Here is a 55,711-nt window from a genome sequence, read left to right on the forward strand (position 1 = left end):
CTGCGCAACGGCGGCACGACCGTGCACGCGCTGCTGCTCCTGCTGGTCGTCCTGCTCGTCGCCCTGGCGGCCTGGAAGCTGTACCGCAAGGCCGCGTGGCACGGCGCGCTCAGCCTGGTCGTGGCGGCGGCCGTCCTGGTCTGGTACCTGTTCACCGACGAGGTGCCGAGCGACTTCGTGGGCGCCACGCCGTACGTCGTCACGCTGCTGGTGCTGTCGCTGTCCGCGCAGCGCCTGCGGATGCCGAAGGCGGACGGCATGCGGTACCGGAAGGGTCAGGGCAAGTGACCGAGAACGCGGCCGGGTTCGACTGGGAGGCGCTGCGCGCCGAGGCCCGGGAGGCGATGGCCCACGCCTACGCCCCCTACTCCGGCTATCCGGTCGGTGTGGCCGCCCTTGTCGACGACGGCCGCACCGTCACCGGCTGCAACGTCGAGAACGCCTCGTACGGCCTCGGCCTGTGCGCCGAGTGCGGCCTGGTCTCGCAGCTCCAGCGCACCGGCGGCGGTCGCCTGACGCACTTCACCTGCGTGGACGGCGAGGGCTCGCTGCTCGTGCCGTGCGGGCGCTGCCGTCAGCTGCTGTACGAGTTCGGCGGCCCGGACCTGCTCCTGGACACCCCCGCGGGCGTCCTGCCGCTCTCCGAGATGCTGCCCCAGGCCTTCGGCCCGGACCATCTCACCAAGTAACTCCCGTACGGCCCTCCTGACGCGGATCAGCGCAGGGGGGCCGTACTCCTTGCACCTCCCGGAAGGACTCCACCAGCCATGGCCATGGACGCCATCTCCGTCATCCGCACCAAGCGGGACCGCGGCGAGCTGACCGACGAGCAGATCGACTGGGTCATCGACGCGTACACCCGCGGCGAGGTCGCCGACGAGCAGATGTCCGCGCTCGCCATGGCGATCCTGCTCAACGGCATGAACCGGCGCGAGATCGCCCGCTGGACGGCGGCCATGATCGCTTCCGGCGAGCGCATGGACTTCTCCGCGCTGGCCCGCCCGACCGCCGACAAGCACTCGACCGGCGGCGTCGGCGACAAGATCACCCTGCCGCTGGCCCCGCTGGTGGCGGCGTGCGGCGCGGCCGTGCCGCAGCTGTCCGGGCGGGGCCTCGGCCACACCGGCGGCACCCTGGACAAGCTGGAGTCGATCCCCGGCTGGCGCGCGCTGCTCTCCAACGAGGAGATGCTGAGCGTGCTCGACGGCGTCGGCGCGGTGATCTGCGCGGCGGGCGACGGCCTCGCCCCCGCGGACAAGAAGCTCTACGCGCTGCGCGACGTGACGGGCACGGTCGAGGCGATCCCGCTGATCGCGTCGTCCATCATGTCCAAGAAGATCGCCGAGGGCACGGGCTCGCTGGTGCTGGACGTGAAGGTCGGCACGGGCGCCTTCATGAAGACCCTGGCGGACGCCCGGGAACTGGCCTCGACGATGGTGGGCCTGGGCACCGACCACGGCGTCCGTACGGTCGCGCTCCTCACCGACATGTCCACCCCGCTCGGCCTCACGGCGGGCAACGCGCTGGAGGTCCGCGAGTCGGTGGAGGTCCTCGCGGGCGGCGGCCCCGCGGACGTGGTCGAGCTGACGCTCGCCCTGGCGCGGGAGATGCTGGACGCGGCGGGCCTGAAGGACGCCGATCCCGCGAAGGCGCTGGCCGACGGCTCGGCGATGGACGTCTGGCGCCGGATGATCGCGGCCCAGGGCGGCGACCCGGACGCCCCGCTGCCCACCTCCCGCGAACAGCACGTGATCACCGCACCCTCCTCCGGCGTCCTGACCCGCCTCGACGCCTACGACATCGGCATCGGCGCCTGGCGCCTCGGCGCCGGCCGGGCCCGCAAGGAGGACCCGGTGCAGGCCGCCGCCGGCATCGAGCTCCACGCCAAGCCGGGCGAGACGGTCACCGCCGGCCAGCCCCTGCTGACCCTCCACACGGACACCCCCGAGCGCTTCGACTACGCCCTGGAGGCGGTGTCGGGCTCCTACGACATCGCCGAGCCGGGCACGGACTTCGCGGCGACGCCGGTGGTGCTGGAACGTATCGCCTGACCTGCGGTTTCCTCGTACGGGTGAACGGGATCGGTGGACCTGCACCGATCCCGTTCGGCATGCTGGGACCGGTGACGCACCGATGAGGAGACCCGCCATGAGCGCACTTACCGTGAGCCAGGACCCCGACCAGAGCTGGGACGACCTCGTCCGGTTCTGGGAGGAGACGAAATGGCCGGAGGGCAGCAAGGTGGAGATCATCGAGGGGATCATCACCGTGTCACCTTCTCCCGCGTTCCGCCACAACGTGATCACGGAACGTGTCCAGCGTCGCCTCTACTCGGTGATTCCCGACGACTGGGGGGTATTCCAGACTCTCGCCGTCGCCGTACCGTCACGACTGGGCATGTTCATCCCCGACCTCCTGGTAGCCCCGGTAGGGGACTGCGCGGAGACGGACACACACATCCCCGCTGCTCTGGCCGAACTCGTCGTCGAGGTGACCTCCAGGTCCAACGCCCGCCACGACCGCGTCAGCAAGCCCGCCGCCTATGCGACCGCTGGGATCCCGCTGTACCTCCTCATCGACCGCTGGGCTCCCGGAGGCCCCACCGCGACCCTCTACGGGGAGCCGAGGGGTGAGGTCTACCGGGTCCTGAGCGCTGTCAAGTTCGGCGACCCCCTCAAGCTCCCGGCACCGTTCGACGTCACGATCGACACCGGCGAGTTCCCTGTCGACTGACTCTCACCCCAGCACCGCCGCCACCGCCACCAGCACCGGTACCGAGACCACCGTCGACAGGAGGATCGACTCGCGGGCCAGGGACTGGCCCACGTGGTAGCGGCCGGCGTAGGTGAAGAGGTTCTGGGCGGCGGGGAGGGCGGAGGTGACGACGACGTCGAGCAGGGGGGCGCCGTGGAGGTGGAAGAGGGAGGCGGCGAGGGCCCAGGCGGCGAGGGGCTGGCCCAGGGACTTCAGGGCGACGGACAGCAGGACGAGTCGGCGGTCCCGGCCGCGCCAGGGGGCCGTGCTGCCGTGCAGGGACATGCCGAAGGTCAGCAGGGCCGCCGGGACGGACATGTCGCCGAGGAGGGTGAGCGGGTCGAGCACGGGGCCGGGGAGTCTCCAGCCCGCCGCGGAGACCACCACACCGGACAGGGAGCCCACCGCGATCGGGTTGCGCAGCGGGGTCAGCAGCCGCCGGCCGAGCGTGCTCTTCTCGCCCATGCCGGACAGGTCGAGCACCGTGAGCGCGATCGGCGTGACGAGGACGACCTGGAAGAGCAGCACCGGCGCCACGAGGGACGCGTCGCCCAGGACGTACGCCGCGATGGGAATGCCCAGGTTGCCCGAGTTGACGTAACCGGAGCACAGCGCGCCGATCGTCGTCCGGCCCACACCCCACCCCCGCACCGCCCCGGCCACCACGAAGACGGCCGAGACCGCCGCCGTGCTCAGCGCCGTCACCAGCAGGCGGGCGGAGAAGAGCACCGAGAGGTCGGCCTTGGCCAGGGTGGTGAACAGCAGCGCGGGACCGGCCACCATGAACGCCAGCCGCGTCAGCACGTCCACGCCCTGTGCCCCGAGCGTCCCGCGCCGTTCGAGCGCATAGCCCGCCCCGATGACGATCGCGATCACCGCGAACCCGCTGAGTACCCCCGTCACGGCCACCACACTCCAGCGCGGGACGGGAGTCGGTCAATGTGATTCCTGTGGTGCCGGGTCGCGCCGGGTGGCCTAGGCCGCGCGATGAGTTACGCGCGGCCCGGCCGTCTACCCCTGCGTGGACGCCGAGGAACCTCCCGTGCTGGTGCTGCCCGGACCCGTCGGCCGGGGCGAGGTGCCGTTGCTCTGCGACGCCGTACGGTCGGCGCTGGAGCGCACCGGCTCCCGGGTCGTCGTCTGCGACGCGGGCGCGCTCGGGCCGCCGGGCCTCGCCGAGGTGGACCTGCTGGCCCGGCTGGAGCTGACCGCCCGCCGGGCCGGCGGGCGGGTCCGGCTGCGCGCCCCCGGCCCCGCGCTACTCGCCCTTCTCGCCCTCGCCGGACTCCGCTTCCAGGTGGAGGGGCAGCGCGAAGAGGGGGAACCAGCGCCGGGTGTCGAGGAAGCAGTGGAAACCGGTGATCCGGCCCTCTGACAGCTCCAGCACCTGCACGGCCCACGGGGCGAACCCGCCGCCCTCCGGGTCCGGCTTGTAGTGCGCGAACCCGGGCAGCCCGTTCGCCCGCACCGGCAGCAGCCGGGAGCCGGCGCAGGAGGCACCCAGCGTGCTCATGAAACCCGTGATGTCGGCCGGACCGCGCAGCCACAGGTCGAACGGCGGCATCGTCATGACCGCGTCCTCGTGCAGCAGCGCCGTCAGCGCCGTCATGTCGTACCCCTCGAACGCCTTCACATAGCGCTCCAGCAGCTTCTGCTGCTCCTCGTCCAGCGGATCGGACACCTCCCCCTCGGCGCTCGTGTCCGCCCGGTCGGCGAGCGTGGCCCGCGCCCGCTGCAACGCGCTGTTGACCGAGGCGACCGAGGTCTCCAGCAGTTCGGCGACCTCGCTCGCCCGCCACGCCAGCACCTCGCGCAGGATCAGCACCGCCCGCTGCCTGGGCGGCAGCCGCTGCAACGCCGCCATGAACGCCAGCCGCACCGACTCCTTGGCTATCGCCGCCTCCGCCGGATCGTCCACCGAGGGCAGCACCCGCGCGTCCGGCACCGGTTCCAGCCAGGTGTGATCCGGGCGCGGCGACAGCGCCGCCTGCGCGAGCGGGGTCGCGGCGGTCAGATCCATCGGCCGCGCCCGCTTGTTGCCCGCCGCCAGCATGTCCAGGCACACGTTCGTCGCGATGCGGTACAGCCAGGAGCGCAACGAGGACCGGCCCTCGAACCCCTCGTGACTCCGCCAGGCCCGCACCAGGGTGTCCTGCACCGCGTCCTCCGCCTCGAAGGACGAGCCGAGCATCCGGTAGCAGTACCCGGTCAGCTCGGTCCGGTGCTTCTCCAGCGCGACATCGATCTCCGCCGTCGCCATCCCGTCACCCATCGTCCACCCGCCCCTGTGGCCGTCCGGCGCCTTCGCGCCCCGGACTTCGGAAGCTACCGCAGCCCACTGACAACGCCCGCCGGAGGCCACAAAGGACCAGGTCAGACCAGTTGTTTCAGGGACATGAGCAGATGCTGGTGAGCGGCGGCCGCCCCGGTGCCGACGAGCAGCGCCCGCTGCCCCGCCCCGAGCAGTTCGATGCGCAGCCCGGGGCACTCGAAGGAGTTCAGCGCGTCCAGCAGATACGCCGGGTCGAAGGCCACCGACGCCTCCCCGGCGCCCCGCAGCACGGCCGGCAGCCGCTGCGCCGCCACGTCGTCCCCGTACCCGGCCCGCACCAGCAGCGAACCGTCGGCCGCGGCGAAGTCCAGCCGCACCGGGCTGTTCGCCTCGGCGACCACCGCGACCCGCCGTACCGCCTCCGTCAGCGCCGCGGCCTCCACCTCGGCGACCGAGGCACCCGGCAGCTCGAACAGCGCGCCGTACCCCGGAAGCCGGCCCTCCAGCCGCCGCAGCAGCGTCCGCGCGCCCCCGCCCTCGAACCCGACCGTCCCGGCCCCCGCCGCCGGTCCCGCCCCCGGGTCCAGCAGGACGCGTGCGGACCCGCAACGCGCGAGCCCCCGCGCCGTCTCCAGCAGCCGCCGGGCGGGCACCAGCACCTCCACCGGCTCCCCGGCCGACCCTGCCCGCGGCTTCCACTCCAGCCGCCGTACGGCATAGCGGTACCGGTCGGACGCCGACAGGGTCATCTCCTCTCCGTCCAGCCGGAGCCGGACCCCCGTGAGCGCCGGCAACGTGTCGTCGCGCCCCGCCGCGACCGCCACCTGCCCGACGGCCGTCGCGAACGCCTCCGCGTCCACCGCGCCGTACTCCGGGGGCGCCTCGGGCAGCGCCGGATACTCCTCGTACGGCAGTGTCGACAGCCCGAACCGGGTGCCGTCCGCCTCCACCGTGAACCGCGCCCCCTCCAGCGCACAGCTCACCGGGCCCTCCGGCACCACCCGGCAGATGTCGAGGAGCCGGCGCCCGAGGACCAGCACCCGGCCCGCCACGCCCACCTCCGCCTCGGCCCGCACCCGGGCCGTGGTCTCGAAGTCGGAGCCGGACACCGTCAGCCGCCCCTCCTGCGCGGTCAGCAGCAGGCCGCCCAGCACGGGCACCGGCGTCCGCGCCGGCAGCGCCCTCGCCGCCCTGCCCACGGCCTCCGCCAGATCCCCGCGCGCGATCCGGAACTCCATACGGCAAACCCCCCGCTCGACGGCCCTGTTGTCCCGGCGACGCTATCCGCGCCCACTGACAACCGGCCCCGAACAGGGGGTACCGCGCGATCACCCACGAGGCGTCACACCGTGACGGGCTCCCGCCGCTCCGCCACCCGCGCAGCCCGCGAGCCGAGCACCGTGAGGGTGACGACGCCCAGGATCGCGAGGAGGCCGACGCTCACCGTCCCCAGCCAGCCGTCCGCGTGGAAGGCCACGGCGCCCACCGTGCTGCCGGCGCTGGAGCCGATGTAGTAGGCGGACTGGTAGAGCGCGGAAGCCTGGGCGCGGCCGTGGGTGGCGGTCTTGCTGACGGCCGAGGAGGCGACCGCGTGGCCGGCGAAGAAGCCCGCCGTGATCAGCACCAGGCCGAGAAGGACGAGGGGCAGGGACGCGCCCAGCGAGAGGAACAGGCCCGCCGCGGTCGTGCCACCCGCCAGGTACAGCGCGCCCCGGCGGCCGAGCCGGCCCACCAGGCGGCCCGCCGTGGACGCGGAGACCGTGCCCACCAGGTAGACCAGGAAGATCGACCCCACGATGCCCTGCGGCAGGCCGAACGGCGCGCCCGTCAGCCGGTAGCCGATCACCGTGTACACGCCACCGAAGACCGTCATGAACAGCGCGCCGATCGCGTACAGCCGGCGCAGCAGCGGGTCGGAGAGGTGGGCGCGGACCGTGCCGAGCAGCACGCGCGGACGCAGCGAGCCCGCCTTGAAGTGCCGCGGGGCCGGCAGCAGCAGCCGGAACGCCACCGCGCATCCGACCGCGATCACCCCGATCACACCGACCGCCACCCGCCAGCCCCACAACTGCGCCACCCAGCCGGTGATCACCCGGCCGCTCATGCCGCCGACGCTGTTGCCCGCCACGAACAGGCCGATCGCCGTCACCAGCGCGCGCGGCCGCACCTCCTCGGCCAGGTACGCCTGGGCGGAGGCGGGCAGTCCCGCGAGCGCCGCGCCCTGCACCGCGCGCAGCGCCACCAGCGCGCCGATCGAGGGCGCGAAGGGCACCAGCAGGCCGACGGCCACCGCGACCGCCAGCGAAGCCGTCATCACCGTACGACGCCCGAAGCGCTCCGACAGGGCGCTCATCGGCAGCACGAACAGCGCGAGCCCGCCGGTCGCGGCCGCCACGGTCCAGCTGGCCTCGCTCGCCGCGACCCCGAGGTCCTCGGAGATCAGCGGCAGCAGGGCCTGGGTCGAGTACAGCAGGGCGAAGGTCGCGACCCCGGCGAGGAAGAGGGCGAGGCTCATCCGGCGGTAACCGGGGCCGCCCGGGGTCATGCGGGAGTCGGGGACACCGGTGTCCGAGGAGGTGGTGGCGACGGGAGACGCGGCGTCCAGGGTGGCGGACGCCCCGGTACTGGCGGGAGACATGCTTCGACCGTAGGGACGCTCCTCTGATCCGTCCAATGCATGGAATCGCCATAATCGTTCCCATGGAGCATCAGCAAAGGTCGGAGCATCGCCTGTCATCATCCGGTGACACAGAAGACATGGCGCTGTTGCTCGCGCCCCGCCTCGCCTACTTCGCCGGCGTCGCCCGCCACGAGCACGTCACCCGCGCCGCACAGGAGATGAACGTCCCCCAGTCCACCCTCTCCCGCGCGATGGCCCGCCTGGAACAGGACCTGGGTGTCGAACTCTTCGCCCGCCGCGGCCGCACCCTCGTCCTCACCACCGCCGGCCGCACCTTCCTGGCCTCCGTCGAACGCGCCCTCGGCGAGGTGGAACGGGCCGCCGAGGAGGTCCGCGCGGACGCCGACCCGGCCACCGGCAAGGTCGCCTTCGGCTTCCTGCACACCATGGGCGCCGAGACCGTACCCGGACTGCTGCACGCCTTCCGTGCCGAGCATCCCCGCATCCGCTTCAGCCTGGTGCAGAACTACGGCGAGGCCATGCTGGAGGGCATGCGCGCCGGCCGCCTCGACCTGTGCCTGACCTCGCCCGTCCCGGACGCCCCCGACCTCGTCGCCCGCCGCCTCGACGAGCAGAAACTGCGCCTGGTCGTGCCCGCCGACCATCCGCTGGCGGGCCGCCGCCGGATCCGGCTGGCCGAGGCGGCCGAGGAGAACTTCGTCACCCTGGAGCCCGGCTACGGCCTGCGGCGCATCACCGACGCCCTGTGCCGCGAGGCCGGTTTCACGCCCCGGATCGCCTTCGAGGGGGAGGAGGCCGAGACCCTGCGGGGCCTGGTCGCGGCCGGCCTCGGGGTCGCGCTGCTGCCGCCGCCGACGGTACCGCGGCCGGGGGTGGTGGAACTGACCGTCACCGCGCCCCGGGCCGTCCGCGAGATCGGCGTCGCCTGGCCGGCCGACCGCCCGGACACCCCGCCGGTCGCCGCCTTCAAGAAGTTCCTGCTGTCGAGAAGGGGGAACCTGCTCGCCTGAAGGGTCCCGGCCGCAGGGGGGATCACCGCCGCAGCGAACTGCCGAACCCGGCCGCCAGCGGCATCCGCAGCCCGATCGGCGGCGGCGCCGCCAGCGCGTCCTCGACCGGCCGGGACACCGGGTGCCCGAACAGCGCGCCCCGCACGAAGTCGTCCGCGAGGCACACCACTTCGTCCCGGTAGCCGTGCAACCGGTGCCCGTCGGAGTGCACCTCGAACCGGCACACCTCCCGGTTCACCTTCTTCGCCCGCGCCGCGAGCCGGAACGACAGCTCCGGGTCGGACCGCTCGTCGTTCGTGCCGTGCACGATCAGCACCCGCCGCCCCACCAGCTGCTTCACCGGCTCGGCGGGCGCGGCCACGTCCTCCTCGGGCAGCCAGGGAGCCAGCGCCACCACCGAGTTGACGGCCTCGTGACCGCCCGCCCGCAGCGCCGCCCGGCCGCCCATGCCGACACCGACCAGGCACACGGGAACGTCTCCGTACCGCCGCACGACCTCGTCGGCGGCCCACTCCGCGTCGGCGGCGAGACGGGCCTCGCTGCCGTTCCATCCCCGGTAGCGGTAGCGGACGGTGTGCACGGCCAGCCCATCCGCCCGTCCTGTGCGGGCGAACCGGCGCCCCAGGGAGCGGACGAACGCCGTCGCCCCCACCAGGGGCGGCCTGCGGGCCGAGACCTCCTCCCCACCGGGCAGCAGCAGCACCGCCCCGCACACCGAATCCGGCACCGGCCCGACCGCCCTGCCCAGCCCGGCCGTTCGGACCGGTGACGACGATTGCTGTCCCATGGCAGAACAGTGTCAGAAGCCGCGGTATACGAAACCCGTACCGGCGGTCACCGTTGGGTATCGACGTAAAGGAGACGGAAAACGTCCGGCCGTGTCCGGGTGCGAGCCGGAGATTTCTACGCGCGTAGGCGTTAGAGTGCGGAAATGACGAGCCAGACTGCACCGAAGGGGACCGTCCCGGCGAACGTCCCGGGGCGCGTGCCGACGCCGGACCAGATCCGCCGGGCGCCCAAGGTTCTGCTGCACGATCATCTCGACGGCGGGCTCCGGCCCGGCACCGTCGTCGAACTCGCCCGGGAGGGCGGGTACGCGGAGCTTCCCGAGACCGACCCGGACAAGCTGGGCCTCTGGTTCCGCGAGGCCGCCGACTCCGGCTCGCTGGAGCGTTATCTGGAGACCTTCCGGCACACCGTCGGCGTGATGCAGACCCGGGAGGCCCTGGTGCGGGTGGCCCGGGAGTGCGCGGAGGACCTCGCCGAGGACGGCGTGGTCTACGCCGAGGTGCGGTACGCGCCCGAGCAGCACCTGGAGCGGGGCCTGGCCCTGGAAGAGGTCGTCGAGGCCGTCAACGAGGGGTTCCGGCAGGGCGAACGGCTCGCCCGGGAGAACGGGCACCGGATCCGCGTCGGCGCCCTGCTCACCGCCATGCGGCACGCGGCCCGTTCGCTGGAGATCGCCGAACTCGCCAACCGCTACCGGGACTCCGGTGTCGTCGGCTTCGACATCGCCGGTGCCGAGGCCGGGTATCCGCCCACCCGGCACCTCGACGCCTTCGAGTACCTCAAGCGCGAGAACAACCACTTCACGATCCACGCCGGAGAGGCCTTCGGGCTGCCGTCGATCTGGCAGGCGCTCCAGTGGTGCGGCGCCGACCGGCTCGGGCACGGGGTGCGGATCATCGACGACATCGAGGTACGGCCCGACGGATCGGTCCGGCTCGGCCGGCTCGCGTCGTACGTCCGGGACAAGCGGATCCCGCTGGAACTGTGCCCCAGCTCCAACCTCCAGACAGGGGCCGCGCCCTCGTACGCCGAGCATCCGATCGGGCTGCTGCGCAAGCTCCTGTTCCGGGCCACGGTGAACACCGACAACCGTCTCATGTCCCACACCAGCATGAGCCAGGAGTTCGAGCATCTTGTCGACGCGTTCGGTTACACGCTCGACGACCTCCAGTGGTTCTCTGTCAATGGGATGAAATCAGCGTTCATTCCTTTCGATGAACGCCTTGCGATGATCAATGACGTCATCAAGCCCGGATACGCCGAACTGAAATCCGAATGGCTTTTTCAGCAGGCGTCTCCGACCAGCGGTTCTTCGGGAGCGGAGGGGTAGGGCGCCGCGCCTCCGCGTGCGGAATGCGGTCGCGTTCTCGCGAGCCGTCCGCATTTCGGTGATTGCGGGTCCGGGTGCGGCGCGTTTACGGTCATGGACCTCTCCTGTAGTTTTCCGTCGCATTCAAGGACGCATTCACCATGAAGCAGTCTGCCGCCAAGACCCTCGGTGTCGCCGCCCTCGGTGCCGCCTTCGCCGCCGTCGGCGCGGGCGCCGCCCACGCGGCCCCCGCCGCCCCCGATGTCACGCAGGTCGCCAAGTCGCTGCCGGGGACCGTCGAGGGACTCACCCAGGAGCAGGGCGCCGTGGCCTCCGGAGTGGCCGCCGCGCAGCCCGCCGTGCAGCGGGTGCTCGCTCAGGGGCCGGGCGGACTGCTCGGCGGACTGCCGCTGGGCGGCACGGGCCTGCCCACGCATGGCATGGGCGTGAACGGACTGCCGCTCGGCTGACGCCACCACCCGTCCGGCGCCGCCGGGGTGTTCCGGATCCGACCGGAGCGTCCCGGCGGCGTGGTCTCACCAGCTGGTGGCGCGGGCCTCGTCCTCGGACGGCAGCAGGATCCACAGGGCTATGTAGAGCAGGAACTGGGGGCCCGGCAGCAGGCAGGACAGCAGGAAGATCACCCGCATCGTGGTCGCGGAGGTGCCGAAGCGGCGGGCCAGGCCCGCGCACACTCCGCCGATCACGCGTCCGTGGGTGGGTCGGGCAAGGGCGGTCATGACGCATCCTCCGTGGTCGTCGGTGAGGTCGATCAGCTGTCTACGACGATACGGACACGAAGGGGACGAAGCGTCACTCTAAGGAGCGATTCCGACCCTGGGAATCGTCGGGGTACGCCCCTGAGAAAGCCCCTCCTGGAAGGTGGCCGACTCCGCCTCCAGGCTCCTGTGCACCCGCTCCCACCTGCGCAGACGCGCGCGGGCGGCGGGTACGACGAGCAGGTGGGCCAGGATCACCCCGGCCGTGTTCAGCAGCAGCGAGTCGACGTCCACGACGCGGCCCGGGACGCCGGTCTGGAGCAGCGCGATGCCGAGGGAGATCAGACAGGCCGCGGCGGCGGTGCGCAGCAGCGAGGCGAGCGGGGACACGTCGAGGCGGCCGTGCGCCATCGGCAGCAGCACGCCGAGTGGCGCGAGCAGCGCGAGCCCCTCGCCGAGCGGCTTCACCGCGGCGGGCCACCCCAGCGCCAGATCGGCGCGGATGCCGGCCAGCGGGTGCAGATTGGGCGGCGTCACCCAGGGGACGTCCAGTGGCCGCAGCATCAGCCAGGCGACGAAGACGATGTGGGCGAGGAGGAGGATGCCCCCTGCCGCCCGGACGCGGATGACGGCGCCGCCGCCGAAGTCCCCTTGACGCTGCACGCCCCCCAAGACGCGTGGCTCCGTACGATCGGTTCCGCATCGGGGGACGGCCTGCGCGGCGCCCGTGCCCGAAACCGAACCCGGCAGCGGTCCGGAAACGGCAGTGGCCTGGCAGCGGTAACCCGGGACCGGCCCTAACCCCGGTCCGGCCCTAACCCCGGTCCGCCCCTAACCCGGCAGCGGCCTTAACCCCGGTCCGCCCCTAACCGGCAGCGGCCCGAACCCGGAGCCGCTCGGACCGGAACCCGCCCGAACCGGCGGCGCAGACGAACTCCGCCCCTGCCCCGATCACCGGCACGGGGTCGCCGTACCCGCCCCGCTGCCGCGGCGGGTACGGCGCCGGGGACTCCACCGGCGGCCTGCGGCGCGGTCGAGTGGGGAACGAGGGATCGGCACCTCGGTGGTCACCCCGTACTCTCCGGCACCTCGCTCGTCGGCGGCGTCGCCGTACCCGGGCGGTTGCGGACGTCGTCCGTGCACGCGTAGCGGCGCAGGGGGGAGGGGGCGGGGCCGCCCAGGACGACCGAGCCGTCGCCCTCCGTCGCCGCGGAGTCGGAGAGGGTGCAGACCAGTTGGGCCAGGGCGGGGGCGGAGAGGCGGGAGGGGGCGGTGCCGAGCCGGAGGGTTTCCTCGGGGTCGCGGGGGGCGGGTCCGGAGACGGTCAGGCCGCCCGGGACACGGGTCGAGTAGCCCGCGGAGCGTTCCGCCGCGGAGGGGGCCGCGGCCAGCTGGTCCAGCAGGCCCTGGGCCACCATCACCCGGCGGCGGGCGTCGGGAGTGCCCTCGGGGACCCGTACCTTGCGGTCCACCGTCACCAGGGACTGGCCGCACAGCAGGAAGACCTGCACCGGCACGCCCTGCTGCGCCGCCGTGTCCGGGCCCGCCAGCGAGCACGGGACCCGCGACGGCGCCGGGCCGAAGTCGGTCGGTACCTGGGTGGCGCGGATGCCGCAACCGGTGAGCAGGGCCGCCAGGAGGGGGAGCGCCAGCCAGCGGTGCCCTCGCCGAGGTCGTCGTGCCGTCGTCATCACCCCTCCTTCCCCTGCGTCGCGTTCCCGTCCTTCTTCTTCTCGTCCCTCTCGGCCGCCTTGCCGGTCTCCCCGTTCCCGTCCGGTTCCTCCGTCAGCTCCGACGCGTCCCGCGGCAATCGCAGGGTGAACACTGCCCCGCCCTCGGGTGAGTTGGCCGCGGTGATCTCGCCGCCGTGGATGTGCGCGTTCTCCATCGCGATGGAGAGGCCGAGGCCGCTGCCCTCCGAGCGGGGGCGCGAGGCGCTGGCCTTGTAGAAGCGGTCGAAGACGTGCGGGAGGACGTCCTCGGGGATGCCGGGGCCGTGGTCGCGGACCTGGATGACCACCGAGTCGGCCGCCTCGCGCACCGAGACCCGTACCGGCGAGCCGCCGTGCTTGAGGGCGTTGCCGATCAGGTTGGCGAGGATCACGTCGAGGCGGCGCGGGTCGAGGCGGGCGTGGATGCCGCGCTCGGCGTCCAGCTCCACCGCGTCCAGCCAGGCGCGGGCGTCGATGCACGCGGTGATCTGGTCGGCCACGTCGACGTCGTCCAGGACCAGCCGGGCGGTGCCCGCGTCGAAGCGGGTGACCTCCATCAGGTTCTCGACCAGGGTGTTCAGGCGGCGCGTCTCGCTGACGACCAGGCGGACCGCGGGTTCGATCATCGGGTCCATGCTGCCCGCGTCCGAGTCCAGTTCCTCCTCCAGCACCTCGGTGACGGCGGTGATGGCGGTGAGCGGCGTCCGCAGCTCATGGCTCATGTCGGCGACGAAGCGCCGCGAGGCGTCGTCCCGCGCGGCCATGTCCGCGACCCGCTTCTCCAGCGCCTCGGCCGCGTTGTTGAACGTCCGGGACAGATCGGCGAGTTCGTCCGTTCCCGACACGCGCAGCCGGGTGTCCAGCTTGCCCTCGCCGAGCCGCCGGGCGGCGACGCCGAGGCGGTGCACCGGCTTCAGCACGGTCGTGGCGGCCGCCTGCGCGAGCAGCGCGGCGCCGATCAGCGCGAGACCGGTGGCGATGCCCAACGACCAGGCGAGCGAGTCGAGGTCCTTCGCCTCCGGCTCCAGGGACTTCGCCATGTAACCGGTCGGACCGCCGCCGATCACCCGCGTACCGGCGACCAGGTACGGCGTGCCGTGGTCCACGACCCGCTGCCAGTACAGGTGGTACGGCTGCCTGTTGGTGTCGCTGACCTCCTGCTGCCGGTTCACCGCCGTGCGCAGCGACGTCGGCACGTCCTCCAGCGAGAACCCGTTGATCCCGCCCGAGTTGCCGTACACCGTCTTGCCGTGCGCGTCCTGGCCGACCAGGAGCACGCTGAAGCTCTGGCTGCTCGCCGCCATCTGCCCGGCGGTGCGCTGGAGTTCGTCCTGGGTGGGGTGGGCCGGCAGGGCGCCCGCGCGGTTCTGCATCTCCTGGCGGAAATCGCGCAGCACCGCGTCCTGGGCGCGGGTGAGCACCGCCTCGCGGTTGAGCCAGTAGGCGATCCCCGACGCCGACACCGCGGCGGTGAGGGCGACCAGGCCGAAGACGACGACCAGCCGCAGCCTGAGGCTCGTGAACCTGAGCCGGGACAGACCTCCCTTGCGGCCCGCGGCCCAGCCGCGCAGCCCGCCTCGCGTGTCGCTCACTGAGGAGTGTCCAGGCGGTAGCCGACACCGCGGACGGTGCGGATCAGGGTCGGGGACGAGGGCACGTCCTCCACCTTGGCGCGCAGCCGCTGCACGCACGCGTCCACCAGGCGGGAGTCGCCCAGGTAGTCGTGCTCCCACACCAGCCGCAGCAGTTGCTGGCGGGACAGCGCCTGGCCGGGCCGCCGGCTCAGCTCCAGGAGCAGTCGCAGCTCGGTCGGGGTGAGCTGGAGGTCCTCGCCGTTCTTCGTCACGGTCATCGCCGAGCGGTCGATGACCAGGTTGCCGAAGGTCGCCGAGTCGCTGGACTCGCGCTCCCCGCGCCGCAGCACGGCCCGGATACGGGCGTCCAGCACACGGCCCTGGACCGGCTTGACCACGTAGTCGTCGGCGCCGGACTCCAGACCGACCACCACGTCGATGTCGTCGCTGCGCGCGGTCAGCAGGATGATCGGCAGCTGGTCCGTGCGCCGGATGCGCCGGCACACCTCGAACCCGTCGATGCCGGGCAGCATCACGTCCAGCACGATGAGGTCCGGCCGCTGCTCGCGCAGCAGCTTCAGACCGTCCTCGCCGCTGGCAGCGGTGGCCACACGGTGTCCCTGGCGCGTCAGTGACAGTTCCAGGGCCGTACGGATGGCGTCGTCGTCCTCGATCAGCAACAGGGAAGGCACCCGCTCATTCTGGCCCATGGACGGGGTGTCGTACGACCTGTCCGTATCGGCACCGCGCTGTCCGCGGTCCGCGCCCCCCGCGCTACCGCCACCGTCTGTGCACTTCCTGTGACAGCGCCGACGACGGGGGGCCCTGTGACAGGTCTGTGACAGTCGGCGGACACGGCGATGAAGTGATCCCGGCAGGCTTTTGGTCACGGGCACGGCGAGGAGCCGGATCCGGCCGCAATGGCCGGAACAGCCCGGAGCACGACCGGGCCCGGCCCGGAGCACGGCGGAAGCACCGGAAGTCCACGACGGGGAGCGCGAGATGAACACGCTGCACAGCATCAGCACCAGCGCAGTGGTCACGCGTCTGCACGACGTGCACCGGGGTTCGGAGAAGTCCGGTGCCGACGGGGGTACCTCCCGCGCGGGCGCGTTCGAGCGCGGGGGAGGCCGGGGGTGTGCTCGCGGCACCGGGCGTCAGCACACCGTGTACGGGCAGCAGCCGTACATGTCGGTGATCGAAGCGCGTACGGGGGAGGCGCACGGGGGAAGCGCGTACGGGGAGGACCGGGGGGAGCGCCGCTCCCTGACGGAGGCGGAGTTCACCGCCTACGTCCAGGAGCGCCGCGCCTCCCTGTACGCCACCGCCTACCACCTGACCGGTGACCGTTTCGAGGCCGAGGACCTGCTGCAGAGCGCGCTGTTCTCGACCTACCGGGCGTGGGACCGGATCAGCGACAAGGCGGCCGTCGGCGGGTACCTCCGTCGCACGATGACGAACCTGCACATCAGCGCCTGGCGGCGCCGCAAGCTCAACGAGTACCCGACCGAGGAACTGCCCGAGACGCCCGGCGAGACGGACGCGATGCGCGGCACCGAACTGCGCGCGGTCCTGTGGCAGGCGCTGGCCCGGCTGCCCGAACTCCAGCGCACCATGCTGGTCCTGCGCTACTACGAGGGCCGCACGGACCCGGAGATCGCGGACATACTCAACATCAGTGTCGGCACGGTCAAGTCCAGCATCTGGCGCTCGCTGCGCCGGCTGCGCGAGGACGAGGTCCTCAGCTTCGGCCGTGACGAGGAGAACGCCTTCGGCGAACTGGTCGCCTGAGGTACGGGGGAACGGGGGCCGGGCCGCTGGGGGGTGGCCCGGAAGAACACGGGGGAACACGGGGGAACACGGGGAACCGCTGTGGGGGTGGTGGCCCGTGGGGAGAGATACGGGGGAACACGGGGGAACACGGGGGAGGAATCGGAGAGGGGTCGGCCGGACCGGGGGGTCCGGCCGACCCCTCTCCGCTGTTTCCCCGGCTCTACCGCTCCGCCTCCGTGCGCGGCCGTCCGGTGGTGTACTCGCCGGACCAGGCGGCCACCGCGAGTCGGCGCAGGGCCTCGTCCCGGTCGCACGGATAGGCCCCCAGGGACACCTGGCGGGCGACGATGGTGCGTTCCGCGCGCATCAGCCGCCAGCCGCGGCGCAGCAGGAACGGCACCGACTTGCGGCCCTCCTTCAGGTCGCGGACGAAGCGCCGCCGGAAGGTGGTGACCGCCCCGCGGTTCAGGCAGAGCGCGTCGGCGAGGAGGCCGAGTTCCCGGCAGCGTTCGACGATCTCCGCGGCGAAGATGCCCTCGGCGATGAACAGCGGGGTGCGGTCGAGCCGCAGCGTCTCCTCGCCGGTACGGGCGCTGAGCGCGATGTCGTACACCGGCACCGGCGTCGAACCCGTGGTGCACAGCTGGGCGATGGCGTCGAGCGCGACCTGCGCGTCCCACGAGCCCGGGTGGTCCCAGTCGATGTCCGAACTCCCCTCCACCAGGGGCAGAGTCGGGTCGTCGGCCTCCTTGTAGAAGTCGTCCAGGCGCAGGACGGGCAGCCCGGAACGGGCGGCGACCAGGGACTTGCCCGAACCCGAGGGGCCGCACAGCAGCACGACGCGGGCGGGGGACGGGGGATGAATGCTCACGGAACACCAGTTTGACGCATGGAGTGCCGCCTGCCGACCCCGCGGTTCGCTTTTGAAGCGCGGGTCACCTCTCAACTACCCTGTGTCGCGACATCATTACCCTGCGCACCGAAGGTGGCACCAGCGATGGCCCGACACGACAAGAACCAGCACCCCACCGCGCGCCGTGCCCTGTTCGCCCTCGTGACCGCCGGCGCGGCGCTGGGCGCGGGCGCGGCGACGGCCCACGCGGGCACGGACGCCCCGCTCGTGCACGTGCCGTCGCGCGCGACCTCCCTCGGCGGCATCGACCCCGCGGCGGGGCTCACGGCTCTCACCGGCACGCTCGGCTACGCCACGGGGCCGATCGCCGGCATCAAGCCAAACCCCCTGGCGGGCACCGGCGTCGACCCCCTCGCCAACGGAGTGGGCACGCGCATCGCCGACTTCAAGCCGGTGGGCACCCAGATGCTGACGGCCCCGATCGCGGAGGCGGAGTCCGTGGGGGAGCTGCCGGTGGTGGGACAGGTGGTGGGGTTGCTGGGGGGTGGGCGGGCGTGAGGGGACGCCCCGAGGGGACCCGAGTGGCCGGCTGCTCCGCCGGTGGCCGTACGGCGGCCTGACCGGCCTGCCGGGCCGCGCCCTCCGTGCAACCGTGCGCCGGCTTGAACCGCCCGGCCGGTGGCCCGCGTTGTTGTCCCGAGTGGCCTGAGTGGGATTCAGTTGCGGCCGGGTCGACTCGTGGTACGGGGGAGGACGTCATGGATCCGGAGTCGGTGACGCGGGTATCCGCCGCGACGACGGTGGCGGGGCTGCCGGGTCGGGACGGACGGGAGGCGGACGAGGTCCGGCGCGTGGCGGGGGAGACGCGCGCCGCCGACGCCGGGCACGGGCTCCGCGCGGGCCCCGTGGACAGGCGCGTGCGAGCCTTCGGTCATCGGCGGGTGCACCGGGCGGGCCGGGAGCGGCGCGTCGACGAGCGATGACTCCGCAGGGCGAGCCGACGGCCCCGGAACCGCGCCTTCGTCTGGAGGCACACGCCTCCGAGAACGCCACGGTCTTCCAGGCGGCGCGTGACCAGCGCATCGGCGAACTCCACCTGTACTACGGCGACGGCGTCCACGGTGTCCGCAGAGCCGAGACCGAGGCGGTGGCGGACAGCTGCCCCTACCCGGGAATGGCGCCCTTCGGACCCGCCGAGGCCGCCTGGTTCTTCGGCCGGGACACGGTCACGGCACACCTCCTGGAACGCCTGGACGAGCAGTCCCGCCGAGGTGGGGCGCTGGCCGTCGTCGCCCCCTCAGGAGCCGGTAAGTCCTCGCTGCTCATGGCCGGTCTGGTGCCCCGGCTCGCGAACGGTGCCCTGCCCGGCTCGCGGCACTGGCCCGTGCTGGCGTTCACCCCGACCGCGCACCCCGTGAAGGCCCTCGCCGGGCTCCTCGCCTCCTTCACGGGAGACCCGTTCGCGAAGGTTGCCGAGGCCGTGGCGGCGGGGTGCGAGAGCGGCGCCGCGCTGCTGCGTAAGGCGTTGAGGAGCCGAACCGCCCCTCCGGCGGCAGGCGGTGTGCGGCTGCTGCTGATCGTCGACCAGTTGGAAGAGCTGCTCACCCTCTGCGCCGACGAGGCCGAGCGGCACGAGTTCCTCGACTTCCTCTCCGGCGTGACCAGGGGCGGGGCCGAGGGCGAAGAGCCGCTGGGCGCGGTCGTCTACGGCCTGCGCGCCGACTTCTACGCGAGTTTCGCCGACTACCCCCAGCTGAGATACGCCTGTGGGACGTCACGGACGGCAGGGCGGCGAAGCCCTTCGGCAGCCCCTTGGCGAGCCTGGGATGGACCACGGCACTCGGATTCAGTCCCGGCGGAGACACCCTGGCCACCAATGCCGACCGCATCGCCCACCTGATGCCCATGAGTCCCGATCAGGCCGTCCGGCGGATCTGCCGCGACACGGCCGGACGTCTCACCGCCGACGAGTGGCGCATGTACGTACCCGATCTCGCCTTCACCCGGCCCTGCGCGTGACCGCCGGACGGAGCGGCCGCGGCCGGGGCCGTGGCGACTTCTTCGGGCGAGCCGCCCCGACGCCGGGAGCCGCGCCCCCGCGGAAGGGGACGCGGCTCTTGGCGTCGGGGGGCCGGGCTCAGTACGAGGAACCGGCGGCGCCCAGCGCGCCCGTCGTGTGCCAGACCGTCTTCGTCTCCAGGAAGGCCGTCAGGCGGTCGGTTCCCGGAGTCCCGGAGTAATCCACAGCCTGGGGACGCAGGACGCGCTTCAGGTTGTCGGCTGCCGCGATCTCCAGCTCCTTCGCCAGGGCCTCGTCGGCGCCCGCGAGGTCGATCGCGTTGACGTCCTGGTGGGCGGCGAGCGGGGCGGCGATCTCCGCCGTGCGGCCGGAGAGGATGTTCACCACGCCGCCGGGGACGTCGGAGGTGGCCAGGACCTCGGCCAGCGAGAGGGCGGGAAGCGGGGACTTCTCGCTCGCCACCACGACCGCCGTGTTCCCGGTGGCGATCACCGGGGCGAGGACCGAGACCAGCCCGAGGAACGACGACTCCTGGGGCGCCAGTACGGCCACCACGCCCGTCGGCTCCGGCGAGGACAGGTTGAAGAACGGACCCGCGACCGGGTTCGCGCCGCCGACCACCTGGGCGATCTTGTCGGTCCAGCCCGCGTACCAGACCCAGCGGTCGACGGCCGCGTCCACGACGGCAGCGGCCCTGGACTTCGACAGGCCCTCCGCCTCGGCCACCTCGCGCACGAACTGCTCGCGGCGGCCCTCCAGCATCTCCGCGACGCGGTAGAGGACCTGGCCGCGGTTGTACGCCGTCGCGCCCGACCAGGCGCCGAACGCCTTGCGTGCCGCGACCACCGCGTCCCGGGCGTCCTTGCGGGAGGACAGGGGAGCGTTGGCCAGCCAGTTGCCCTTCGCGTCGGTCACCTCGTACACCCGGCCGCTCTCGGAACGCGGGAACTTCCCGCCGACGTACAGCTTGTAGGTCTTGAAGACGGAGAGTCGCTCAGTCTTTTCGGTCTTCTCAGACATCGAGGTACGCCTCCAGGCCGTGGCGGCCGCCCTCGCGGCCGAAGCCCGACTCCTTGTAACCGCCGAACGGCGAGGTGGGGTCGAACTTGTTGAACGTGTTGGACCAGACGACACCGGCGCGCAGCTTGCCCGCGACGGCCAGGATGCGGGAGCCCTTCTCGGACCAGATGCCCGCCGACAGGCCGTACTGCGTGTTGTTCGCCTTGGCGACCGCCTCGTCCGGGGTGCGGAAGGTGAGGACCGACAGCACCGGGCCGAAGATCTCCTCGCGGGCGATGGTGTGGGCCTGGGTGACGTTCGTGAAGAGCGTCGGCGCGAACCAGTAGCCGGCGCCCGGCAGTTCGCAGGACGGGGACCAGCGCTCGGCGCCCTCCGCCTCGCCCGCCTCGGCCAGTGCGGTGATCCGGGCCAGCTGCTCGGCGGAGTTGATCGCGCCGATGTCGGTGTTCTTGTCGAGCGGGTCGCCCAGGCGCAGCGTGGAGAGGCGGCGCTTCAGGGAGTCCAGCAGCTCGTCCTGGATCGACTCCTGGACGAGGAGGCGGGAGCCCGCACAGCAGACCTGGCCCTGGTTGAAGAAGATGCCGTTGACGATGCCCTCGACGGCCTGGTCGATCGGGGCGTCGTCGAAGACGATGTTCGCGCCCTTGCCGCCGAGTTCGAGGGTGAGCTTCTTGCGCGTGCCGGCCACGGTCCGCGCGATCGCCTTGCCGACCGCCGTCGAGCCCGTGAACGCGACCTTGTCCACGTCCGGGTGCGCGACCAGGGCGGCGCCGGTACGGCCGTCACCGGTCACGATGTTGACGACGCCCTTGGGCAGGCCCGCCTGGCGGCAGATGTCCGCGAAGAACAGGGCGGACAGCGGTGTGGTCTCGGCGGGCTTCAGGACGACCGTGTTGCCGGTCGCGAGCGCTGGGGCGATCTTCCAGGCCAGCATCAGCAGCGGGAAGTTCCAGGGGATGACCTGGCCGGCCACGCCGAGCGGCCGCGGGTTCGCCCCGAAGCCGGCGTGGTCCAGCTTGTCGGCCCAGCCCGCGTAGTAGAAGAAGTGGGCGGCGACCAGGGGGAGGTCCGCGTCGCGCGTCTCCTTGATCGGCTTGCCGTTGTCCAGCGTCTCCAGGACGGCCAGTTCGCGGCTGCGCTCCTGGACGATCCGGGCGATGCGGAACAGGTACTTGGCGCGCTCGGAACCGGGCAGCGCGGACCACTTCCCGAAGGCCTTGCGGGCGGCCCGGACGGCGCGGTCGACGTCCTCCTCGGATGCCTCGGCGACCTCCGACAGCACCTCCTCGGTGGACGGCGAGACGGTCTTGAAGACCTTGCCGCCGGAAGCCTCGGTGAACTCGCCGTCGATGAACAGGCCGTAGGACGGCGCGATGTCCACGACGGAGCGGGACTCGGGCGCCGGTGCGTACTCGAATGCGGATGACAGCATTTCCATGTCCATGGGGTCTCAGTCCACCGTCACGTAGTCGGGGCCGGAGTAACGTCCGGTGGCCAGCTTCTGGCGCTGCATCAGCAGGTCGTTCAGCAGCGAGGAGGCGCCGAAGCGGAACCAGTGGTTGTCCAGCCAGTCCGCGCCCGCCGTCTCGTTGACCAGGACGAGGAACTTGACGGCGTCCTTGCTGGTGCGGATGCCGCCGGCCGGCTTCACGCCGACCTGGACGCCGGTCCGGGCGCGGAAGTCGCGCACCGCCTCCAGCATCAGCAGGGTGTTGGCGGGGGTCGCGTTGACGGCGACCTTGCCCGTCGAGGTCTTGATGAAGTCGGCGCCCGCCAGCATGCCGAGCCAGGAGGCGCGGCGGATGTTGTCGTACGTCGACAGCTCGCCGGTCTCGAAGATGACCTTCAGCCGGGCGTTCGTGCCGCAGGTTTCCCTGACGGCGACGATCTCGTCGTACACCTTCAGGTACTTGCCCGCGAGGAACGCGCCGCGGTCGATGACCATGTCGATCTCGTCGGCGCCCGCGGCGACGGCGTCCCGCACGTCGGCCAGCTTGACGTCGAGGGCGGCGCGGCCGGCCGGGAAGGCGGTGGCGACGGAGGCGACCTTGACGCCGGAGCCGGCGACGGCCTCCTTGGCGACGGCCACCATGTCCGGGTAGACGCAGACCGCGGCCGTGGCCGGGGTCGTGCGGTCCGTCGGGTCGGGGTGGACGGCCTTGGCGCCGAGCGCCCGGACCTTGCCCGGGGTGTCCGCGCCTTCCAGCGTCGTCAGGTCGACCATCGAGATGGCGAGGTCGATGGCGTACGCCTTCGCGGTGGTCTTGATGGAACGGGTGCCGAGCGACGCTGCACGCGCCTCCAGGCCGACCGCGTCGACGCCGGGCAGCCCGTGCAGGAAGCGGCGCAGCGTGCTGTCGGACGCGGTGACGTCGGTGAGCGCGTGTGCGGGGGGTGCGGTGGTGGGCATGGTCACCAGACGAGCATATCTACGCGCGTAGCGGCTGTACAGCCCCAGGGCGGTTTCCGGGGTGGCTCCGGGTCGGGGGCCGGCTGCGCGAGGCCGGGGGCGGGACCGGTCCCCGCTCCGGCCTCCGGGCCGGTCCCCGCTCCGGCCTCCGGGCCGGTCCCCGCTCCGGCCTCCGGGCCGGTGGGGGCGGCGGAGCGCGGGAGGTCACGGATGCGTACGGGTCCCGGGGGACATGGCGGCGGCCGCGCGGTCGTCATGCACAATCGGGGCCATGACGTCCCCGGACCACAAGCCAACCGCTTCGCAGCCTCCGGTGCCCACCGTGAAGGACCGGATCTACCGCTCGCCCATGGGGCTCGCGGGCGGCGTGCTGCTGCTCGCGGTCGTCGCCTGGCTGGGCTTCGACGCGCTGATCAAGGGCCACGGCCGCACCCCGTGGCTCGCCCTGGCCACGATGATCCTGGTCATTCCGCTGGTGATCGCCTTCACGCTGCGCCCGGCGGTGTTCGCCAACGAGGACCGGCTGCGGATCCGCAACCCGTACCGGGTGATCACCGTGCCGTGGGGCGAGGTCGAGGCGCTGCGCTCCGGTTTCACCAACGAGGTGCGCACCAGGTCCGGCGCGAAGTACCAGTTGTGGGCCGTCCCCGTGTCGCTGCGCGCCCGCAAGAAGGCCGAGCGGCGGGCGGCGAGCGCGGCGCGGCGGTCGGCGTCGGACGGTGCCGGGCTCGGCTCCAGGGGCCTCGGCTTCAGCGCGCTCACCGCGCGCGGCGCCGACTCCGCCGGGCCGACCCGGGCGGAGGGCGACAAGGTCATGGACGACCTGCGCGACCTGCTGGACCGGCGCGGAGAGGCGGAGTCGGCCCAGGGCGGGACGACGATCCGCTGGGCCTACGAGGTGGCGGCGCCGACGGTGGCGGGGGCCGTGCTGCTGGTGATCCTGCTGGCGACGAACGGGTGAGGTCGGGGCCGCAGGCCACGCCGCCGCCCGCGGGGCCGCCGCTCCCTGCCGCCCCAGCCGTCTCCGCCGTGCCGTAGCGGACCGTCCGGAAAGCTCATCTGCCCGGCCCGCGGACCGCTGCGCCCGGCGAGGCCGGGCCCTGCCCTCGCCACCGCCGGAACGGCCGCGGTGCCCGGACGGCGCGCGGGCCCGTCCGGTACCCCGTGTCCCGCGGCGGCCGGCCTCGGTCCCCGGCGATGTACCGCCCGCGCCGCACCGGGCCGACCACGTGGCCGTGGCCCGGCCGCACCCGGGGCACGCCGGCGAACGTGCCGCCGTTCCCCCGTCCATGAGGCGCGACCGCTCACCTCCGCGGTCCGCCGAACGGCCGCCGAGGGGGATGCCGGTGTCGTCACCCGGCGCGAGACCGTTCCCGGGTGCGGGGCACCCCCGGACCGGTCGGGAATCCGGGGGTGTCCCTTGCTCGACGGGGCGGTGGGTCAGATGCCCGCGGCCGCCGAGAGGTCGCGCTTGAGGGAGTCCAGGAGGGCCCTCGCGCGGGTGCGGGCGGTGGGGAGGTCCGCGTGGGCCGGGACCGGGACGACGACCTCCAGGTAGCACTTCAGCTTGGGCTCGGTGCCGCTGGGACGGACGATGACGCGGGCACCGTCGAGCGTGTAGCGCAGACCGTCCGTCGGCGGCAGCGTCTCCGTGCCCTTGGTCAGGTCCTCGGCCCGGGTGATGGCCAGGCCCGCGAGCCGCGCCGGTGGCTGTTCGCGCAGGCGGCGCATCGCGTCGGCGATCAGGGACAGGTCCTGGACGCGCACGGACAGCTGATCGGTGGCGTGCAGGCCGTGCTCGACGGCGAGGTCGTCCAGGAGGTCGAGGAGGGTACGGCCCTCCTCCTTCAGCCGGGACGCCAGTTCGGTGATCAGGAGGGCCGCGGTGATGCCGTCCTTGTCGCGCACGCCCTCGGGGTCCACGCAGTAACCGAGCGCCTCCTCGTAGCCGTAGCGCAGGCCGTCGACGCGGGCGATCCACTTGAAGCCGGTGAGCGTCTCCTCGTACGGAAGCCCCGCCCGCTCGGCGATCCGGCCGAGCAGGGAGGAGGAGACGATCGACTCCGCGAACGTGCCCTGTGCGCCGCGGCGCACCAGGTGGGCGGCGAGCAGCGCGCCGACCTCGTCGCCGCGCAGCATGCGCCACTCGCCGCCGTCCTCGACGGCCACCGCGCAGCGGTCGGCGTCCGGGTCGTTGGCGATGACCAGGTCGGGGTCGGTGGCGCGGGCCCGAGCGAACGCCAGGTCCATCGCGCCCGGCTCCTCCGGGTTGGGGAAGGCGACGGTCGGGAAGTCCGGGTCGGGCTCGGCCTGCTCGGCGACCAGCACGGGCTCGGGGAAGCCCGCGCGGGCGAACGCGGCGAGCAGGACGTCCTTGCCGACGCCGTGCATGGCGGTGTAGACGGTGCGGGCGGTGCGGGGTGAGCCGTTCGCCAGTACCGCGTCGGTACGGGCGAGGTAGGCGTCCAGGACCGCGTCGTCCAGGACCTCCCAGCCCTCCTCGGGGCGCGGCACCTCGGCCAGGGAGGTGATCGCGTCGATCTCGGCGGCGATCCCCGCGTCCGCCGGGGGCACGATCTGGGAGCCGTCGCCCAGGTACACCTTGTAACCGTTGTCCTGGGGCGGGTTGTGGCTGGCGGTGACCTCCACGCCCGCGACCGCGCCCAGGTGCCGGATCGCGAAGGCGAGGACGGGGGTGGGCAGCGGACGGGGGAGTACGGCGGCCCGCAGGCCGGCGCCGGTCATCACGGCGGCGGTGTCGCGGGCGAAGTCGGCGGACTTGTGGCGGGCGTCGTAGCCGATGACGACGAGGCCGCCGTCGGTGCCCCCGTGGGGGGTGCCGTTCTTCTTCAGGTACGCGGCGAGACCCGCCGCGGCGCGGATGACGACGCTGCGGTTCATGCGCATCGGGCCGGCACCGAGTTCGCCGCGCAGCCCTGCGGTGCCGAACTGGAGCGTGCCGGCGAAACGTGCCGCCAGTTCCTTCTCGTCGCCGGCGTCGAGCAGTCCGGCGAGTTCGGCGCGGGTGTCCGGGTCGGGGTCCTCGGCGAGCCATGCGCCGGCCCGCGCGATCAGATCGTGCACCTTGGGATCAACCTCTCCTGTGTTGGCCGTTCCGCCGCCCTCCCTCCGACCAGACTCGGTCGGGAGGCGGGCGAGGGGATGTGGTGGCGAGTGGTGGGGTGGCGGGGTGGTCGTGGCGGTGGGGCGGGTGCGTCGGCGGTGTGGGCGGGGGCGCCCACGAGGTCGTGGGGGCACGGTGTCACGGGAGGCGCGCCCGCGTCGCGGTCACGTGCGGGCCGCGTCGCCGCGGGCGCCACGCTCACGTCGCCGCGGGGAGCGCGTCCAGGTCGCCGTCGCGGGTGCGGGTCCGCGTCGCCGCGGTACCGCGCCCGTGCGGACACAGCGATCGGTCGGCGTGTCCCGTACCCGGTCGCGCGCGGCGGCCCGTCCGCGCGGCCGTGGTGGGCGGCTCGCTCGGCACCGCTCGTACCGCCGCGCCCCGACGACCGGCCGGCCGCTCGGCACCCGACCGGACCACTCGGGCCGCCCGTACAGGCGTGGCCGCCCGGGGCCGGCCGGAGCCGCGCCACCGGTATCCGGCCGGACCACGGGTGCCACCCGGCGCTCGACCGAGCCACCCCGCGTACCCCGGCCCTGGAGGCCACCGCGCGAGCGGGGCGCGGCCGGATCACACGACCGTCCGACCGCCCGAGACCGCGGGTCGGCCGAGAGCCGCACGGCACCCGAGTGAACCGACCCCGTGATCCGGCTGGACCACGCGACCGCCCGACGGCCGGCCCGGCCGCTCGTGGCGCGGCGCCTGACCGGATCGCCCGAGCCGCCCGCGGCCGACCGGATCACGCGAGGTGTCCGACGGTCGATCGGATCACCCGCGCTGTCCGGCAGCCGGCCGGATGACGTGTGCCGGCCGGTCCCGAGCGGGTCCGCCGGGGCCCGGTGGTCGGCCGGGGTGGCCGGTCGAGTGGTCCGCGTCCTCCGGCGGGCCGCCGGATCACGCGCGCCACCCGCCGGGCCGCGCGCTCGCGTTCCTGCCCGCCGCGGTCCCCCGGAAGCCCCCCGCCTCCGGGTCCCCGGGGCGGGTCTACAGCTTGCCCAGGACCTGGGCCAGCAGGGTGCCCATCCGGGCGGCCGAGTCGCGGCCGGCCTGGAGGACCTCCTCGTGGTTGAGGGGTTCGCCGGTCATGCCGGCGGCGAGGTTGGTGACGAGGGAGATGCCGAGGACCTCCGCGCCGGCCTCGCGCGCGGCGATGGCCTCCAGGACCGTGGACATGCCGACGAGGTCCGCGCCGATGACGCGGGCCATGCGGATCTCGGCCGGAGTCTCGTAGTGCGGGCCGGGGAACTGCGCGTAGACGCCCTCCTCCAGGGAGGGGTCGACCTCCTTGCACAGGGCGCGCAGGCGCGGCGAGTACAGGTCGGTCAGGTCGACGAAGTTCGCGCCCACGATCGGCGAGGTGGCCGTGAGGTTGATGTGGTCGCTGATGAGCACGGGCTGGCCGGGGCGCATGCCCTCGCGCAGGCCGCCGCAGCCGTTGGTGAGCACCACGGTCTTGCAGCCGGCGGCGACGGCCGTGCGCACGCCGTGCGCGACGGCGGCGACGCCGCGGCCCTCGTAGTAGTGGGTACGGCCCAGGAAGACCAGGGCGCGCTTGTCACCGAAGGAGTACGAGCGGATCTTGCCGCCGTGCCCCTCGACGGCCGGCGGCGGGAAGCCGGGCAGCTCGGTGACCTGGAACTCCGCGTCGGGTGCGCCCAGGGCGTCGACGGCCGGAGCCCAGCCGGAGCCCATCACGAGGGCGACGTCGTGGGTCTCGGCGCCGGTCAGTTCGCGCAGGCGCGCGGCGGCGGCGTCGGCGGCGGCGTAGGGATCGCCCTTGATGTCGTCCGGAAGAAGAGATGCGTTCACGTGGACGAGGGTAGCCGCTTCTCGCCTACGCGCGTAGATGACAGACCTCACCGGATCGGGATCGTTGTCTTGTCGTTTCCGACGATGGATTACCTCGGGTAATCGGTGGCCGCGCGGGCGTGCGCCGGTCAGCAGGGGCGCTTGCGCAGCTCCATCACGTAGTCGTGGGGCGCGCCGGCGGATTCCGCCGCGTCGGCGATCTCGCCCAGGTAGCGGGCCGAGGGAAGGCCGCCCTCGTAGTCGTCGAGGACGTAGGTCCAGGCCGCCTTCTCGCCGTCCAGGGTGTGCACGCGGACACGGATCCGGCGGTACGTGCCGAGGTCCACGCCCTCCCAGCGGTCGAGGGACTCCTCGTCCATGGGCGCGATGTCGTACAGGCCGACGAACACCTGGGCCAGCGGCTCCTCGACGAGGGTCGCCAGCGCGCCCTCCCAGCCGAGCCGCTCGCCCCCGAAGGTCAGCCGCCAGTCGTTCAGCCAGCCCGTGGCGCGCAACGGGGAGTGCGGGGCGCGGCGGGCCATCAGCCGGGCGTCGAGGTTGCCGGCGTAGGCGGCATAGAGCGACATGGGGAGAGGTTACGGCAGCGCCCCCACCCCTCGTACGCGCCCCGGAAGAGAGCCCCGGGCGCCCCGGAGCCGCCGCGGCCCCCGTGCCGCCGCGGCCCCCGTGCCGCCGCGGCCCCCGTGCCGCCGGGCCTCCCGCCCGCGCGGGGCCTCGTCGCCGGGGTTGCCCCGGGGGCGAAGCGGAACGGCACTTCGACGAGGCCGTCGGCGAGGGCCCCGCCCGCCTCGGCTGCCGAGTGTCCGGGCCGCCCCTCGCCGGGGCGTGGCGGGCGGTCGCCGGATGCCCCTCCCCGGGCGGATCGTCCATGACCGCGACCAGCGGGCCGGACCGGTCGTGGACCGTGACGCGGTCGCGGCGGGCCTCGACGGCGGCCGGCCGGGGAGGGACGCGAGCGAGGTGACGCCTGGCGGGTCCGGGAAAGCGCGCCGTACAGGGTCCCCCGGGCCCGGTGACGGGTGTGGTCCACCTGCCGCCTCGCGCGGGGCCACTCCAGGGGGCACGGGGACCCCGCACGTCCCTGACCGCCGTGATCGGGCGACCGCGCCGCACCCCTGCGTCGGCCTCCGCCCCTGCCCGCTCCTGCGGGAACGCCCCGCGGTGAACGCGCGTCGCCGCACGTCGGGAGGTACCCGCTCCCCCCGGGCAGTCGCACCTTGAGGCGTGCGGGACAATGGGGTACGTGACTCGGATCGTGATCATCGGTGGCGGACCCGGCGGATATGAAGCGGCGCTGGTGGCCGCGCAGCTCGGTGCGGAGGTGACCGTCGTCGACTGCGACGGTCTGGGCGGCGCGTCGGTGCTGACCGACTGCGTGCCGTCGAAGACCCTTATCGCTACGGCCGAGGTCATGACGACCTTCGACTCGTCGTACGAGGAACTGGGGATCATCGTCGCCGACGACACCCCGCCCCTGGAGCAGGCCGCCCGCGTCGTCGGTGTGGACCTCGGCAAGGTCAACCGAAGGGTCAAGCGGCTCGCGCTGGCGCAGTCGCACGACATCACCGCCTCCGTGACGCGCGCCGGCGCGCGGGTCATGCGCGGGCGCGGACGCCTGGAGGGCATGCAGGCCCTCGACGGGTCGAGGAAGGTCGTCGTCACCGCCGCCGACGGCACCGAGGAGACCCTCACCGCCGACGCCGTGCTCATCGCCACCGGCGGTCACCCGCGCGAGCTGCCCGACGCCCAGCCCGACGGCGAGCGCATCCTCAACTGGACCCAGGTCTACGACCTCAACGAGCTGCCCGAAGAGCTGATCGTGGTCGGCTCCGGTGTGACCGGCGCCGAGTTCGCCGGCGCCTACCAGGCCCTCGGCTCCAAGGTCACCCTCGTCTCCTCCCGCGACCGCGTGCTGCCCGGCGAGGACCCGGACGCCGCGGCCGTCCTGGAGGACGTCTTCCGCCGCCGCGGCATGAACGTCATGGCCCGGTCCCGCGCGCAGTCCGCCAAGCGCGTCGGCGACCGGGTCGAGGTCACGCTCGCCGACGGCCGGGTCATCACCGGCACCCACTGCCTCATGGCGGTCGGCGCCATCCCGAACAGCGCGGGCCTCGGTCTGGAGGAGGCCGGCGTCAAGGTGCGCGACTCCGGGCACATCTGGACCGACAAGGTCTCCCGCACGACCGCCCCCGGCGTCTACGCGGCCGGTGACGTGACCGGCGTCTTCGCGCTCGCGTCCGTCGCGGCCATGCAGGGCCGTATCGCGATGTACCACTTCCTCGGCGACGCGGTGGCCCCGCTGAACCTGAAGACGGTCTCCTCCAACGTCTTCACCGACCCCGAGATCGCCACCGTCGGCTACACGCAGGCGGACGTGGACGCGGGCAAGATCGACGCCAGGGTCGTAAAGCTGCCCCTGCTGCGCAACCCGCGCGCCAAGATGCAGGGCATCCGGGACGGCTTCGTGAAGATCTTCTGCCGGCCGGGCACGGGCATCGTCGTCGGCGGCGTGGTCGTCGCGCCGCGCGCCTCGGAGCTGATCCACCCCATCTCGATCGCCGTCGACAACAATCTGACGGTCGAACAGATCGCGAACGCGTTCACGGTGTACCCCTCCCTCTCGGGATCGATCGCGGAGGTCGCGCGGCAGCTGCACACCCGCAAGGCGAGCGCCGAGGGCTGATCACCCGCGGCAACTCCCCGCTGGTCGCGGGGAGTTGCCGCACATGCGGCCGGCATGGTCGGGGCGGGTGGGTACCGGACAGGTCCTATACCACTTCGGGTTCCGGCATGCGAACAACTTCTGTTAATCGGCGCAAACTGCTGAAACCAGACGGTCGCTGGGGTTACTGTCAGTTTCGTGTTCGCTGCTGAACGTCGCCAATTGATCCTCGAAATGGTGCGAGCGAACGGTGCCGTGTCGCTCCGTGAGCTCGCCCGCGTCGTCCAGACCTCCGAAGTGACCGTACGGCGGGACGTGCGGGCACTGGAGGCGGAAGGACTCCTCGACCGCCGGCACGGCGGTGCGGTACTGCCGGGTGGTTTCACCCGGGAGTCCGGCTTCCCGCAGAAGTCGCACCTGGCGACCGCCGAGAAGACGGCGATCGCCGATCTCGCCGCCGGCCTCGTCGAAGAGGGCGAGGCGATCGTGGTGGGTGCCGGCACGACCACGCAGGAGCTGGCCCGCCGGCTCGCCCGCGTGCCCGGCCTCACGGTGGTCACCAACTCCCTGCTGGTCGCCCAGGCACTGGCCCATGCCAACCGGGTGGAGGTCGTCATGACCGGCGGCACCCTGCGCGGCTCCAACTACGCGCTCGTCGGCTCCGGCGCCGAACAGTCCCTCCAGGGGCTGCGGGTGTCCAAGGCGTTCCTGTCGGGGAGCGGCCTCACGGCCGAGCGCGGCCTGTCCACCTCCAACATGCTCTCGGCCTCGGTGGACCGCGCCCTCGTGCAGGCCGCCGCGGAGGTCGTGGTCCTCGCCGACCACACCAAGCTGGGCACCGACACGATGTTCCAGACCGTGCCGACGGATCTCATCACGCGCCTCGTCACCGACGAACCGCCCGCGCACGACGACCGCGCCGCCACGGAACTCCAGGCCCTCGCCGACCAGGGGGTGCAGATCGCCGTGGCCGGGGCGAACGGAAGCCCGGGGGGTGACCAGGTCCCGCCGGCCCGCCGAGCCCAGCTGCCGGGACCACGCCGGAGCCAACTCCCCGCCGGGACCCTGCGCTCGGCCTCGGTCCTGTCCGACCAGTCGGCCACGTCGGAGCGGGCCCGGGTCGCCGACCTCCGCCGTAGGTGAGCCGCGCCCCCTCCGACCGGCGGCTTCGCTCGGCGGCGCCGGGCGCGACAGGGCTGCCGGTCCCGGGCCGGTCGGCGGGGATCGCCTGAGGGGGGCCGCCCGGAAGGGCGGGGAACGGACCGTCCCGGCGTCTCGCCCGTCCGGGCGGACGGGCCGGGCAGCCGCGGGAGGGTGCCGCATCGGCGAGTCGGCCGCCGGGACCGGCTGGAGGGGTGCCAGGGCGCGTTGAGCGCCCTGCCCGGCCGTCCACGGCGCCCGGGAGCACGGGGCGGCTCCGAGGCCCGCTGCGGCCGTCCTGCGGCAGCGTGAGCGTCCCCGGGTCCCGTCCGTCCTCGGCCGGCTGATCGCCCCCCGCGCGCACAAGGTGGTCATGCAGGGCGCGGTGTGGGGTGGGGGAGCCGTGCGCGCCCGCATGGCGCGGGGCTTCGGACGGCTGTGGAGCGCCGCCCTGCCGTCCCGGCTCGGGGACACGCCGCCCCGGTACGAGTCGGCCCCCGGCGCGAACGCACCGGGGGCCGGACGGGTGTCCTGCCGCGGACCTCAGTCCTTGATCTCGCAGATGGCCGCGCCCGAGGTGATGGACGCGCCGACCTCCGCGGACAGACCCTTGATCGTGCCCGCCTTGTGGGCGTTCAGGGGCTGTTCCATCTTCATGGCCTCCAGGACGACGACCAGGTCGCCCTCCTTGACCTCCTGGCCCTCCTCGACCGCGATCTTGACGATCGTGCCCTGCATCGGGGAGGCGAGGGTGTCACCGGAGGCGACGGGGCCGGACTTCTTGGCGGCGCGGCGCTTGGGCTTGGCGCCCGCCGCGAGGCCGGTGCGGGCCAGGGACATGCCCAGCGAGGACGGGAGGGAGACCTCCAGGCGCTTGCCGCCGACCTCGACGACCACCGTCTCGCGGCCCGCGTCCTCCTCCGCCTCGACGTCGGCCGGGGCGGCGAAGGGCTTGATCTCGTTGACGAACTCGGTCTCGATCCAGCGGGTGTGGACCTTGAACGGGTCGGTGGAGCCGGTCAGCTCGGGGGCGAACGCCGCGTCCCGGACCACCACGCGGTGGAAGGGGATCGCGGTGGCCATGCCCTCGACCTGGAACTCGTCCAGAGCGCGGGCGGCCCGCTCCAGGGCCTCCTTGCGGGTGCGGCCGGTGACGATCAGCTTGGCGAGCAGCGAGTCCCACGCCGGGCCGATGACCGAGCCGGACTCCACACCGGCGTCCAGGCGGACACCGGGGCCGGACGGCGGGGCGAACGTGGTGACCGTGCCGGGGGCGGGCAGGAAGTTGCGGCCCGGGTCCTCGCCGTTGATGCGGAACTCGAAGGAGTGACCGCGCAGCTCCGGGTCGCCGTACCCCAGCTCCTCGCCGTCGGCGATGCGGAACATCTCGCGGACCAGGTCGATGCCGGCGACCTCCTCGGTCACCGGGTGCTCGACCTGGAGGCGGGTGTTGACCTCCAGGAAGGAGATCGTGCCGTCCTGGCCGACCAGGAACTCGCAGGTGCCCGCGCCCTCGTAGTGGGCCTCCTTGAGGATGGCCTTGGAGGCGCGGTACAGCTCGGCGACCTGCTCGTCGGAGAGGAACGGCGCCGGGGCCTCCTCCACGAGCTTCTGGTGGCGGCGCTGCAGCGAGCAGTCACGGGTGGACACGACGACCACATTGCCGTGCTTGTCCGCCAGGCACTGGGTCTCCACGTGCCGCGGGCGGTCCAGGTAGCGCTCCACGAAGCACTCGCCGCGGCCGAAGGCGGCGACCGCCTCGCGCACCGCGGAGTCGTACAGCTCGGGCACCTCTTCGAGCGTGCGGGCGACCTTCAGGCCGCGGCCGCCGCCGCCGAAGGCCGCCTTGATGGCGATCGGCAGACCATGCTGCTCGGCGAAGGCGACGACCTCGTCGGCGCCCGAGACCGGGTCGGGGGTACCGGCCACCAGGGGCGCGCCGGCACGCTGGGCGATGTGGCGGGCCGCCACCTTGTCACCCAGGTCGCGGATGGCCTGCGGCGGCGGGCCGATCCAGATCAGACCGGCGTCGAGCACGGCCTGCGCGAAGTCGGCGTTCTCCGAGAGGAAGCCGTAACCCGGGTGGATGGCGTCCGCGCCGGACTCCCGGGCCGCGTTCAGGACCTTGTCGATGTCCAGGTAGCTGGTGGCCGGGGTGTCACCGCCCAGGGCGAACGCCTCATCCGCAGCACGGACATGCAGAGCGTCCCGGTCCGGGTCCGCGTAGACGGCAACGCTCGCGATACCGGCGTCCCGGCAAGCCCGAGCCACCCGGACAGCGATTTCGCCACGGTTGGCGATGAGCACCTTGCGCACGATTGAGGCTCCCTCCTTGAAACAAGCCGAGTTTAGGGACAGCCGACACGGCTCTTCGACCCGTCCCCAATGGTGAGCTTGCCCACACGGAGCGTGATGCGTGGCTCGCTGGGCCGCGAAAACCCTCGTCGCACCTTGCTACGCAGGACTCCTCCGGAAAACCCTAGCCCCGCCATGTGGTCAAGGTCTCTGTAAGGGCGTGCTGCGGCCCACTCGGTTTCTTTGTGGAGTCCCTACGAATGGCCCAATGATTCTTTGCGGGCGCACGAACCCTTGTCCCCTGGTTTACCCGTTAGTAGCGTTCGCCCTGTCCGGACGTACTGCGGGTAACCGAGGGGTGGGTGGGGCCGATGGTGCGCAGAACCGTGGCGTGGGGGGTGACCGTCGTCCTCCTCGTGGAGGCGCTCGGCATCGGGGCGCTGAACTGGTTCCTCGGCATGGTCGTGGAGCGCCAGAAGATGTCCATGGCCGGCCTGGACCCGCACCTGATGTCGGTGTCCTCGAAGATCGGCGGCGTGGTCTTCGGCCTCTACTTCGCGCTGTGCGCCCTGGTCGCCCTGCTGGTGGCGGTCCGCGACCGCGCTCCCGCCGGCTTCGGGCGTGTCGTGCTGATCAGCGCGGCGGTCGTGCACGGCCTGCTGGGCGCCTTCGCCTGGGGCCTGGTCGGCCCGACGGCCTTCGCGGCCATGGTCGTGGTGCTGGCGCTCCTGGTGCTGCTCCTGGTGTCGTACGACCGCGACGGCGGCCCCGCCGAGGCCGCCCCCGGCGGGAGCGGCGGGACGGGCGGCGACCCGAAGGGCGCGGACGAGCCGGTGGACGCCTCCGCCGCGCCGGCGGGGGAACCGGCCGCCGGGCGTCCGGCGGAGCCGCAGGACGGGGACGACGAGCCGCAGGACGCCGTCCCCGAGCGGCTCACCCGGCCGGTGCCCACAGCTCCGTGATGCCGACGCCCAGCTCCGCCAGCAGCTTGCGCACCAGCGGCAGGCTGATGCCGATCACATTGCCGTGATCGCCGTCGATGCCCTCGATGAACGGCGCCGAACGGCCGTCCAGGGTGAACGCCCCCGCGACGTACAGGGGCTCGCCGGAGGCCACGTACGCGGCGATCTCCTCGTCGCTGGGCTCGCCGAACCGTACGACGGTGGAGGCGGTCGCCGAGACGTAGCGCTTGGTCTGCGTGTCCCAGACGCAGTGCCCCGTCTGCAGGACGCCGGCCCGGCCGCGCATCGACTTCCAGCGGGCGGCGGCCTCCTCGGCGTCCGCGGGCTTGCCGAGCGCGTGCCCGTCCAGCTCCAGCACCGAGTCGCAGCCGATCACCAGGGCGCCCTGCACCTCGGGCAGCGCCGCCACGACCGACGCCTTCGCCTCGGCCAGGGCGAGCGCCAGCTCCGCCGGGGTGGGGGCGGTGACGGCGTCCTCGTCGACACCGCTCACCACGACCTCGGGCGTGAGGCCCGCCTGCCGGAGCAGGCCGAGGCGGGCGGGGGACTGGGAGGCGAGCACGAGTCGCCTGCGGCGCGTTGCAGTCATGCGGTCAGGTTAGTCACCCGGTTGCGAGCGGGCGCGAATCACCTGCCGGTGGGACCGGGCGCACGCCGGCGGGGTCAGCGCAGACCCATCAGGGCGGCCACGACCATGGCCGCGGTCACGGCCACGGCCATGAGGACGCCGAGCCGCCGCAGCATGTCCTGCGCGTCGCGCAGCTCTTTCGGCGGTTCGTCGTCCGGGTCTGACCACAGCATGCCCCCAGCGTGGGGCCCGGCCGTCGGGGCCGCCTGAGTACGGGTACTCAAGTCGGCCCCCGGCCTCGCGCGACCCCGAGGTCGCGGAAGGTCTAGCCCGGCCAGTACGTGCGGGTCCACGCCGCCGCGCCCGCCCGGGGCACGCGGGCGGAGGCGATGCGGGACGGGTCGGACCACGCGTCCTTCGGGCCCCGCGCGCCGGTCGGCGCGGCCGCCGCCGCCGCGGCGCGGGCGCGGACCACCGCCAGGGCGGCGGCCAGCTCCTCGGGGGTCGGGTTGCCTCGTACGACCTTGATCGTCATGTCGGCTCCTGTCGGTCGGCCGGGCCTTAGAGGGGGATGTTGCCGTGCTTCTTCGGGGGCAGGGACTCCCGCTTGGTGCGCAGCTGACGCAGGCCCCGGACGATGTGGGAACGGGTGTCGGACGGCATGATCACCGCGTCGATGTAACCGCGCTCGGCCGCCACGTAGGGGTTGAGGAGCGTGTCCTCGTACTCCTGGATCAGCCGGGCGCGCACGGCCTCCACGTCCTCGCCGCTCGCGGCCGCCTCGGCGAGCGTGCGCCGGTGCAGGATGTTGACCGCGCCCTGGGCGCCCATGACGGCGATCTGGGCGGTGGGCCAGGCGAGGTTGAGGTCGGCGCCCAGGTGCTTGGAGCCCATGACGTCGTAGGCGCCGCCGAAGGCCTTGCGGGTGATCACGGTGATCAGCGGGACGGTGGCCTCGGCGTAGGCGTAGATCAGCTTGGCGCCGCGCCGGATGATGCCCTCGTGCTCCTGGCCGACGCCCGGGAGGAAGCCGGGCACGTCCACGAAGGTGAGCACCGGCAGGTTGAAGGCGTCGCAGGTGCGCACGAAGCGGGCGGCCTTCTCGGAGGCGTCGATGTCGAGGCAGCCCGCGAACTGCATCGGCTGGTTGGCGACGACGCCCACCGGGTAGCCCTCGACCCGGCCGAAGCCGGTGACCATGTTCGGCGCGAACAGGGCCTGCGTCTCGAAGAACTCGCCGTCGTCGAGGACGTGTTCGACGACCGTGCGGATGTCGTACGGCTGGTTGGCGCTGTCCGGGACGAGGGTGTCCAGCTCGCGGTCCTCGTCGCCGACCGCGAGGTCCGCCTCCTCGGGGAAGACCGGGGGCTCGGAGAGGTTGTTGGACGGCAGGTACGACAGCAGCTGCTTGATGTACTCGATGGCGTCCTTCTCGTCCCCGGCCATGTGGTGGGCCACGCCGGAGACGGCGTTGTGGGTCCGGGCACCGCCCAGCTCCTCGAAGCCCACGTCCTCGCCGGTGACGGTCTTGATGACGTCGGGTCCGGTGATGAACATGTGCGAGGTCTGGTCGACCATGACCGTGAAGTCGGTGATGGCCGGGGAGTACACCGCGCCGCCCGCGCACGGGCCGACGACCAGGGAGATCTGTGGGATCACTCCGGAGGCGTGGGTGTTTCGGCGGAAGATCTCGCCATAGGCGCCGAGCGAGGCGACGCCCTCCTGGATCCGGGCGCCGCCGGAGTCGTTGATCCCGATGACCGGGCAGCCGGTCTTCAGGGCGAAGTCCATCACCTTGACGATCTTCTGGCCGTACACCTCGCCCAGGGCGCCGCCGAAGACGGTGAAGTCCTGGGAGAAGACGGCGACCGGACGGCCGTCCACGGTGCCGTAACCGGTGACGACACCGTCGCCGTAGGGCCGGTTCCTCTCCAGGCCGAAGTTGGTGGAGCGGTGCTGGGCGAACTCGTCGAGCTCGACGAAGGAATCCTCGTCCAGGAGGAGTTCGATCCGCTCACGGGCGGTCAGCTTGCCCTTCGCGTGCTGCTTCTCGACGGCGCGCTCCGAGCCGGCGTGCGTCGCCTCGTGAATGCGCCGCTGAAGATCCGCGAGCTTGCCCGCGGTCGTGTGAATGTCGATCCCTTGGATCTCGTGACGCTCTTCCGGCTCGGACATCGGGATGCGGCTCCCTGCCTGCTCAAAAGGGGGGACGGTTACTCGTTCGTAGAGTAGTGCGGGCCCTACCGATCAGCACTGCGTCGTTTGCCACACCTAGGGTGGCTTGCATGACGCCCCGAGATGCAGCAGACGACAACCCCAGCCGGTGGTCCGATCTGGACCGCCCGCCGCTGAACGCGGCCGCCCTGCGCCGCGCGCTGGTGCGCGGGGGCGGGCTGTGGTCCGAGCTGGAGGTGGTGCAGCGCACCGGCTCGACCAACAACGATCTCGTCGCGCGCGCCGCGGCCGGTCCGGTGGCCGAGGGCACGGTACTGGTGGCGGAGGAGCAGACGGCCGCGAAGGGCCGCCTGGACCGCCGCTGGACGGCTCCGCCGCGCTCGGGCCTCTTCGTCTCCGTTCTGCTGCGGCCCGCCGAGGTGCCGGTGGCCCGCTGGGGGTGGCTGCCGCTGCTCACCGGGGTCGCGGTGGCGACGGGGCTGGCGCGGGCGGCGGGCGTCGACACGGCGCTGAAGTGGCCGAACGACCTGCTGGTGACGGTCGGCGGGGAGGAGCGCAAGGCCGGGGGCATCCTCCTGGAGCGGGCCGGCGACGACGGCGTGGTCATCGGCTTCGGCCTCAACGTCTCGCTGCGCGCCGAGGAACTGCCGGTCCCGCAGGCGGGCTCGCTGCTGCTGGCCGGCGCGGCGACCACGGACCGCGACCCGCTGCTGCGGGCGGTCCTGCGCTCCCTGGAGGACTGGTACGGCCGCTGGCGCGCCGCTGCGGGCGACCCCGCCGAGTCCGGCCTCCAGGACGCCTACGCGGCCGGCTGCGCCACGCTCGGCCGCACGGTGCGGGCGCAGCTGCCCGGCGACCGCGACATCGTCGGCGAGGCGGTGGCCATCGACGGCGACGGCCGCCTGGTCATCGCCACGTCCGAGGGGGTGCAGGAGCCGGTGGGGGCGGGGGACATCGTGCACCTGAGGCCGGCGTGAGCGCGGCGCCCCGGGAACCACGCGCTCGGCCTTGACGGCGCCGCGGCCCGGGAGGGGGCCGCGTGTCCGGGTCGGCGGGTGCCCCGGCGCCCGCGCGTGCCGCCCCACGCGGCCCGGCTGCCCCCAGGCCGCGTCGGGCGGCTGCGTCGCGCTCGGGGGTGCGGCTGTCCGGTGCCGCGGTGCCGCGGCGTGCTGTGTGTCGGCTGGGTCGTGGTTCCCACTGCGAGGCGCGGCGTTCGGCGGTGAGGCGCTGTGGTTCGGGGTGGTGGGCCCGGGGTGGGGGCGCTTGTCCGCGGGGGGAGGCGGTCAGGCGCCGGTCCGTGTCGCCCGCTGGGCGGTGGCGTGTGCTCGGGGAGGTGCGGCCGTCCGGGGCCGTGGCGTGCGTCGGCCGGGTCGTGGTTCCCAGGTGGGAGGCGCGGCGCTCGGCCGGGGCGGCGGGTCGCCCGCGCGCGTGGGCGCGGTGGCGCGCAGGCCATGAGGAGGGCGGGGAGGGTGGGCGGCGGAGGCCGCCCACCCGCACTCAGGGCCGGGGCGATGCCGGACACGAGCGGGACGAGGCCCGCGGCGAGGCCGGCGCGGACCACCGCGTCCTCCCGCGACCGGTCGAGGGGCCGCGTACCGGCGGACGCTCCGCGGTGTGCGACAGCACGTCCTCTCCGGCGGCGGCCGGGTTCGGCGAGGACGCCGAGCGGCTGTGCAGTGCGCCGTCCGGCAGCACGATGTCGGGTCGTTCCCGCGCGGGGTCTTCAGCAGGCCCGGCGCGCGTCACCGCGAGCAGGCCGGTGACGGTGGTGACGCGGCGAGGCAGCCGGTCCGCAGGTCCTCGTGGACGCGGTCGAGCTGGACGCCGAGCGTCGCGCTTGCACGCCGCGACGGTCCGAGGCGGCGCCCCGGCCCCCCGGAGGGGGCGGGGCCCTGGCCCCGGCGCCTCCGCCGCGTGCGCCCGCCGGACCGCGGGTGCGCACGGCGGGCGCGCCCCCCATGCTGTTGGCGGGGGCCGGGTACCGCGGGCCCCCGCGGAACGTCGGCCCCGACCCCGGCGCACGGACCGGTACGGGCAAGTGGACTCGGCCGAACCCGACGGAGTGAGCTGGCGCACACCTGCCGTAGAGTTGAGGCCGGTCGTACCTGACCGCGGCAGATCGGAAGGGCAGCAGGCGTGACCGTCGACGACACGGGCCCCGGCGAGCAGGACCGGACGGACCCCAGCGCCGCCGACTCCGGCGAGGACCCGCTCGCGCTCCGTCTCGAACAGCTCATCCTGGGCGCCGAGCGTCGCTACACCCCCTTCCAGGCCGCCCGCAGCGCCGGCGTCTCCATGGAGCTGGCGTCCCGCTTCTGGCGGGCGATGGGATTCGCGGACATAGGCCAGGCCAAGGCCCTCACCGAGGCCGACGTGCTCGCCCTGCGCCGCCTCGCCGGTCTCGTGGAGGCGGGCCTGCTCAGCGAGGCCATGGCCGTGCAGGTGGCCCGGTCAACCGGGCAGACCACCGCCCGGTTGGCCGAGTGGCAGATCGATTCCTTCCTGGAGGGCCTGACCGAGCCCCCCGAGCCCGGCATGACCCGCACCGAGGTGACGTACCCCCTGATCGAGCTGCTGCTGCCGGAGCTGGAGGAGTTCCTGGTCTACGTCTGGCGCCGGCAGCTCGCCGCCGCCACCGGCCGCGTCGTCCAGGCCGCGGACGACGAGGAGATGGTCGACCGCCGCCTCGCCGTCGGCTTCGCCGACCTCGTCGGGTTCACCCGTCTGACCCGGCGCATGGAGGAGGAGGAGCTCGGCGAACTCGTCGAGGCCTTCGAGACCACCGCCGCCGACCTGGTGGCCGCGCGCGGCGGCCGGCTCATCAAGACCCTCGGCGACGAGGTGCTGTTCGCCGCGGACGACGCGGGCACGGCCGCGGACATCGCGCTGCGCCTGGTGGAGACGCTGGCGCACGACGAGACCATGCCGGAGCTGCGCGTCGGCATGGCGTTCGGCACCGTGACCACCCGGATGGGCGATGTGTTCGGTACGACGGTGAACCTCGCCTCCCGGCTGACCTCCATCGCCCCACGCGACGCCGTCCTGATGGACAGCGCGTTCGCCCAGGAGCTGATCCGCGCCGGCGAGGCGCCCGTCTCCGAGGCGGAGGCGGCCGAGGCCGCGGCGGCCGCCGAGAAGGAGGGCGAGGAGGCGCCGACCTACCGCTTCGCGCTCCAGCCGATGTGGCAGCGCCCGGTGCGCGGCCTCGGCGTGGTCGAACCGTGGCTGCTGACCCGCAGGGACGGCCGGCAGCAGTAGTCCGTCACCCCCCGTGGCCGTCGAGTACGTCCACACAGAGGACGATGATCGGCAGGCAGAGTCCGCCGGGTCCCGGCGCCGGGGTGCTCGGGGCCGGGGTGGGTGCCGGCGGCTGCGTGGGGTGCGAGGTGGGCGCGGGAGGCGCCGGTGCGGTGGCCGTGGGCCGCGGCGGGGCGCTCGGTGCCGTGCTCTTCCCGGGCGCCGGTGGCACCGTACGTCCGGAGCCGCCGGGCCTCGCCGCGGACCCGGTGGGCGCCGGTGCGGGACTCCGTCGGCCCCGTGCGGTGGCCGCCGAGTGCGGCAGGGCGGGGACCGCGGTGCCGACGGCGGTGGCGGTCGTGCCCGCGGGTCCGCCGGCCGTACGGCCGCCGTCCCCGGTCCCGTCGCTCGCGAGCCCGCCGCCCGGGTCGAGCCGCGGTTCGGCCGCGGCGGTCCCCGGGGCGCCGACGCCGGACTCCGGGGACATGCGGACCAGGCTGAGCACCCCGGCCGCGAGGACGAGCCCGCCGGCGGCGAGCCATGCCCTGCGGGGGCGGGGTTTGCGGTGCCGGCCGCGGCGAAGGCCCGAGAACCAGCCGCCGCCGGGCTCCGCCGGTGTCGTCGCGTCCCGCGCGGCACGTGTCGCTGTCATGTCGTCTCTCCCCCCACGCCCCCGACCGCGCAGCGCACGCTATGCGCTCGTGTGGGTGATGTGGACCGAGACGGCCGTGATGTCACTCGAACGGGTGTAGCGGTTCGGGGTTTCCCGCGGTCGGGTGCGACTGCGATGATCGGGCCGACAGGGGTTAACCCGCGTTAACACGTGTACCGGAGGATGCGATGAGCGAGGCGCGGTTCGGGGAGTTCGTGCTGGTAAGGCGGCACGGGTACGTCGCGGAGCTGGTCCTGGACCGGCCCAAGGCGATGAACGCCGTCTCCACGGAGATGGCCCGCTCGATCGCGGCCGCGTGTACGGCGCTGGGGGCGGACCGGGACGCGCGGGCGGTCGTCCTGACGTCGTCGCACGAACGGGCGTTCTGTGTCGGCGCGGACCTCAAGGAGCGCAACTCCTTCAGCGACGCGGACCTGATGCGCCAGCGCCCCGTGGCCCGGGGGGCGTACACCGGGGTGCTGGAGCTGCCGATGCCGACGATCGCCGCGGTGCACGGGTTCGCGCTGGGCGGCGGGTTCGAGCTGGCGCTGTCCTGCGACCTGATCGTGGCCGACCGTACGGCCGTGGTGGGGCTGCCGGAGGTCTCCGTGGGCGTGATCCCGGGCGGTGGCGGTACGCAGCTGCTGCCGCGGCGGGTCGGCGCGGCGCGGGCGGCCGAGCTGGTCTTCTCGGCGCGCCGGCTGGAGGCGGCGGAGGCCGGTGAGATGGGGCTCGTGGACCACGTGGTCGAGGAGGGCCGGGACCGGGAGGAGGCCCTGGAGCTGGCGGCGCGGATCGCGGCCAATTCCCCGGTGGGCCTGCGGGCGGCGAAGCGGGCGCTGCGGCTGGGCCAGGGGCTCGACCTCCGCGCGGGGCTCGAGGTCGAGGACGCGGCGTGGCGCTCGGTGGCCTTCTCCGGCGACCGGGCGGAGGGTGTCGCGGCCTTCAACGAGAAGCGCAAGCCGGAGTGGCCGGGGGAGTAGGTTCCCCCGGACCGGAAGGCGTCACGCCGAACGGAGCCCCTGTTCGCCGCACTCATACCCCGAATTGGAAAAATCCTCCCTAACCTGGAGTAATGGGCGACGACGAGCGGCTGGCCGCGGTGGTGGCGCTGGCGCAGGGGATGGCCGCGGCGCACACCCCCCAGGACTCGTGGCAGGCCGCCGCGCTGGGCGCCTGCCACGCGCTGGACGGCAGCTTCGCCGCGCTGTCGGTGTGGGAGCGGGAACTGGGGCGGCTGCGCGTCCTGGTGAACGTCGGGGACCGGTGCGCGGACGAGGAGGAGTTCCCGGAGGCGGAGTCCTACCCGGTGCACCAGTTCCCGGAGATCACCGAGTTCCTGCACGAGCGCTGGGCCGGCGGCGGCGGTCCCAACGCCTGGGTGGAGACGGCGGAGGGCACGGCCGCCGGCACCCCCGGCTACTTCCACCAGCGCGTCGCCGCCCTGCGCCGCCGCGGCCGGGGCTGCTGCGTCGTCGCCCCGGTCGTGCTGCACGGCAGGGCCTGGGGCGAGGTGTACGTCGCCCGCGCCACCGGGTCCCCCGTCTTCGGGCGCGCCGACGCCGACTTCGCCACCGTCCTCGCGGCCGTCGTCGCCGCGGGCCTCGCGCAGACCGAGCGCCTCGAAGAGGCCCGCCGGCTCGCCTACACCGACGCCCTGACCGGCCTCGCCAACCGTCGTGCCGTCGACGTGCGTCTCGACGAGGCGCTGGAACGGCACCGCGCCGACGGTGCCGTCGTCAGCCTCGTGGTCTGCGACCTCAACGGGCTCAAACGGGTCAACGACACCCAGGGCCACGCCGTCGGCGACCGGCTCCTGGAGCGCTTCGGCTCGGTGCTCTCGCTGTGCGGCGCGATGGTGCCGGGCGCCCTGGTCGCGCGGCTCGGCGGGGACGAGTTCTGCCTCCTCGCGGTCGGTCCGCCCGCCGACGACGTGGTCAAGGCGGCGGACGAACTGTGCCGCCGTGCGGGCGGGTTGGAGCTGGGGGAGGGCGTCGCCTGCGGGGTCGCCTCGACCGGGGACCCGATCGGCCCGGTGGACGACGCGCGGCGGCTGTTCCGCCTCGCGGACGCGGCCCAGTACCGTGCCAAGGCCATGCGCGCCGACCGCCCCGTGGTCGCCGGCCGCGAGGGCCCCGACGACCCCGTCGTCCGCCTCGCCGACGAACCGCCCCCCACCCGCGCCGAACGCCGCCGCTTCCGCGGCCGCAATCCCTGAGGGCTGCGACGAAGCCCACACCACCGCGTAAGGGGCGCTCCCCGTCCCCACTAGTGACAGCATCGCATTCAATGCGTACGCTCCTGAATATGGATATGCACACTGTGGTGGTGGGGACGTCCGGTGTCTCGGCGTCCGACGTTCTCGCCGTGGCACGCGGCGCTGCCCGGATCGAGCTGTCGGAGGAGGCCCTGGCGGCGCTGGCCGCGGCCCGCGAGATCGTGGACGCGCTGGCGGCCAAGCCGGACCCGGTCTACGGCGTCTCCACCGGCTTCGGCGCGCTGGCGACCCGCCACATCAGCCCGGAGCTCCGCGCCCAGTTGCAGCGCAACATCGTCCGCTCGCACGCCGCCGGCATGGGCCCGCGGGTGGAGCGGGAAGTCGTACGGGCGCTGATGTTCCTGCGCCTGAAGACCGTTTGCTCCGGACACACCGGCGTACGTCCCGAGGTCGCGCGGACCATGGCCGACGTGCTCAACGCCGGGATCACCCCGGTCGTGCACGAGTACGGCTCCCTCGGCTGTTCGGGCGACCTCGCCCCGCTGTCGCACTGCGCCCTGACCCTCATGGGCGAGGGTGAGGCCGAGGGTCCCGACGGGGTCGTGCGGCCCGCCGGCGAACTGCTCGCCGCGCACGGGATCCAGCCCGTCGAGCTGCGCGAGAAGGAGGGCCTCGCCCTGCTCAACGGCACCGACGGCATGCTCGGCATGCTGGTCATGGCCCTCGCCGACCTCGACACCCTCTACAAGTCCGCCGACATCACCGCCGCACTCAGCCTGGAGGCGCTGCTCGGCACCGACAAGGTGCTCGCGCCCGAACTGCACGCGATCCGCCCGCACCCGGGCCAGGGCGCCGCGGCCGCCAACATGCTCGCCGTGCTGAAGGGGTCGCAGCTCACCGGGCACCACCAGGACGACGCCCCGCGCGTCCAGGACGCCTACTCCGTGCGCTGCGCCCCGCAGGTCGCCGGCGCCGGCCGCGACACCATGGCGCACGCCCGCCTGGTCGCCGAGCGCGAGCTGGCCTCCGCCGTCGACAACCCCGTCGTCCTGCCCGACGGCCGCGTGGAGTCCAACGGCAACTTCCACGGCGCGCCGGTCGCCTACGTCCTGGACTTCCTCGCCGTCGCCGCCGCCGACCTCGGCTCCATCGCCGAGCGCCGCACGGACCGGCTGCTGGACAAGAACCGAAGCCACGGCCTGCCGCCGTTCCTCGCCGACGACGCGGGCGTGGACTCCGGCCTGATGATCGCCCAGTACACGCAGGCCGCCCTGGTCAGCGAGATGAAGCGGCTCGCCGTACCGGCCTCCGCGGACTCCATCCCGTCCTCCGCCATGCAGGAGGACCACGTCTCCATGGGCTGGTCGGCCGCGCGCAAGCTGCGCACCGCCGTGGACAACCTCACCCGGATCATCGCGATCGAGCTGTACGCGGCCACCCGCGCCCTCCAGCTGCGCGAGGGCCTGAGCCCGGCGCCCGCCTCGCGGGCCGTGATCGAGGCCGCCCGCGCCGCCGGGGTCCAGGGGCCGGGCCCGGACCGCTTCCTGGCGCCCGACCTGGCCGCGGCCGACGCCTTCGTGCGCGGCGGCCACCTGGTCGCGGCCGTGGAGTCGGTCACCGGCCCGCTGCGGTAACCAGCCCGGAGAGGGGCCCCGTTGACGCGCGGGGTCCCTTTTCCGTCACTTCAGCCTGCTCTCCTGCGCCCGCACGACCGCGGGCGTCACCGTGTACGCCTTCCTGGCCGTCATCGCGCCCAGGTTCGTCGTGAAGTACACGGACACGGTGGAGCCGTGCCGGTCCACCTCGGCGTGCACGGGCGCCGCGCCCCCGCCGTCGCTCTGGTCCTCCTTCGCGGTCGCGGCGAACGCCACCGACGCGTCCCCGCCGCCCGCGGGCTTCTCCTCGGCGACCTTGGTGAACCTCACCTCGGCGCCCGCCTGCCGGCCGGTGAAACCCCCCGCGCACGCCTTCACCGCGGTGGACAGCGACTTCATGGCCTGCTCGGCGCCGCCCCCGTCGTACGAGGCCAGCGTCACCGTGGTGACGTCCCGGTCCAGGGACTTCCGCATCGCCTCCTCGAACTCGCCCTCGTCCAGGTCCTCCAGGGACGTCGGACTGGCCGAGGGCTGCTTGCGGGCGTTCTCGGTGGCCATGCGGTCGGTGCTCGCGGGCGCGTCGGTGGGCGGCAGGCCGCTCATCACCCGGGTCAGGGGAACGCAGTCCGCGTTGTCGGTGGTGATCCGCTTGGCACGGGCCTCGGTCACCGGGCCGACCTCGTAGCCGGGCAGTTCGGCCTTGGTGACGATCAGCTTCCTCAACTCGGCGGTGCTCAGCGCCTTGCGCGCGGAGCCCTCCTCCGAGGAGTTCCCGGACCCTCCGTCAGAACAGCCCGTGACAAGGGCGAACGACAGCACGCTCACGGCGATGGTGGCGCACAGCCGCACGCCCGATGATCTCTTCATGGGCGAACTATGTAAGACCTGTCAAAGGTCGGTCAACGGAGTTTAAAATCCCAGGCGTTCGCGCCGTACCGAATAGACCACGAACCCGGCGCCGAGCGCGAGGAACAGACTGCCGCCGACGACGTACGGCGTGGTGTCCGGGCTTCCGGTGTCGGCGAGTTGCGCGTCGTCCGCCGTTCCCGTGGTCGTCGCCGACACCGTTCTGGCCTGCGTGGCGACCGGCGCGGAGAAGGCCGGGACGGACCCGGCCGCCGTACCCCGCGCAGGTCCCTCCTGGGATGCGTTCGCGGACGGGACGAACCACAGGGCGCACAGCAGGGTGCCCGCGGCGGTGGCGGTCAGCAGCGGACGGCGAACGGATGACACGGAATATCGATCCCCTTGTGACGCTGGCGAATTGGCCGTGCGAGGCGATGTTAGTGAAAGGCGCGGGTCACGGGAAAGTCACGGGAGGTTTCGGCCGTACGCTCCCGCCATGAGCGATGAAGAGACATCACGTTATGTACGGCTTCGGGTGGAGCTGGTGGTCGAGGTGCTGGACGAGGACGAGGTGGCCAAGGCCGCGCTGCGCCGTCTCGCCGCCGATCCGGAGCTGCCGGAGTCCGAGCGCGGCCAGGCCGAGGGTGCTGTGACGGAAGACACCGCGGAGGCGCTCGCCTATCTCGTGGACCCGTTCGACCTGGTCAGTGAGGTGCCCGGGGTGGAACTCCAGCAGGCCTCCTGGTCGAGTGAGCGGATCGACTACGACCCGGACTCGCCCGAATGGGACATCGACGGGGATGATGGGGAGGACGACGACGAAGAGGACGGCATCGGCTGAGCGTCCCGGGGCGGTTCGGACCCCGGACGGCAACCGCCGTCCGGGGTCTCGTCGTCATAGGGGGCGCACGGACCGATCGCACACCACCCGCCCGGCGGCGAACCGCACCGGTCGCCGGCGAACGTGGCGTGCCCCACAGATCCACCGGATCCGGAACGGGACGAACCGGCCGTAGCGTTGAAGGTTCCCACGGGGGACTCTCGGGGTTATCCGCGACTCGGCAACGATGGAGAAGCTTGTGATGACGGACGGTAAGCGGCGCAACGGTCTGGTGGCCGCGTCCGCTCTGCTCGGCGGTGTGCTGCTGCTCTCGGCCTGTTCCGGAGGGGACAAGGCCTCGGCCCACGGCACCGGCGAGTCATCGCAGGCCCAGGCGGACGCGGCAGCGGCCCAGAAGTCGTCCGAGGCGCAGATCGCGGTCACGCCGAAGGACGGTTCGGACAACGCGTCGATCAACAACTCCGGCACCGTCACGGTCAGCAAGGGCACGCTCACCGGCGTCACCATGACCACCGAGGACGGCAAGGCCGTCGCCGGCCGGCTGGCCGCGGACAAGCTGAGCTGGAAGCCGGCCGTCCAGCTGGAGCGCTCCACCACCTACAAGATCGCCGCGACGGCCAAGGACTCCCAGGGCCGCATAGCCCACGAGAACGCGTCCTTCACCACCGTCTCCCCCGGCAACAGCTTCATCGGCACCTTCACCCCCGACAACGGCTCGACCGTCGGCGTGGGCATGCCGGTCTCGATCAACTTCGACAAGGCGATCACCGACAAGGCGGCCGTGCAGAAGGGCGTCACGGTCACCTCCAGCAGCGGCCAGGAGGTCGCCTGCCACTGGTTCAACGCCAACCGCATGGACTGCCGCCCCGAGGACTACTGGAAGGAGGGCTCCACGGTCACCCTGAAGCTCGCCCTCGACGGGGTCCAGGGCGCGAACGGCGTCTACGGCGTCCAGCAGAAGACGGTCACCTTCCACATCGGCCGCAACCAGGTCTCGTACGTGGACGCGAAGACCCACCAGATGAAGGTCACGCAGGACGGCAAGGTCGTCAAGACCATCCCGATCTCCGCCGGCGCCCCCGACCACACCACGTACGAGGGCCGGATGGTGATCTCCGAGAAGTTCAAGCAGACCCGCATGAACGGCGCGACCGTCGGCTTCACCGACGACGACGGCAAGGGCGAGTACGACATCAAGGACGTGCCGCACGCCATGCGCCTGACCACCTCGGGCACCTTCATCCACGGCAACTACTGGGGCGCCTCCTCGGTGTTCGGCAACGTCAACACCAGCCACGGCTGCGTCGGCCTCCAGGACGTCAAGGGCGCGGGCGACGCGAACACCCCGGCCGCCTGGTTCTACGACCACTCGCTGATCGGTGACGTCGTGGTGGTCCAGAACACCGGCGACAAGACGGTCTCCCCGGACAACGGCCTCAACGGCTGGAACATGGACTGGGCCCAGTGGAAGGCCGGTTCGGCCGTCTGAGCCGCGCCGTCCCCGACAGCCCTCCGTGTGCCGCCCCTTCGGGGGCGGCACCGCCGTTTTCCGGGCCCGCATGTCTTGACCTTCTGGCCGCCACGCCCACCGCCGCGGGCTCCCAGCAGCCCCGATTCCAGTTCGGCGCGCGCGGTGAGGACGGCAAGTCGACGCAGAGCGGCGACCGCGTCCGGGTACGGGGCTTCACCACCCTCGCCGCCTCGACGAGAGCACGCGCGACGAGATCATGGACGTACCGGAGCGGCTGTGGAGGGAGCACGGGCTGACCTTCGTCATGGTCACCCACGACTCCGCGCTCGCGAGGAAGGCCCCCGGGTCGCCACCATCCGCAAGGGCAGGATCACGGTGAAGGAGAGCGCGGGCACCTGACGACGGGCCGGCCGGGGCTACGCGGACGTCCCCGCGCGGGTCGCGTCCGTGCCCCAGCTGGCCAGCAGCCGCAGGGACTCGGCGGAGGGGGAGCCGGGCTCCGCGTGGTAGGTGACGAGGGACTGCTCGGTGCCGTCGGTGAGGCGGAAGGACTCGAAGTTCAGCGCGAGCTCGCCCACCAGCGGGTGGTGCAGCCGCTTGACGCCGTGGCGGTTCTCCTTGACGTCGTGCGTGGCCCACAGGCGGCGGAACTCCTCGCTCTTGACGGAGAGTTCACCCACCAGGGCGGACAGCCGGGGGTCGTCCGGATAGCAGCCCGCGTCCATGCGCAGCGCGCAGACGATGTCGATCGCCTTCTGTTCCCAGTCGACGAACAGCTCCCGGTAATCCGCCTTGAGGAACACCAGCCTCGCCCAGTTGCGGTCGGCCGCCGGCAGCTCCGCCCAGTCGCCGAAGACCGCCGCCGCCATCCGGTTCCAGGCGAGGATCTCCGAACGCCGGCCCACGATGTACGCCGGTACGCCCTCCATCGTGTCCAGCAGCTGCCGAAGCGGCGGGCGCACGTGCTGCTGCCGGGCCGCGGGCTTCTTCTTGTGCGACTTCGGCTTGGCCAGATGCGTCAGGTGCGCGTGCTCGGCGTCCGTGAGGCGCAGGGCGCGGGCGATCGAGTCCAGGACCTCGGCCGAGACATTGCGGCCGTTGCCCTGTTCCAGGCGCGTGTAGTACGCCACCGACACCCCGGCCAGCTGTGCCAGCTCCTCCCGGCGCAGCCCCGGCACCCGGCGGTGCCGGCCGAAGTCGGGCAGTCCCACGTCCTCGGGCTTGAGCCGGGCCCTGCGGCTGCGCAGGAACTCGCTGAGTTCGGCCCGCCGGTCCAGGGGCGGCCCGGTCACGGCGGTGTCCTGCTGTTCGTCCATGGCGCAAGTATCCGTCGTGCCCGCCGGTCGTAGGCATGCCAGCCTGATCCCGCCAGTGGTAGGCACGGCGGTCGTACGCAAAGGCGTGGCCTGGGTGCTTCCGCGGACACAGGGCACTCTTGGGATGTGCCCGGTGGAAAAGCAGCCGGGCACGCGCCGGACCTTGCGAGGGAGAACCCCGACATGACCACTGTTGCCGCGTATGCCGCGCCCGCCGCGAAGGCACCCCTGGAGCGGACCGAGATCGAGCGACGGGCGGTCGGCGAGTTCGACGTCCTGATCGACATCAAGTTCGCCGGTATCTGCCACTCCGACATCCATCAGGTCCGCGAGGGCTGGGGCAAGGCGTCCTTCCCGATGGTGCCGGGCCACGAGATCGCGGGCGTCGTCGCGGAGGTCGGCGCCGGCGTGACGAAGTACGCCGTCGGCGACCGCGTGGGCGTCGGCTGCATGGTCGACTCCTGCCGGGAGTGCGACAACTGCGAGGCCGGCCTCCAGCAGTACTGCGACAAGGGCCCCACCTGGACGTACAACGACACCGGCCGCGACGGTGAGCCGACCTACGGCGGCTACTCCCGGAAGATCGTCGTGGACGAGAACTACGTCGTCCGGATCCCGGAGGGCCTGTCCCTCGACGTGGCCGCGCCGCTGCTGTGCGCCGGCATCACCACCTACTCCCCCCTGAAGCACTGGAACGCCGGACCCGGCAAGAAGGTCGCCGTCGTCGGCCTCGGCGGCCTCGGCCACATGGGCGTCAAGATCGCGCACGCGCTGGGCGCGGAGGTCACCGTCCTCTCCCAGTCGCTGCGCAAGAAGGACGACGGCCTCAAGCTGGGTGCCGACCACTACCACGCCACCAGCGACCCGAAGACCTTCGAGGACCTCAAGGGCACCTTCGACCTCATCCTCAACACGGTCTCCGCGCCCCTCGACTTCGCCGCCTTCCTCTCGCTGCTGCGCACCGACGGCGCCATGGTCAACGTGGGTCTGCCCGAGGAGCCGGTCCAGATCGTCCTCCAGTCCCTCTTCGGCAACCGCCGCAGCCTCAGCAGCTCCGGCATCGGCGGCATCCCGGAGACCCAGGAGATGCTGGACTTCTGCGCGGAGCACGGGCTCGGCGCGGAGATCGAGCTGATCGCCGCGTCGGAGATCAACGACGCGTACGAGCGGGTGCTGGCCAGCGATGTCCGGTACCGCTTCGTGATCGACGCCGCGACGATCTGACCTGCGGCGCCCGGCCGTTCCCGGGCCGCTCGCCGTGGTGACGCGGTCGAGTGGCCGGGCGCGGGGCCGCCGCCGGCCGCCGTTCCCCGCGCCACTTCGGGGGGTGCGCGGTCCGTCACCCGGAGATGCTCGACTTGCGTGCGCCGTCCACGGGACCGGGCCGAGTGGCCGGGTGCGGCCCAGCCGCTGCCCGCCGTTTCCCGCGCCCCTTCGGGGGTGCGCGGTCCGTCACCCGGAGATGCTCGACTTGCGTGCGCCGTCCACGGGACCGGGCCGGCTCGGCCCCGGCGGAGGCTGCTTCGCGCCGGCGTGCGCCGCGCCGGGCAGGCAGGCCGACGGTGAGGCGTCGCTCCGGGCGCGTGCGGCAGCGCACGTTCCCGAGCGCCCCCTCAGAGCCGGCTGTACGTGTCGATGTCCTCGCCGAACTCCTTGACCGCCCGGGGGGTGAGGGTCGGACGGGTGTCGGAGATGGCGGCCATGTAGTCCTCCGTGCCCGCCGGGCGGCCCTCGCGGTGGGCGACCTCGCGTTCGAAGGCCGCCTGGGCCCCCTTGCGGGCGGCGAACTCGATGTCGGCCGGGGTGAACAGCTCGCTGGCGCCGACCAGTCGGCCGAGGTCCACCGAGTCGCCCGAGCCCCTCAGGTAGCGGGCCCAGATCGCCGCGCGGGCGGTCGGGTCGGGCGGCCCGATGGGGATGACGTAGTCGAACCGTCCCGGCCGCAGGAAGGCCGCGTCGAGGGAGCGTACGGAATTGGTGGCGCAGACCAGCAGCCGCGAGTCGTGCTCGCGGAAGACCGGGATCAGCTTGAGCAGTTCGTTGGTCACCCCGTGCCCCGGGTCCACCGCCTTGCCGGAGCGCGCGGCGGCGATCTCCTCCACCTCGTCGATGAAGAGCACCACCGAGTCCAGCTCCGCGAGGTCCGCGAAGGCGTCCCGCAGGGCCGTCGCCAGCCCCTCGCTGGTGTCCGCGGCGAGCCGGGAGGGGAACAGCTCCACGAACGGCCAGCCGAGCCGGGACGCGACCGCCTTGGCGAAGCTCGTCTTGCCGGTGCCGGGCGGCCCGAACAGGATCACCGACTTGGGCGGTACGACCCCGTAGCGGTCGGCCAGCGCCGGCTCCGTCAGCGGCAGCACCACCCGCCGCTCCACGACCTGCTTCTCCCGCTCCATGCCCGCCATCGCGTCCCACAACCCCTCGGGCAGCATCCGGCCGCCGAGCGCGGCGAGGACGTCGGCGTTGGCGGCGCCGAGCGGTTCCAGCTTCTCGAAGTAGGTGAGGTCGTCGCGGCTCCGGTAACCGGTGTTCGCCAGGGCCTTGGACCCGGCCGCGCCCGCGGGCAGCAGCGCGCTGATGTGCCGTACCCCCAGCGCCCGCAGCCGCCGCTCCAGCTCGGCGAGGAGCGCGCTGCCGATCCCGCGCTCGCGCCAGCGCGCGGCGAGCGCCATCAGCAGGATCCAGCCCCGCTTGCCCTGGGCCTGGGCCACCGCCATCCCCACCAGCTCGTCCCCGACCACCGCGACTACCGCCGTCTGCCCGGCCTTGGCCGCGGCCATCACCTCGGAGACCGGGAACACCGGGTCCTCGTCGGCGGGACGGCACTGGTCCCAGATCTGGATCGCCTGATCGAGATCGTCGTCGTGATAGTCGCGCAGATGCCATGCGGGCATGGGGGCACCACCTCACCACCAGGGGGTCTCCCATTGTCTCCGCGGGGGCGGGGGATGACATCTCCAGGCGGGGCCCGTGCGCCGGGATCGGTCCGCCGCTTCCTCCTCCGGTCGGACCGCCCCGGCCGGCGGCCTCGGTGGGTCCGTGCCCGTCGGCCGGCCCGCCGGGGTGGCCTGCCCGCGTCGGTGTCCCTCAGGCCGCGTCCGCCGCCGCCTGCACCGCCCCCACCGTCTCGTTCCGCACCCGGCAGTAGTACGACGCCGCCCCGTCGCCCCGGTAGCTCCACGGCAGGGCGTCCACATGGCCGTCGACCAGCCGGAACTGCTCCAGCGCCGCCTCGTGACGGTCCTGGAGATGGAGGTAGTAGGCGAGGAGGTGGCGCAACTGGGCGAGGCCGGGACGGTCGGGGTCGCTCGCCGCGCAGGCCGCCGCGTCGGCGAGGCCCGCGTCGACCAGGGCGAGCATCTCGGGCGTGCTGTCCGCCGCGACGTCGGTGGTCTCGTCGTGCTCGAAGTGCGCGATCAGCGGCAGCGCGGTCAGCAGGCTGCCCAGCGGCGCCCGGCCGGCCGCGCGCTCCGCGAACGCGAACGCCTGCTGCTTCGAGCCGCGCCACTTCGCGCACCAGTACTGGAGAGCCGCGTAGTGCGCGCCGAAGTGGTACGGCGCGCGGCTCGTGATCTCCGCCCACAGCTTGTCCATCTCGGCGCCCGGGTACCCGAGGCCCAGCCCCACCCAGATCTCCACGATGTACGGCGTCGGGTCCTCGGGGTTCAGCTCCGCGGCCCGTGCGATCTCCTCCCGGGCCGCGGTGAGCATGCGGTGGAACCCCTCGAACTGCTCCCGGCTCGTGTACTGGGCCTGCTTCGCGCCGCGCAGCTCCCACGCCAGATACACCGTGCCCTGCGCCCTGACCACGGCCGCGTCCGGGTCGCCCGGACGCGCCGACTCCCAGGCCAGCAGCCAGCCGTCCTCCTCGGCCGCGAGCGTGCCCAGCTCGGCGGCGATCGACGAACGGCGTTCCCAGTCGCGCCCGTTGGCCCGCAGCAGCTCGGCCGCCGGCTCCCAGTCGCCGTCGCGTGCCGCCGCCAGCGCGGCCGACCACGCGGCGGGCGGGGGCGCGGCGTGCTCGGTGTCCTGCCGCTCGGCGGGCAGCAGCCCCAGTCGTTCGGCGGCCAGCGCCGTCGCGTCCGGGGCGGGCGGGCTCGGGGAGAACAACTCCTTCACGAACACGCCGGTGAACCAGATGGCGGCGATCACCAAGGGCAGGGCCAGGACGGCCAGGATCCAGAGCAGGACGGTCATCTGTGCGTGTGGTCCGTTCGTCGGGGAGGTGGTGGTGGTCAGGCGGGCTGGGGCGCCGGCGGCAGCAGGGCGCGCAGGGCGGCCGTGTCGGGGTGGTCCGCGAGGGCCGCGTCCAGCGCCGCCTCCAGGACCTCCTCCGGGTTCCGCCCGTCGGCGCCGGTCGCCGGGGCCTCACCGGGCAGTCGTACGGCGGCCGGGCCGGACCAGGAGAAGTCCCAGGTCAGCAGCGAACGCGCGCTGAACTCGGCGAGCACCATGGTGCGCAGTGACCGGTGCAGCACCGGCCGCGCGAACTCGCGGAACACCCGCCCCCGTGCCGCCTTCGCCTCCGCCGACAGCGGCAACTGCTCCGCCAGCTGCCACAGCCCGCCCGCGTCCACGACCTCCAGCAGCGCGGCCAGCGTCGCCGGCTGCCCGGTGCGGGCGGCCAGCGCCCGGTGCAGGGGGGTCTGCGCCGACGACAGGCCCGAGGCCATCGAGGCGTCCAGCAGCTCGGGCCAGCCTGCGGCGCGGCCGTAGCCCAGCACCTCGTCGGTGAGCACGGCGTCCTCCAGCGCGGCCAGGGTCCGTGCCGGGTCGGTGAGCACGGCGAGCGCCGGGCCCGTCGCCTCGTCGGCGCGGCCGTCGGCGGGCAGCGCCTCGATCCGCCGCACCCGCTCCGCGATCGGCGGATGGGAGTCGTACGGCGACGCCGGCTCCTGCGGCAGCTGTCCGCGCAGGTCCTCCAGCTCCTGCGCCCGCGCGGCGAGCAGCTTGCCGAAGCCGCCGAAGAACTCACCGCGCGGCGGCAGCATCCGGGCCCCGAGTCCCAGGGTGGCGTAGGAGTCCAGGTAGAAGTCGTGCGAGGCGGACAGCACCGGGATCTCGCGCAGCGTGGCGGCCATCGCGTCGCGCCCCGCGATCCGGGCGGCCACCTGGTCGGCGGCGAACTCCTGCCCGCGCGCCGTGGACAGGGAGGCCCGCAGATAGAGCTTCGCGTACTGGCCGTAGATCGCCGCCATCATCCGGTAGGAGACCCCGGAGCCCGACGTGTCGACCTTCTTCGCCTTCCTGCCCTTCGCGACCCGCTTGGCCGAGGCCCGCTCCTGCTTGGCCCGCTCGGCGGCCACCTTGCCGTCCGCCCGCTCGTGGAACTGCTCGATGACCCGCCCGAGCTGCACCCGGCCGCGCACCACCAGCGCGGACAGCCGGGTGTCGCCGCCGGTGAAGTGTCCGTACTCATGGGCGAGTACGGCCCTCAGCTGCGCCTGCGTGAGGCCGGTCAGCAGCGGCACGCCCAGGTAGAGGCGGCGCGGCCCGGGGAGCAGGCCGAGCAGCCGCGGGTCCTCGCTGACCGCCGCGTTGACCTCGCCGGTGAGCCGGATCCGGTCGGGGGCGCGGGTGCCGGCGGCCGCCGCGACCTCCCGTACCAGGGCCCACAGCCGGGGCTCGTCGGCCTCCGTGACGTCGATCCCCGGGCCTGCCTCGCCCTTCGGGGTGCGCAGCATGAACATGCCGCGCACGACGGGGATGGCCAGCAGCACCGTGACGAAGCCGAGCTTGGCCACCGCCGGGCCGTGCCCCCAGCGGAAGGCGGCGATGTCGACGCCGACCAGCGCGGCCAGCAGGACCAGGCTCAGCAGATAGAAGCCGAGCAGCAGCACAAGAGCACGCAACGCGCGCAGAGTCGCGCCCATCGGGCGGAATCCCCCCACAGGACCTCGGAGACAGGAGACGGAACGGGTGCAGCACGAAGAAGCCGACGGTCGCCGGC

The 55,711-nt window shown here is 73.2% G+C and carries 52 protein-coding genes and 1 pseudogene (1 of these 53 only partly in view); 24 read left to right on the forward strand and 29 right to left on the reverse strand.

Translation table 11 applies throughout. The features are described from left to right. The 4 genes from QSK45_RS33035 to QSK45_RS33050 all read left to right on the forward strand — a co-directional run. A protein-coding gene (locus tag QSK45_RS33035) for an ABC transporter permease (RefSeq protein WP_285562588.1) crosses the window boundary here: on the forward strand, nt 1-288 show its end. Its footprint begins 1,002 nt before the window's first position; 288 of the gene's 1,290 nt are visible here — the last part of the coding sequence; the start codon falls outside the window, past its left edge; it ends in the stop codon at nt 286-288. Further along, on the forward strand, nt 285-689 hold the full coding sequence (locus tag QSK45_RS33040; protein ID WP_285562589.1) for a cytidine deaminase: 405 nt from the start codon (nt 285-287) through the stop codon (nt 687-689). Before QSK45_RS33035 ends, QSK45_RS33040 begins: the two co-directional genes overlap by 4 nt. A 78-nt stretch (nt 690-767) precedes the next feature. After that, nucleotides 768-2,051: a thymidine phosphorylase gene (locus QSK45_RS33045; RefSeq protein WP_285562590.1), complete on the forward strand. Its 1,284-nt coding sequence runs from the start codon at nt 768-770 to the stop codon at nt 2,049-2,051. Between the two features lie 97 nt (nt 2,052-2,148). Next, nucleotides 2,149-2,733, forward strand: coding sequence for a Uma2 family endonuclease (locus QSK45_RS33050; RefSeq protein ID WP_285562591.1), 585 nt, complete (start codon nt 2,149-2,151; stop codon nt 2,731-2,733). A 3-nt stretch (nt 2,734-2,736) separates the two neighbouring features. Here the strand turns inward: QSK45_RS33050 and QSK45_RS33055 are convergent, their stop codons facing one another. Continuing rightward, nucleotides 2,737-3,657 (reverse strand): AEC family transporter, encoded by a 921-nt coding sequence (locus QSK45_RS33055; RefSeq protein ID WP_285562592.1) that lies wholly within the window; start codon nt 3,655-3,657, stop codon nt 2,737-2,739. A 139-nt stretch (nt 3,658-3,796) separates the two neighbouring features. Between QSK45_RS33055 and QSK45_RS33060 the strand changes: the two genes are divergently transcribed. After that, a complete protein-coding gene (locus QSK45_RS33060) occupies nt 3,797-4,129 on the forward strand; it encodes an STAS domain-containing protein (protein WP_285562593.1) in 333 nt (110 codons plus the stop codon). Here QSK45_RS33060 and QSK45_RS33065 read toward each other — a convergent pair. The 3 genes from QSK45_RS33065 to QSK45_RS33075 all read right to left on the reverse strand — a co-directional run bounded on the left by QSK45_RS33065 (nt 4,013) and on the right by QSK45_RS33075 (nt 7,664). Next, the gene (locus tag QSK45_RS33065) at nt 4,013-5,026 is read right to left on the reverse strand and encodes a sigma-70 family RNA polymerase sigma factor (RefSeq protein ID WP_285562594.1); all 1,014 of its coding nucleotides are present in this window, start codon (nt 5,024-5,026) and stop codon (nt 4,013-4,015) included. The two genes, QSK45_RS33060 and QSK45_RS33065, sit on opposite strands and share 117 nt — an antisense overlap. 101 nt (nt 5,027-5,127) lie before the next feature. Further along, nucleotides 5,128-6,264, reverse strand: a complete 1,137-nt coding sequence (gene dnaN, locus QSK45_RS33070) for a DNA polymerase III subunit beta (protein ID WP_285562595.1) — start codon at nt 6,262-6,264, stop codon at nt 5,128-5,130. Nucleotides 6,265-6,368: 104 nt separating this feature from the next. Continuing rightward, nucleotides 6,369-7,664, reverse strand: a complete 1,296-nt coding sequence (locus QSK45_RS33075; RefSeq protein ID WP_285562596.1) for an MFS transporter — start codon at nt 7,662-7,664, stop codon at nt 6,369-6,371. 62 nt (nt 7,665-7,726) lie between these two features. Between QSK45_RS33075 and QSK45_RS33080 the strand changes: the two genes are divergently transcribed. Further along, nucleotides 7,727-8,677, forward strand: a complete 951-nt coding sequence (locus QSK45_RS33080) for a LysR family transcriptional regulator (RefSeq protein ID WP_285562597.1) — start codon at nt 7,727-7,729, stop codon at nt 8,675-8,677. Between the two features lie 22 nt (nt 8,678-8,699). Here the strand turns inward: QSK45_RS33080 and QSK45_RS33085 are convergent, their stop codons facing one another. Then, entirely contained in the window at nt 8,700-9,464 is a 765-nt protein-coding gene (locus QSK45_RS33085) for an alpha/beta hydrolase (RefSeq protein ID WP_285562598.1), read from the reverse strand. Between the two features lie 144 nt (nt 9,465-9,608). Between QSK45_RS33085 and QSK45_RS33090 the strand changes: the two genes are divergently transcribed. Together QSK45_RS33090 and QSK45_RS33095 are read left to right on the forward strand one after the other, a co-directional pair. Further along, entirely contained in the window at nt 9,609-10,796 is a 1,188-nt protein-coding gene (locus QSK45_RS33090; RefSeq protein ID WP_285562599.1) for an adenosine deaminase, read from the forward strand. A 140-nt stretch (nt 10,797-10,936) separates the two neighbouring features. Then, nucleotides 10,937-11,245 (forward strand): ATP-binding protein, encoded by a 309-nt coding sequence (locus QSK45_RS33095; RefSeq protein ID WP_285562600.1) that lies wholly within the window; start codon nt 10,937-10,939, stop codon nt 11,243-11,245. Between the two features lie 66 nt (nt 11,246-11,311). Here QSK45_RS33095 and QSK45_RS33100 read toward each other — a convergent pair whose 3' ends face one another. From QSK45_RS33100 to afsQ1, 5 genes are all read right to left on the reverse strand, one after another. Continuing rightward, on the reverse strand, nt 11,312-11,515 hold the full coding sequence (locus QSK45_RS33100) for a PspC domain-containing protein (protein ID WP_285562601.1): 204 nt from the start codon (nt 11,513-11,515) through the stop codon (nt 11,312-11,314). A 78-nt stretch (nt 11,516-11,593) separates the two neighbouring features. Beyond that, entirely contained in the window at nt 11,594-12,157 is a 564-nt protein-coding gene (locus QSK45_RS33105; protein WP_285562602.1) for a VanZ family protein, read from the reverse strand. 404 nt (nt 12,158-12,561) lie between these two features. Further along, nucleotides 12,562-13,185, reverse strand: a complete 624-nt coding sequence (locus QSK45_RS33110) for a hypothetical protein (protein ID WP_285562603.1) — start codon at nt 13,183-13,185, stop codon at nt 12,562-12,564. After that, nucleotides 13,185-14,798, reverse strand: a complete 1,614-nt coding sequence (locus QSK45_RS33115; protein WP_285562604.1) for a sensor histidine kinase — start codon at nt 14,796-14,798, stop codon at nt 13,185-13,187. Before QSK45_RS33115 ends, QSK45_RS33110 begins: the two co-directional genes overlap by 1 nt. Then, on the reverse strand, nt 14,795-15,472 hold the full coding sequence (gene afsQ1, locus QSK45_RS33120; RefSeq protein WP_067041772.1) for a two-component system response regulator AfsQ1: 678 nt from the start codon (nt 15,470-15,472) through the stop codon (nt 14,795-14,797). Before afsQ1 ends, QSK45_RS33115 begins: the two co-directional genes overlap by 4 nt. Before the next feature lie 310 nt (nt 15,473-15,782). On the opposite strand from afsQ1, the gene QSK45_RS33125 reads away from it, so the two are divergent. Then, nucleotides 15,783-16,571, forward strand: coding sequence for a SigE family RNA polymerase sigma factor (locus QSK45_RS33125; protein ID WP_285562605.1), 789 nt, complete (start codon nt 15,783-15,785; stop codon nt 16,569-16,571). Between the two features lie 202 nt (nt 16,572-16,773). Here QSK45_RS33125 and QSK45_RS33130 read toward each other — a convergent pair whose 3' ends face one another. Next, nucleotides 16,774-17,424 (reverse strand): uridine kinase family protein, encoded by a 651-nt coding sequence (locus QSK45_RS33130; RefSeq protein WP_285562606.1) that lies wholly within the window; start codon nt 17,422-17,424, stop codon nt 16,774-16,776. A 126-nt stretch (nt 17,425-17,550) separates the two neighbouring features. On the opposite strand from QSK45_RS33130, the gene QSK45_RS33135 reads away from it, so the two are divergent. Together QSK45_RS33135 and QSK45_RS33140 are read left to right on the forward strand one after the other, a co-directional pair. Then, on the forward strand, nt 17,551-17,964 hold the full coding sequence (locus QSK45_RS33135) for a hypothetical protein (RefSeq protein WP_285562607.1): 414 nt from the start codon (nt 17,551-17,553) through the stop codon (nt 17,962-17,964). Between the two features lie 421 nt (nt 17,965-18,385). Further along, nucleotides 18,386-19,306, forward strand: coding sequence for an ATP-binding protein (locus QSK45_RS33140; protein ID WP_285562608.1), 921 nt, complete (start codon nt 18,386-18,388; stop codon nt 19,304-19,306). A 237-nt stretch (nt 19,307-19,543) separates the two neighbouring features. On the opposite strand, the gene QSK45_RS33145 is transcribed toward QSK45_RS33140, so the two are convergent. Genes QSK45_RS33145 through deoC form a run of 3 tightly spaced genes read right to left on the reverse strand, consistent with a single transcriptional unit; the run spans nt 19,544 to nt 22,856 of the window. Next, nucleotides 19,544-20,446 carry an aldehyde dehydrogenase family protein gene (locus tag QSK45_RS33145; RefSeq protein ID WP_285562609.1) on the reverse strand — a complete coding sequence of 301 codons (903 nt, stop codon included), beginning with the start codon at nt 20,444-20,446 and terminating at the stop codon, nt 19,544-19,546. Continuing rightward, nucleotides 20,439-21,875 (reverse strand): aldehyde dehydrogenase family protein, encoded by a 1,437-nt coding sequence (locus QSK45_RS33150; RefSeq protein WP_285562667.1) that lies wholly within the window; start codon nt 21,873-21,875, stop codon nt 20,439-20,441. The genes QSK45_RS33145 and QSK45_RS33150 overlap by 8 nt, the downstream gene beginning before the upstream one ends. Nucleotides 21,876-21,896: 21 nt before the next feature. Continuing rightward, nucleotides 21,897-22,856, reverse strand: a complete 960-nt coding sequence (deoC, locus tag QSK45_RS33155) for a deoxyribose-phosphate aldolase (protein WP_285562668.1) — start codon at nt 22,854-22,856, stop codon at nt 21,897-21,899. Between the two features lie 271 nt (nt 22,857-23,127). Between deoC and QSK45_RS33160 the strand changes: the two genes are divergently transcribed. After that, nucleotides 23,128-23,817, forward strand: a complete 690-nt coding sequence (locus QSK45_RS33160) for a PH domain-containing protein (RefSeq protein WP_285562610.1) — start codon at nt 23,128-23,130, stop codon at nt 23,815-23,817. Nucleotides 23,818-24,296: 479 nt separating this feature from the next. On the opposite strand, the gene QSK45_RS33165 is transcribed toward QSK45_RS33160, so the two are convergent. The 3 genes from QSK45_RS33165 to QSK45_RS33175 form a co-directional block, all read right to left on the reverse strand. Beyond that, a complete protein-coding gene (locus QSK45_RS33165; protein ID WP_285562611.1) occupies nt 24,297-25,940 on the reverse strand; it encodes a phospho-sugar mutase in 1,644 nt (547 codons plus the stop codon). Nucleotides 25,941-26,961: 1,021 nt separating this feature from the next. Then, nucleotides 26,962-27,786 carry a purine-nucleoside phosphorylase gene (locus tag QSK45_RS33170; RefSeq protein ID WP_285562612.1) on the reverse strand — a complete coding sequence of 275 codons (825 nt, stop codon included), beginning with the start codon at nt 27,784-27,786 and terminating at the stop codon, nt 26,962-26,964. A 128-nt stretch (nt 27,787-27,914) separates the two neighbouring features. Further along, a complete protein-coding gene (locus tag QSK45_RS33175) occupies nt 27,915-28,352 on the reverse strand; it encodes a gamma-glutamylcyclotransferase family protein (protein WP_285562613.1) in 438 nt (145 codons plus the stop codon). Between the two features lie 668 nt (nt 28,353-29,020). Here QSK45_RS33175 and QSK45_RS33180 point away from each other — a divergent pair. Together QSK45_RS33180 and QSK45_RS33185 are read left to right on the forward strand one after the other, a co-directional pair. Continuing rightward, entirely contained in the window at nt 29,021-30,469 is a 1,449-nt protein-coding gene (locus QSK45_RS33180) for an NAD(P)H-quinone dehydrogenase (RefSeq protein ID WP_285562614.1), read from the forward strand. A 213-nt stretch (nt 30,470-30,682) separates the two neighbouring features. Further along, a complete protein-coding gene (locus QSK45_RS33185; protein ID WP_395483681.1) occupies nt 30,683-31,591 on the forward strand; it encodes a DeoR/GlpR family DNA-binding transcription regulator in 909 nt (302 codons plus the stop codon). A gap of 540 nt (nt 31,592-32,131) precedes the next feature. On the opposite strand, the gene QSK45_RS33190 is transcribed toward QSK45_RS33185, so the two are convergent. Next, nucleotides 32,132-33,904, reverse strand: coding sequence for an acetyl/propionyl/methylcrotonyl-CoA carboxylase subunit alpha (locus QSK45_RS33190; protein WP_285562616.1), 1,773 nt, complete (start codon nt 33,902-33,904; stop codon nt 32,132-32,134). Between the two features lie 350 nt (nt 33,905-34,254). On the opposite strand from QSK45_RS33190, the gene QSK45_RS33195 reads away from it, so the two are divergent. Further along, the gene (locus tag QSK45_RS33195) at nt 34,255-34,845 is read left to right on the forward strand and encodes a hypothetical protein (RefSeq protein ID WP_285562617.1); all 591 of its coding nucleotides are present in this window, start codon (nt 34,255-34,257) and stop codon (nt 34,843-34,845) included. Here QSK45_RS33195 and QSK45_RS33200 read toward each other — a convergent pair. The 4 genes from QSK45_RS33200 to QSK45_RS33215 form a co-directional block, all read right to left on the reverse strand. Continuing rightward, complete coding sequence (locus QSK45_RS33200) at nt 34,817-35,434, reverse strand: Maf family protein (RefSeq protein WP_285562618.1); 618 nt, start codon at nt 35,432-35,434, stop codon at nt 34,817-34,819. The two genes, QSK45_RS33195 and QSK45_RS33200, sit on opposite strands and share 29 nt — an antisense overlap. Before the next feature lie 74 nt (nt 35,435-35,508). Next, nucleotides 35,509-35,646 (reverse strand): morphogenic membrane protein MmpB, encoded by a 138-nt coding sequence (gene mmpB, locus QSK45_RS33205; protein ID WP_167532143.1) that lies wholly within the window; start codon nt 35,644-35,646, stop codon nt 35,509-35,511. A 92-nt stretch (nt 35,647-35,738) separates the two neighbouring features. Further along, nucleotides 35,739-35,948, reverse strand: a complete 210-nt coding sequence (locus QSK45_RS33210) for an acyl-CoA carboxylase epsilon subunit (protein WP_285562619.1) — start codon at nt 35,946-35,948, stop codon at nt 35,739-35,741. A gap of 26 nt (nt 35,949-35,974) precedes the next feature. After that, nucleotides 35,975-37,588 (reverse strand): acyl-CoA carboxylase subunit beta, encoded by a 1,614-nt coding sequence (locus QSK45_RS33215; RefSeq protein WP_285562620.1) that lies wholly within the window; start codon nt 37,586-37,588, stop codon nt 35,975-35,977. A gap of 110 nt (nt 37,589-37,698) precedes the next feature. Between QSK45_RS33215 and QSK45_RS33220 the strand changes: the two genes are divergently transcribed. Together QSK45_RS33220 and QSK45_RS33225 are read left to right on the forward strand one after the other, a co-directional pair. Next, nucleotides 37,699-38,565 (forward strand): biotin--[acetyl-CoA-carboxylase] ligase, encoded by an 867-nt coding sequence (locus QSK45_RS33220; protein WP_285562621.1) that lies wholly within the window; start codon nt 37,699-37,701, stop codon nt 38,563-38,565. A gap of 1,159 nt (nt 38,566-39,724) precedes the next feature. Beyond that, on the forward strand, nt 39,725-40,846 hold the full coding sequence (locus QSK45_RS33225; protein WP_285562622.1) for an adenylate/guanylate cyclase domain-containing protein: 1,122 nt from the start codon (nt 39,725-39,727) through the stop codon (nt 40,844-40,846). Nucleotides 40,847-40,850: 4 nt separating this feature from the next. Here the strand turns inward: QSK45_RS33225 and QSK45_RS33230 are convergent, their stop codons facing one another. Further along, a complete protein-coding gene (locus QSK45_RS33230; RefSeq protein ID WP_285562623.1) occupies nt 40,851-41,477 on the reverse strand; it encodes a hypothetical protein in 627 nt (208 codons plus the stop codon). A 188-nt stretch (nt 41,478-41,665) separates the two neighbouring features. Between QSK45_RS33230 and QSK45_RS33235 the strand changes: the two genes are divergently transcribed. From QSK45_RS33235 to hutH, 3 genes are all read left to right on the forward strand, one after another. Continuing rightward, nucleotides 41,666-42,460, forward strand: coding sequence for an enoyl-CoA hydratase/isomerase family protein (locus tag QSK45_RS33235; protein ID WP_285562624.1), 795 nt, complete (start codon nt 41,666-41,668; stop codon nt 42,458-42,460). Nucleotides 42,461-42,552: 92 nt separating this feature from the next. Next, on the forward strand, nt 42,553-43,695 hold the full coding sequence (locus QSK45_RS33240; RefSeq protein WP_285562625.1) for a GGDEF domain-containing protein: 1,143 nt from the start codon (nt 42,553-42,555) through the stop codon (nt 43,693-43,695). Between the two features lie 95 nt (nt 43,696-43,790). After that, nucleotides 43,791-45,329 (forward strand): histidine ammonia-lyase, encoded by a 1,539-nt coding sequence (gene hutH / locus QSK45_RS33245; RefSeq protein ID WP_285562669.1) that lies wholly within the window; start codon nt 43,791-43,793, stop codon nt 45,327-45,329. Between the two features lie 45 nt (nt 45,330-45,374). Here hutH and QSK45_RS33250 read toward each other — a convergent pair whose 3' ends face one another. Both QSK45_RS33250 and QSK45_RS33255 read right to left on the reverse strand, forming a co-directional pair. After that, nucleotides 45,375-46,157 carry a hypothetical protein gene (locus QSK45_RS33250; RefSeq protein WP_285562626.1) on the reverse strand — a complete coding sequence of 261 codons (783 nt, stop codon included), beginning with the start codon at nt 46,155-46,157 and terminating at the stop codon, nt 45,375-45,377. A gap of 42 nt (nt 46,158-46,199) precedes the next feature. Further along, a complete protein-coding gene (locus tag QSK45_RS33255; RefSeq protein ID WP_285562627.1) occupies nt 46,200-46,523 on the reverse strand; it encodes an LAETG motif-containing sortase-dependent surface protein in 324 nt (107 codons plus the stop codon). A gap of 109 nt (nt 46,524-46,632) precedes the next feature. On the opposite strand from QSK45_RS33255, the gene QSK45_RS33260 reads away from it, so the two are divergent. The 3 genes and pseudogenes from QSK45_RS33260 to QSK45_RS33270 form a co-directional block, all read left to right on the forward strand. Further along, nucleotides 46,633-46,977 carry a hypothetical protein gene (locus QSK45_RS33260; protein WP_285562628.1) on the forward strand — a complete coding sequence of 115 codons (345 nt, stop codon included), beginning with the start codon at nt 46,633-46,635 and terminating at the stop codon, nt 46,975-46,977. A 241-nt stretch (nt 46,978-47,218) separates the two neighbouring features. Further along, nucleotides 47,219-48,466 (forward strand): L,D-transpeptidase, encoded by a 1,248-nt coding sequence (locus QSK45_RS33265; protein ID WP_285562629.1) that lies wholly within the window; start codon nt 47,219-47,221, stop codon nt 48,464-48,466. A 211-nt stretch (nt 48,467-48,677) separates the two neighbouring features. After that, a pseudogene (locus QSK45_RS33270) lies at nt 48,678-48,847 on the forward strand (ABC transporter ATP-binding protein); the annotation flags it as partial. 17 nt (nt 48,848-48,864) lie between these two features. On the opposite strand, the gene QSK45_RS33275 reads toward QSK45_RS33270, so the two are convergent. After that, nucleotides 48,865-49,764 carry a helix-turn-helix domain-containing protein gene (locus QSK45_RS33275; RefSeq protein WP_285562630.1) on the reverse strand — a complete coding sequence of 300 codons (900 nt, stop codon included), beginning with the start codon at nt 49,762-49,764 and terminating at the stop codon, nt 48,865-48,867. A gap of 183 nt (nt 49,765-49,947) precedes the next feature. Between QSK45_RS33275 and QSK45_RS33280 the strand changes: the two genes are divergently transcribed. After that, a complete protein-coding gene (locus QSK45_RS33280; protein ID WP_285562631.1) occupies nt 49,948-50,988 on the forward strand; it encodes an NAD(P)-dependent alcohol dehydrogenase in 1,041 nt (346 codons plus the stop codon). A gap of 389 nt (nt 50,989-51,377) precedes the next feature. Here QSK45_RS33280 and QSK45_RS33285 read toward each other — a convergent pair whose 3' ends face one another. The 3 genes from QSK45_RS33285 to QSK45_RS33295 form a co-directional block, all read right to left on the reverse strand. Continuing rightward, nucleotides 51,378-52,655, reverse strand: a complete 1,278-nt coding sequence (locus QSK45_RS33285) for an ATP-binding protein (protein ID WP_285562632.1) — start codon at nt 52,653-52,655, stop codon at nt 51,378-51,380. Between the two features lie 193 nt (nt 52,656-52,848). Next, entirely contained in the window at nt 52,849-53,958 is a 1,110-nt protein-coding gene (locus QSK45_RS33290) for a hypothetical protein (RefSeq protein WP_285562633.1), read from the reverse strand. Nucleotides 53,959-53,996: 38 nt separating this feature from the next. Then, nucleotides 53,997-55,634, reverse strand: a complete 1,638-nt coding sequence (locus QSK45_RS33295) for a M48 family metalloprotease (RefSeq protein WP_285562634.1) — start codon at nt 55,632-55,634, stop codon at nt 53,997-53,999. Nucleotides 55,635-55,711: the final 77 nt, after the last annotated feature.

Source organism: Streptomyces hygroscopicus subsp. hygroscopicus (assembly GCF_030269125.1).
Lineage (GTDB): Bacteria > Actinomycetota > Actinomycetes > Streptomycetales > Streptomycetaceae > Streptomyces > Streptomyces hygroscopicus_C.

Excerpts from the sequence above, each read along its gene's own strand:
- QSK45_RS33045 (WP_285562590.1), top strand. The coding sequence starts at position 768 with ATGGCCATGGACGCCATCTCCGTCATCCGCACCAAGCGGGACCGCGGC.
- QSK45_RS33050 (WP_285562591.1), top strand. The coding sequence starts at position 2,149 with ATGAGCGCACTTACCGTGAGCCAGGACCCCGACCAGAGCTGGGACGAC.
- QSK45_RS33065 (WP_285562594.1), bottom strand. The coding sequence starts at position 5,026 with ATGGGTGACGGGATGGCGACGGCGGAGATCGATGTCGCGCTGGAGAAG.
- dnaN (WP_285562595.1), bottom strand. The coding sequence starts at position 6,264 with ATGGAGTTCCGGATCGCGCGCGGGGATCTGGCGGAGGCCGTGGGCAGG.
- QSK45_RS33075 (WP_285562596.1), bottom strand. The coding sequence starts at position 7,664 with ATGTCTCCCGCCAGTACCGGGGCGTCCGCCACCCTGGACGCCGCGTCT.
- QSK45_RS33080 (WP_285562597.1), top strand. The coding sequence starts at position 7,727 with ATGGAGCATCAGCAAAGGTCGGAGCATCGCCTGTCATCATCCGGTGAC.
- QSK45_RS33085 (WP_285562598.1), bottom strand. The coding sequence starts at position 9,464 with ATGGGACAGCAATCGTCGTCACCGGTCCGAACGGCCGGGCTGGGCAGG.
- QSK45_RS33090 (WP_285562599.1), top strand. The coding sequence starts at position 9,609 with ATGACGAGCCAGACTGCACCGAAGGGGACCGTCCCGGCGAACGTCCCG.
- QSK45_RS33095 (WP_285562600.1), top strand. The coding sequence starts at position 10,937 with ATGAAGCAGTCTGCCGCCAAGACCCTCGGTGTCGCCGCCCTCGGTGCC.
- QSK45_RS33100 (WP_285562601.1), bottom strand. The coding sequence starts at position 11,515 with ATGACCGCCCTTGCCCGACCCACCCACGGACGCGTGATCGGCGGAGTG.
- QSK45_RS33110 (WP_285562603.1), bottom strand. The coding sequence starts at position 13,185 with ATGACGACGGCACGACGACCTCGGCGAGGGCACCGCTGGCTGGCGCTC.
- QSK45_RS33125 (WP_285562605.1), top strand. The coding sequence starts at position 15,783 with ATGAACACGCTGCACAGCATCAGCACCAGCGCAGTGGTCACGCGTCTG.
- QSK45_RS33135 (WP_285562607.1), top strand. The coding sequence starts at position 17,551 with ATGGCCCGACACGACAAGAACCAGCACCCCACCGCGCGCCGTGCCCTG.
- QSK45_RS33140 (WP_285562608.1), top strand. The coding sequence starts at position 18,386 with ATGACTCCGCAGGGCGAGCCGACGGCCCCGGAACCGCGCCTTCGTCTG.
- QSK45_RS33145 (WP_285562609.1), bottom strand. The coding sequence starts at position 20,446 with ATGTCTGAGAAGACCGAAAAGACTGAGCGACTCTCCGTCTTCAAGACC.
- deoC (WP_285562668.1), bottom strand. The coding sequence starts at position 22,856 with ATGCCCACCACCGCACCCCCCGCACACGCGCTCACCGACGTCACCGCG.
- QSK45_RS33160 (WP_285562610.1), top strand. The coding sequence starts at position 23,128 with ATGACGTCCCCGGACCACAAGCCAACCGCTTCGCAGCCTCCGGTGCCC.
- QSK45_RS33175 (WP_285562613.1), bottom strand. The coding sequence starts at position 28,352 with ATGTCGCTCTATGCCGCCTACGCCGGCAACCTCGACGCCCGGCTGATG.
- QSK45_RS33180 (WP_285562614.1), top strand. The coding sequence starts at position 29,021 with ATGGGGTACGTGACTCGGATCGTGATCATCGGTGGCGGACCCGGCGGA.
- QSK45_RS33185 (WP_395483681.1), top strand. The coding sequence starts at position 30,683 with ATGGTGCGAGCGAACGGTGCCGTGTCGCTCCGTGAGCTCGCCCGCGTC.
- QSK45_RS33195 (WP_285562617.1), top strand. The coding sequence starts at position 34,255 with ATGGTGCGCAGAACCGTGGCGTGGGGGGTGACCGTCGTCCTCCTCGTG.
- QSK45_RS33200 (WP_285562618.1), bottom strand. The coding sequence starts at position 35,434 with ATGACTGCAACGCGCCGCAGGCGACTCGTGCTCGCCTCCCAGTCCCCC.
- mmpB (WP_167532143.1), bottom strand. The coding sequence starts at position 35,646 with ATGCTGTGGTCAGACCCGGACGACGAACCGCCGAAAGAGCTGCGCGAC.
- QSK45_RS33210 (WP_285562619.1), bottom strand. The coding sequence starts at position 35,948 with ATGACGATCAAGGTCGTACGAGGCAACCCGACCCCCGAGGAGCTGGCC.
- QSK45_RS33215 (WP_285562620.1), bottom strand. The coding sequence starts at position 37,588 with ATGTCCGAGCCGGAAGAGCGTCACGAGATCCAAGGGATCGACATTCAC.
- QSK45_RS33220 (WP_285562621.1), top strand. The coding sequence starts at position 37,699 with ATGACGCCCCGAGATGCAGCAGACGACAACCCCAGCCGGTGGTCCGAT.
- QSK45_RS33230 (WP_285562623.1), bottom strand. The coding sequence starts at position 41,477 with ATGACAGCGACACGTGCCGCGCGGGACGCGACGACACCGGCGGAGCCC.
- QSK45_RS33235 (WP_285562624.1), top strand. The coding sequence starts at position 41,666 with ATGAGCGAGGCGCGGTTCGGGGAGTTCGTGCTGGTAAGGCGGCACGGG.
- QSK45_RS33240 (WP_285562625.1), top strand. The coding sequence starts at position 42,553 with ATGGGCGACGACGAGCGGCTGGCCGCGGTGGTGGCGCTGGCGCAGGGG.
- hutH (WP_285562669.1), top strand. The coding sequence starts at position 43,791 with ATGCACACTGTGGTGGTGGGGACGTCCGGTGTCTCGGCGTCCGACGTT.
- QSK45_RS33250 (WP_285562626.1), bottom strand. The coding sequence starts at position 46,157 with ATGAAGAGATCATCGGGCGTGCGGCTGTGCGCCACCATCGCCGTGAGC.
- QSK45_RS33260 (WP_285562628.1), top strand. The coding sequence starts at position 46,633 with ATGAGCGATGAAGAGACATCACGTTATGTACGGCTTCGGGTGGAGCTG.
- QSK45_RS33265 (WP_285562629.1), top strand. The coding sequence starts at position 47,219 with ATGACGGACGGTAAGCGGCGCAACGGTCTGGTGGCCGCGTCCGCTCTG.
- QSK45_RS33275 (WP_285562630.1), bottom strand. The coding sequence starts at position 49,764 with ATGGACGAACAGCAGGACACCGCCGTGACCGGGCCGCCCCTGGACCGG.
- QSK45_RS33280 (WP_285562631.1), top strand. The coding sequence starts at position 49,948 with ATGACCACTGTTGCCGCGTATGCCGCGCCCGCCGCGAAGGCACCCCTG.
- QSK45_RS33285 (WP_285562632.1), bottom strand. The coding sequence starts at position 52,655 with ATGCCCGCATGGCATCTGCGCGACTATCACGACGACGATCTCGATCAG.
- QSK45_RS33290 (WP_285562633.1), bottom strand. The coding sequence starts at position 53,958 with ATGACCGTCCTGCTCTGGATCCTGGCCGTCCTGGCCCTGCCCTTGGTG.
- QSK45_RS33295 (WP_285562634.1), bottom strand. The coding sequence starts at position 55,634 with ATGGGCGCGACTCTGCGCGCGTTGCGTGCTCTTGTGCTGCTGCTCGGC.